A 57,671-nucleotide genomic window follows, 5' to 3' on the forward strand; every position below is an offset into this window, starting at 1 on the left:
GGCTTGACCGCAACCAGTATGACCGTTGGTACGGCCGCTTACTCAGCGCCCGAACAGTTAATGGGCAACCACATCGATGGACGGGCCGATCAGTACGCCCTAGCCGCCACCGCGTATCACCTTCTCACTGGCACAACGCTTTTCCCTAGCGAAAATCCTGTCGCTATCATCAGTTCACACCTCACGAGCCCGCCCCCTAGAATCAGCGTCATCCGACCCGAATTGGCGGCCCTCGACGAGGTCCTTGCACTGGCTTTGGCGAAAAATCCGGGTGACCGATTCGCTCGCTGCACGGACTTCGCCGACGCGTTAGGTGAGCGCATCGACGCCCAAACGGGCGTTCGAGCCACTAACGCCGAGCTAACCCTGCCAGCGCGAGTTGGTTCGCCGGCCGCACAGCGATCACCCGCCCGACGCGGGCAACGCCGTACCCGAAAGCGGAGTAGACGGCTCCGTGCCGCGCTAAGCGTTTGCGCGGTGCTGCTTATCGCCGGGGCGGCAGCGATTGTGGTTCCCAAGATCAACTCCGCCGACGGCGGTCAGGTCGCAGAAGATGCTCGCCGAGACGCCCGCCTAGCGGCGCAGCGCTACTTAGAGGCGCTGGCGCAAGGCCAAGCCTCGGCGGCGCTAGGCTTGGCCGCATCCCAGCCAAGCTCTACCCAGTTCCTCACTGATGCGGTTTTGCAACATCAGATCGCCGGTGCGCCGATTACCGGCCTCATGGTGGACAGCGCAGACACCGACGGCGCGGCACCTCCCGACGCCCAACGGGTAATCATTGCAGCACAATTCGGCGATACTTTGTCACAAGCGAGCGTTTGGTTACGCAAGAAAGCGGACCAATGGCGCCTGGATAACTCAACTGCCTCCGTGCCGCTAGGACCCGCGGGTGTGCAGAACGAGTCGTTGAAAGCCGTTGCGGTCTGGGGTGTACCAACCAACGGAGTAAACCCGATCACCGTTTTTCCTGGAATACTTCAGTTTTCGTCGTCCAACCGGCTCGTGGATATCACCTCACCGCCCGTACCGGTGCTGCTTGATTCCCTGACCCCTGACGCGCCCGCTCCCACGGTACGGCTCACCGCGACCCTTAATGACGCAGGCCGGCAAAGCCTCAATGCCGCGATGGAGGCCCGAGTACGGCGTTGCTATGCCGGTGGACCTCCGGACCCGAATTGTCCGCATCAACGCGACTGGAGCCCCATGCCCGCTAGGCCGATATCGCCGACACCCGGCCGCTTTACCAACATGGCCTACAACTTCGATCCCTTGACTATGCAGGTTCACGTGACCGGAACAGGTTTCTGGACCTCCCAAACCCCTGACGACACCAAAAACTCCTTCAATTCCATCTGGGATGTCAGCAAGGACCCCCCTGTCTTTGTGCGCGGAGGCGCGGAGTGATGCCGGCCCGGCGCGGTCGCTGAGTAGGTGAACTACGCGTCCTGCGGATCGGTCCGGTCGCCGCCGACCACGACGCGGGCTCGCGTCACGGCGGCTTCCTTGTCCGATTCGCCTCCGGCACCACGGGCCAGCATGCCAGCCGGCGACATCGGCATCGCGCTACCGCCCATCCCGGTTGAGGCGGTGGGACCGCGCACATCGGCGGCGTTCAGCACGCCCGCACGCAAGCTGGTCGGCCTGCCTCCGGTCTCCGGCTCGAAACTGCTCGTGGGCCGCGTGTAGCTGGTGAGTGCGGCACCCGGGAGCCCGCCGACTCCACTGCCGATGCCGCCCACGCCCGCGGCGCCAGCCCCGCCCGCGCCGCCGGCACCGGCCAGCACGGGTTCCGCAAGCGCACCGGCCGAAGCGGCATTCGGCGCCCCAGCCGCCGAGAACAGCCCCGTCATCGATGACATGAGCCCCTGCGGCATGCTGCCGAAGCTTTGAACCGCCTCCATCGGCGCTTTGAACGCATCCTGCAGCGGCTGCATCAACCCGGACACCATCGACATGGGCTGCTGCATGAGCGAACTCATCGAGCTGCCCGCTTCGGCCGGCGCCGAGCCCGCCTGCCCCGCGGTCTGACCGGTCTGATTCGCTGCCTGTACAGCGTCGTTCATACCGGTCTGCGCCGCCGCTTGGGCGACCGACTCGGCCGCCGCCGCCGGGGCGGCCGGCGACGCCCCCATTGGCGCGAGGGGCGGCGGGACGGCCAATGCGGCGGTCAACACGCTCAGCGCAGCGGAATACGCCCAGCCCACGCTCGAATTGTGCGGCCAGTGATGCCCGTGATACTCCGCGTTTCGTTCGAGGATTCCCGGAGTGTTCTGGCCGAAAAAGTTCGTGGCGGTCAACACCTCTGTTTCCCTGCGGTTGGTTATCGGTATCACCGACGGGATCACCGAGGACCGGGCGATCGTAAAGGCCTCCACGGCGGACTGCGTGATGCCGATCTTGTGCGCCGTCCAGCCCACGAGTGTGTGCAATCCGGCGTTGAGCCCGGTGTTCGTCACCAACGAGGCAAGGGCGCCGACACCCTGCCAGCTCGCGGCCGTGGCCATCGCGTTGACAGTGGAAAGGCCTGCGGCGAGTTCTTTGTTTGTGGTCTCGGTGAGCCAGACCGCGTTGTTGGCGACCACCGACGCCGGGTTGCCCGCCTCGAAGATCAGCGCCACCAGCTCGGGAGGGCCGTTGAACCTAGGGTCGGCCATATTGGCTGTTTAGAGCTGTAGCGCGTCGATCGCGTCAACCGCGGGGCCGACGGCGCCAGCCAGGCCTTGCGCGCCTGAGAAACCGGCCCGCTGCGCGACATGCTCGCCCGCGGTGGTCAGGTAGGCCGCGCCGGCGGCGTTGAGCGCCGCCGCGAACTCCGCGGAATCGGCATCCGGGGCCATCGGCGTCACCCCGGTGAGCGCGGCAGCGCCGGCAGCGGTCGTGGCAGCCATCTCCTCGCTGATGCCGGCCTCCGCCGCCGACGACAAGTTGACGGCACCCGGAACCATTTCATACAGTCCGCTCATTTTTTTGCCTCCGTGCTCTCATTGCCCGGTTCACCCGTAGGGGTCATACCCCCTACGTTCGAGCTTCCCACCAGGTAAGTTGTGTCCGCTGAAAATCGGCGGAATTGCCTGATTCTAAGGTGGCCGCAGGTGGGTGTCGACTCACCCTCGCTACGGCATTTACTGGAGCGACCGACCGCCCCGTTCGGATCACGCTATTCCGGGACTCCTACCAGCACTCCCTCCATCGCCCCGTCCGTCGTGACCAGCAGGCCACGTCCGGGGGGAAGTTGCTGGGCGCTGACCCGGCCGAACACTTTGACCGCCGCCGGATCGTTGTCCATGAACAAGGTGGGTGCTCGCGAACTGGTCAGCTTCTGCAGGAACGGATTGGTCACCGAGATCCCGGCCCAGTTGCCTGGCAGGCGCGAGGCGATCACGTGCAGCCCGATCTCCCGGCTGCGCTCGATCAATCCCCACAAGGGCGCCGTCGCCGCGTTCTTTCCGATGATTCCGTGCGGACGCAGCTCCTGCTCGTCGTCGATCAGGACGAAGTGGTGCGGACCCTCCCACGTGCTGCGGCTGAGCAACTCCTCCTGGCTCAGACCCGACGGAGGCAGGCGATCGCGCATGATCGCGGCCAACCCCTCTATCACCTCGTCGACGTCCTCAGCCGTGTAGGCATAGGCGCGCACGTGCGGGCCGCGGATCTTGCCGATGAGCGACGTCTTGGGATCGATGATGGTGATCTGTGCCTGCTCGGGATCGAACCGGCTCATGATCGCCTGGCCGAACGCCGCCAACGTGGTGGTCTTCCCGCACAGCTGCCGGCCCAAGACGAGCATGTTCGGCACCGTTCGCGCCGGCAAAACCACTGGCTGCAAAGCGCTTTCGCCGATCGCGAAGGGGATGTTGAGCGGATCGGCCGCCTCGGCGGTACCCGCGAACGCGCCGATAATCTGGCCGAGCTCAACCCGCTCCGGAAGTCGCGCCAACCTCTCCAGCCTGCCCGCACCCGTCACTTCGGCAATGACCGCGCCCATCGCGCGCGTCGCAATTCGCTCGCCGGTGGCCGACGTGAGTTCCGGCATCCCGACGAGCAACTCGTGTCCCTGCCGGGTGACGCCGAAGCCGGGCCGGTCCAGGGTGTTGCGGGCCGCCTTCCTGCGCTCGAAGCCCTCGCCCATCTGCGTCTCGTCGGGGTTGCTCAACCGCAGCTGGATCCGCGCGTTCGACACGTTGACCAGCCCCTGCTTTTGCCCCACCAGCCACGCCGTGGCGCTGGTCATGACGTGGACGCCGTAGGACAGGCCCTGGCGAGCGATCGCGATGAGACGGTCGCCGATTGAGGGATCCTTCTCGTAGAGGTCGCTGAAGTTGTCGACGACTAGGAACACATCGCCGAACTTGTCGTCCGGATCGGTGCCGGCTCCCGCCGCGTCCGTGCCGAATCGTCGCTCCCGAAATTCGGAGATGTCGATTTGGTACTGCTTGAACGACGCCTCGCGGGCCAGGATCAATCCCTCGATCGAAGCGATGGTCCGCGACACGCCCTCGGTGTCCGTCTGACTGACGACAGACGCCACGTGCGGCAGGTCTTCGACCGGGTAAAGCGACGCCCCGATGCCGAAGAACGTGACCCGTTCGGGCCGATACATCAGCGCCGCCGAGGCCATCAACGTCATCAGCGTGGTGGACTTGCCGCGCTGAGCCGTCGCGACCACCATGACGTTGTCCATCTCGGCGTCGATGACGTGGACCCGTTGATCGTGCTCTTCGGGAATGTCCACAATGCCGACCGGGAACACCAGTCCGGGGTTCTCGCCGTAGTCGACATGCCATGGCTTACCGCGCCAGCGCGCCACGAGCGCATCGATTGGCTCACTGACTTCCAAAGGCGGAAGCCAGATTTGGTGCGGCGGACGTGCCGGGTGGGAGGTCAGCGACTCCCGGATGATGTCGACGAGCTTCTTCTTGCGGAATCCGTCGGCGTGGAAAAGGAACTCGTCGGGCTCCTCGGGCTCGTCGGCGACGGCTAGTGCTGCGCTGTCCGCCTCGCTGAGCGGCTGGTACGCCCAGGTAAGGGCACGCGGTTGGGAAAAGCTAACGTCCACAGTCTTGTTCACGTTGACCACCCGCTTGGGCACCACGAATGGTGCCGACACGTAGAAGCACCGGAACTGCTCCAGGTCGCGTGGTCCTACCTTGAGCAGGGCGTACCCGTTTTCTTTCGACGGAAGATGCAGCGCCGCGTCGCTACCGATCACGTCACGGGAATCTTCCGCGGTCTCGGCGCGCAGCGCTACACGGAAGGCGATGTTGCTCTTGGCTTTACTCAGCGACGACAGATCCAATCGCTGACCGCCGAGCGTGAAGAAGACGTTACAGCCGCGGCCCTCCTGGCCGATGTGGATGACCAGATCGATCCACTCGGGATGATGAATGAACAACTCGAGGTACTCATCGATGATCACCAACAGGATCGGGACCGGCTCGAGGTCCCGGCCGGCGAGCCGCATCTCCTCGTACTCGTTGGCGTCACGCGCACCGGCTTCCTTGAAAAGCCGGTAACGCCTTGCGATTTCGCCGTTGATCGCCTTGCGCATCCGCTCGGCCAGGTGACGGTCATCCTTGCCGAGGTTGGACAACGAGCCCGCCACGTGCGGAAAGCCCTGCAGGTCCTGGGCCGCCGACTCGAACTTCATGTCGACGAAGATCACGATGAACGTTTCCGGCGAATGCGTCAGCGCAATCCCGCTGCACAGGGACAGGAAGTACTCCGACTTCCCCGAGCCTGACGTTCCGATCACGACGGAGTGAAACCCGAAGCCACCAAAGTCCTTGGCGCGCAGGATGACATATTGCAGCTCGCCGCCCTGCTTGACACCGACGGGCACCATCGCCCACTTGTGGTCGCCGCGGCCACGGCTCTCGGCCCACAGCCTGTCGACGTCCAACTCGCGCGGATCGCTGATGCCCAGCGCCCGCAGCAATTCGCCGCCCTGGCTGTCGGTCTCCGACAATTCCCCGGCGGTCATTGGAGACCAGCGGGCGAGCGCGCGTGCGTACCGATTGGCGGTGCTCTCCGCGAGCATGTCCGCGACCGCATAGAAGGTGCCGCGGTGCGTGAGCCTGCCCTCGTGCAGCCCGAAACGTTCGCTGTCGTCAGTGAACCCGACGCCGACGCCCGGCCGCGTCGCCAGCCGCAACACGGTGATGCCGGCCATGCCCTTCTGCCCGGTCACACCTTCCCACTGCTCGGGCGTGCCGACGTTGTCGTCGACGATCACCCAGTGTGGGCCTAGCGCGAGCCCAGGCGCCGACTCCATCGGCGACGGCATTGACGTGGGGCTGGTTCCGACCGGTGGCGCCCACGGGCCGCGGCCCTTGCGGTGCAGCTCGGAGTCGAGCGCCTCTTCCAGTTCGGTCGGTGACGCGAACACCAACCGGCGCAGCCCGCACGCGTCGAACATCTCATCGTGCTGGTTGTGGGGGAGCCACACAATCCACGACCACTGCTCGGGATGACGGGTGACGACCATCAGCTTGAGATCGTTCGGGCCGTGATAGACGGCCAGGGAGCACAGGATTGCGCGGGCAAAACTATGCAGTTCGCCCGGATCGTCGCCGATGAAGCTGAATCCGGGTTTCGCCCGCAGGCTCAGCACCTTGCCGATCCCGCGAATTTTGCTCTGCTCGAGGATGAAATCCCTTAGCGCGCCGCCGGTTACCGGTTCGAGCTCTTCCCCGACGGGCACGTCCGGCCACTGCAGTGACACCGCCGATTCGCTGGCTTGCTGCACACCGATGCCCAGGCGGACGTCGAGGAAATCCGAGTCCGCTACGCGGCGTTCCCACATCCGTGGACCACCGATGACGGTGTCCAGTTTCTGCGGATCACCGTGCACGAAAAGTTGGCTGCGTCGCTGTTCCTGAGCGGCGCGCTGGACTTCCTCGCGGTCTTCGTCGAGTTGGCGTAGATAGCTGCGGCGCGCCTTTTCCTGTTCACCCCAACTGATTCGGCGACCGCGGCCGAAGCGCCCGCTGAACATCAGTGTCCCGAAGCCGACCAGACCGATCATCGGGAAGAACCCTGACTGCAACGATCGAATCCCCGAGGCGTACATCACCACGAGCGTGCCGATGATCCCAACCAGCAGGGCGGGCAGCGCGATCATCAGCAGGATGTTGCGCGGCTCCCGCTCGGGCAGCGCCAGCGGCGCGGCGACCGCGACCCGGACGGGCGGAACACTCGGTGGCGGCTTGCGCCTGCCCCGGACGAAACCCCGTTTGGACATTGCTTAACCCCCGCTTGCCTGATCGTTGGAATCGGGAATGGGCGCCACGGCTCCGCCTCCGGACACTGCATCGCGCGACACCAAGGCGGCATCGCGACTGATCGCCGGCCCGGGCGCGAACGTACGCACTATCGGCCAGGGCGCTTGCACGGCCAAGCGTGGATCCATCCCCAGTGCCTTCAGTGTCCGCTGATCCGATTGGATCCCGTACCGAACACCTTGCGGTGAAAGCCAGTACAGGCTTTCCCGGGTGTCGGAGGTGCTGACGCCGCTTGTCGTCGTGACGAAGTTTGCCGCGCCCGGCAGCATCAATGTCTGTTGTGCCTCAGGTGAATTGGGATCACGGTCGTCGCGGACCAGATGCACAATTCGATCATCCATACCGATCGAGACCGGCAAACCCCGCCCGCTGAAGACGGTGATCCTGGCCTGCGGGTCGCCGGGCTGCTTCTCCCAGCCGACGCATGTCACCGGATTGGCCGAGGTGTCGATGAATTCCATCTTTCCCGACGGGTAGTAGTCGACGTCGAGCACGTCGACCACCGGTATCTGGATCAGCTTGTCCGGTCCGATCAGGATCGGTGTCGTCGAACCCTCCGAATTGGCGGTCCGCAACAAGTCCGCGACGAAACTGGTGATCTTTTGGACGCCGGTCGGCAACAGCACATAGAAGCCGTTGACGGTGCCGCTGGCGTCACGGGTTTCCAGGACGCTGCCCACCGGGGAACCAGGCAGCCACCGCGACGGTGTGCCCTGGCCCGGAATCGCCGGTAACACAAGGGGTTCCGTTGAGGGCATCGCATCGAAAAGCGCGTTCGAGATTTCGATCGGATACGTCACGCCGGGGTCAAGACCGAGGTTGAACGTCACCGATCGGTCGGTCGGGTCGATGCGGGACCGCTGGCCTCTCCAGATCACGTAGGTCGCGCCCTTGTGGGTCGCGAGGATGGCTTGCGTCGGGCCCATGGCCGCCGACCGCCCGAACGGCGCGAGCTGGCCGGCGATTGACGTCACCACCGGAGCGGTTCCGCTGCCTCGAGTGGCCGCGGTGTCGCACACCGACCAAGCAGATACGGCGCTCGCCGTGATGGGCAGGCTGTCCGGCGCGCCGGGAATGCCGATGATCGGGCCCGTCGGGTACTTCGCGATCTCGCTCGCCTTGACCCAGGTGGGCGCACTCGCGTTGCCGATCGCGAGCCGCGCGGACGTCAGATTGAGGGCGGGGTAGAGGCGTCCGTTGATCTTCGCGTAGACCGCGCCGGTGTCACGGTCGCCGATGATGGCGGACTGGCCAACCAAACCCGCGGGCTTCATGACATGAAGGAGCGCCATCCAGCCGAGGCCGATGAGGACGAGCACGATCGACAGCGCCACCGCCGCTTGCTGTTTGCGATCGTCGTGCTTCATCCGCACTGAGAACCTGGTGATCGCGGCACGCAATCGCCGGTTGTAAAACAGGTGCCCCGAATTCTGGTCCCGGTTGGACAGATTGAGTGGCACGGTCATTCTCCTTTCGGCCGTCGACGCGGATCTGCTGCGTCGACACCGACGTCACTGCAACTGGCCCCCATATCTTTCCCGGTTCTCGGTTTCCGCCTCTTCGCGGAGAGCCGCGATCGCGAGGTTCAACCTGTCGGCCAATTCTCCGTGGGCGTAGCCGGTCATCACGCCCGGATGCAGAGTCAACTCGAGCAATCGGCCGTCGGAGTTTGCAACGGCGCGGATATCGCCCAAGTCCACGCTGTACGTGACTGTCTCGGCCTGCGCGACAAGCGCTTCCCACTTGTCGGCAGCCTCGCTCAGGTCACGCAAAACCGATTCGACGAGATCCTTGTCGCTCAGATTCGCGCGACTGCCCGATCCCGACACGTTGACAGTATCGTCGACCCCTCCAACCAGCGTCAATTCATGATTTGGGGGCGGTTGTCCACTGACTCGCGGGTGGGGCGTCGAGCTTCTGAAACCAGGCGAAGTGATAGTTCGCCGACACCGCGTCCCGCGCGACGAGGCTTTCGGTCGCGGCCAACAACAAACAGTTGAGCAACAGCGCGGGTGCGATATCCGGATACTGGCCCAGGAGCTGGTAGCGGGCGGTGTCGAGGTGCACGCGCAGCAGGTCGACTTCTTCTTCTACGACGCCGGTACCCGCCGCGGCGGCCTTGGCCAACGTGTGCACCAACCGCGGCAACCCGTCGCGCCAATGCGTAGCCCGACCCAGTTCCCATCCCAGATCGTCGACCGGCGGCAGCTCGCGGGGCTGCACCGAGGATTCCGTCGCGGCGACGTCGTCATGGCGGCCAATGAAATCGCCCGGGGTGTAGGTCGCCGTCCGAGTCGCCTCGTCGAGCAGAGCGGAGACTTTGCCGCGGCGACGCCGGGGCTCCAACAACCGAACGCCTGCCGGAAGCGCGATGCCCGACGGAATCCAGCCGTGCGCGAGGTCGGTGACCAAAAGCGTCGCCCCGTCCGCGAGATCGCCGACTGCCCAGTTCAACTGTGGTTCTTGGTGAACGACGAACGCGAGGAGCCGCTGCAATCGTTCGTCGTCGGATTCGGCCACGGCGGGGGCCTCGACGGTCGCCGGGGCCTCCACGGCCTCTGGCGCCTCCGTCTCCGCGGGCTCCACGATCCGCAGCTCCGCGGTCTCTGCCGCCACGGGCTCCGGCTCCGCTTCGCGTGGCGCCTCCGGCTCCTCCGCCGCCTCCGCGACGTCCGGTTCCACTGCTTCTGGCTCCACAATCTGCAGCTCTGTGGTTTCAGCCTCACGGGCCTCCGGCGCAACCGCGTCCGGCTCGGGAGCCTCGAGCGCGATGGCCTCCATGACCTGGGTGGCGTCCTCGGGCTCCGGCGCCGCCTCGGCCTCGGCGGCCTCCGCGGCTTCAGTCTCCGTGGCCTCGTCGGCCGCCGCCGCCTGCGGAACCTCCGTCGCCTCCGGCACCTCCGCGGCTTGCGGCACCTCCAGGGTCTCCGTGACGTCCGGAACCTCCTGGGTCGTCGACTCCGGCGTAATAACGGTCGTCGCGGCGTCGTCATCGTCGGGCGCCCGATGCCGAGCCGCCGAAACCTGAGGTTCGGCGCGATCGTCGGCTGGCGGAGCAGCTGCTACCGGGGGAGCGGCGGGCGCCTCGTGGCGGTCGCCCTCGGCGGGCTGCGGCGGCGCCGGTTCGGCACCCGCGGGGGCGGCAACGGCGGGCTCCACATCCCTAACGGCCGGTATGACTTGCGTCTCGTGGACGTCTCGCCGGGCGACACGTTGTCTGACCTGCGGGCGCCGGTGGCCTGCGAGCATCTCGGCCCGCATCGCGCGCACATGACGCAGCGTCGATTCGACTCGGCGCTGGGCGTGAGCACGAGCTTCGTCGATGACTCGCGCCTCTTCCGCCTCCCGCGCGGAATCGGTCATATCGGCCCGCTTGATGACTTTGAGCTCGTCGTTCGCGGTACGGGTAATCCGCTGCAGGTCAGCCCTGAGATAGTCTGCGAGCGCGGCGGTTTCGCCGGTGATCGTCGACAGTTCGGCAGGCCAAAGCCCGCCTGTCACCCAAGGGGTGCAGTCGATCTGAGAGCTGAAGGCCGGAATCTCCAATGATTCCCGGGTAGCTCTCCGGAGGCGCTGGCGCGCTGCTATCCGACCGAAGATGGCCACGGGCCAAGCCTACCGGCATTCGGCAGATCGTTTATTCCGAAGGTGAATTGTGCAGATCCGAGGGCCTGAGTACCGTGAGGGCATGGCTGATTCTGCGCTGCAGCAGCAACTCGACGAAGTCCGCGCTCTGCTGGGCCGCGCGCGAGAGTTGTTCGGCGCCAACCCCATCGAGCCGCCGACCGACATCGCTCCCGACCCCGACATCGTCAAAACCTGGGTTATCTAACTGCCGGCCTAACCCGCGTCATCCCGGCGGCGCAGCTTGTGCGCCAACAATTTCTCAATCGCCGCATCGAGATCGTGCGGAGTAGGCACGGCCGTGGACGGCGTATGCCCGGCGGCCACGATCTCGTCGCGAACTTCCAGCAGCGCTTTCAGGCACGACACGTCGGCGGTCAAAAGGATGCCCTTTGCCAAGGTTTGGGCGTCGGTATCCATTGCCTCTTCGCTCAACGCGACGCTGTGCATATATCCGCCGCGGCAAGAGCGGACAAGGATGTGTCCGCTGGGGTGAACCGTGTCGAAAGCGGGATTGGCGTCGGTCATCGACCGCCGTCGACTATGCCGCCGAGCTTTCCGGCCGCATCTTCCTCGTGCTGGTCCCAGACCGCCGCCGAGGTATTCAGTTTGTGCGCCATGTCAGCGTGATCGTTGGCCTGCTGCTCGTAGCACTGGCGCCTGAGCTCGAGCAGCTCGCGTCCTGCATCGCGCAATTCGCTGAAGATGGGCCCCAGCGAGTCCAGGCTCTCCTGGATCGCGGGGTGGGATGACGGAACAGTGCGCAAGTACTCGGAGGTGTCCTGATGATGCGCGGCGGCATCGCGCAAATGTGCGGGCACCACATGGATTCGATCTGCCATCCGCTGTCTCCTCTTCATGCGCCGCCGGTAAGAGCGGCGAGATCACTATTGTCAGGTAGTCGCCGTCCCCGCCGGGCGGGTGGGTGCCGGTGTGTCGGTCGTAGCCGGCGCGGTCGCGGCCGCCACCGGCGGATGCTCCCAGCCTAGAAAGCTCGGCCCGCTTACGGAGGCGATGTGCTGAATCTGCCCGTCGAGGAGGGCTTTATCGTGGCCCAGCGCGAGCGCGTGGCGATCGGTGAACATGCCGATATCACCCGGTGCGAGCTGCAGCGGCTCGATCGGGTTGGTCACCGCCGTTCCCGGTGGGGGAATGGTCATTCCTTGCTGGTGGAATGCATCCGCAATCGACGCGCCGCCAACCGCGGCCTTGATCGCCGCGGCCAGCTGCGGGCTGGCCGCCGTCACCGTCTCGCCATTGGGCAGGGTGACCGTTGTAGGGCCCGCGGGCTGCGGATCGCGTTCATCCGTTGACGCGTCGCCCTTATCGTCGTCGGCTTCCTCGCTGGGGTCGCGATGGGTCGGATCGGACTCTTCCGACGCCAGCAACCCGTTGTCGTCCAGATCCCGCGACACCGGATCGCTCGACTCTTGCGAGCCGGCAAGCGGTAACCCACCCGGGCCACTCCAACCGGCCAGCGGGCTGGTCGTGCCCAGACCGGGCAGCGAACCCGCGCCGAAGTTGGGAATGCTCGGCGGGACCGGCGCCGAGGGCATCGCGGGCGCGGCGGAGCCCGGTGTCGAATACGGATCCGATGAATCCTCGGCCAGCGGGCCGGGATCGTCGGCCAACAGTGAATCCAACAGTGGATCCCATCCCGCAACATCCGCGGACTGTTCGGTAGCGCCGCGCACGGGTGCACTTGTGGGGGCGCCGGACACCGGCCGGCTGTCGCCGGGGTTGCTCGGCCCACCCTTGGAAGCGTCGTACAACGATGTCCATGCGGCCATCAGCGCTGACTTCGACGTGTCATCGAGGCTCGCATTCGCGACCACGGCCCGAATGTCTCTGAGCTTGCCGATGAGAAACCGCTGAAAATCCCGCGCTCCCGCCGGGGTGTCCAGATCGGATCGCGTCTGCACGGCCGCTTCGGTCTCGTGCTGCAATTTGGTCAGCGCGTCCCTGCCCTCGACGGTCATCAGGTGTGCATTCATGATGGCCGAAACCACTTGCAGGTCCAGCTGCGAGCTTGCCGAATTCTGGTGTGCTAGAGCGACTTCGGCGTCCGCTATGGCTTCGGCGGCGGCACCCTGCTGTCGATCCGACGCCGCCGGCGCTGCGCCCGCGAGCGTCCTCACGTCAAACAGGTCGGGGTGTTGTTGCCGGATCTTGAGCAGGATCGCATCGAGTTCTTCCGATCGCGTGGTGGGCGTGACCACGGCAGTCAACTCGGTTCGCGTCAATCCGGTCTGCCAGGCGTTGGGATCGCCGGTGCGGTCGCGCACACGTTTGACGGTGGCGAGCAGTTCGTCATAGGTCGACATCTGCTAGGCGAACAGCGCTGCGCCCCAGTGCGGGCGGTGTCGCGTCCCCTCCATGCCGGGTGACAGTACTCAGGCACGAACTCGCCGACAATTCACCACGGCGGGCCTGTGCATGAACGGATCGCGCGAATCGGGCTAGCCCCTAGAGGCGGCGTACTGTGCCCGTAATCCTTCCAAGACAGCAGTTTTCGCGCGATCGAGCTCGTGAGCGTCTGCCACGATCGCCACGATCTCGCGTTGCTTGGCGACCAGAAACCGCTGAAACTCACGGGCGCCCATCGGGGTATCGACGGCGAGGTGGTCCTGATCCGGGGCGGCGCGTTCGATTTCGTCGGCGATCGCGTCAAGCCGCCGCAGACCCTCCCGGATCGCGGCGTGGGCGCTGGCAAGGACTTCCGTGAGCACGCGGTCGGCCTCAGCGACCGTGCCGTGTTGGTCCACCAGTGCTGCCTGACGTGCCTGAATGGCGGCTACCGAGGGTCCGGATTGTTCCGACATGCGTTCAACCTATTCATCTGCCCAGGTGAATCTGGGTGGTCTTGGTTCTCATATCGGTCGGCGGATCTGAACGTTACTGCCCAATGGGCTGATCCGTACCGAGGCACCCGAGTAGGGCGCCTCGACAACCAGGTTGTTGCCGATGGCCAGCTGTACGTGTCCAGCGTGCGGGAAGACGAGGTCACCCGGCCGGACTTGCGATCGGGGCACGGGGATACCGTCGTTGATCTGCTGGTATGTAGTGCGGTCCAGGTGAATCCCCGCTTGCGCGTACGCCCATTGGACCAACCCCGAGCAGTCGAACTGGTTGGGACCCGTCGCGCCCCAGACATAGGGCCGGCCCAGTCGCGACAAGGCGGCGCGCACCGCGATTCCGGCGCGGCCGCTTGGCGACGGCAGCCGCAGGCCGGCCAACCCCGGACCGCGGTGGTGCAGCGTTCGGTATCGCAACGCCCGCAGTGCCAGCGAATGCCGTCGCGCCCGCAAGCGGGCCGACAGTATGTGCGCCCGTTGGGCACGCAGGCGGGCGGCACTGCGCCGCATCGCCTCACGCTGGGCCATCGGGGTGATAGGGGTGGTCGCGGCGTCCGCGCGAGCCTCGTCGAGAACACTCTTGGTGAGCTCGCGGGCCTGTGCCCGATCCTGGTGTGCACTCGCGATGACGCCTGACGCCGCGGCATCCGTGCGCCCCGCCGCCAGCAATGCTTCCCTGCTGCGATCGGCCAAAGCCTGGTAATCAGCTTGGGCCACACCACTATTCAGCTCGGCACTGCGCAACAGCAATCTCCCGTAATCGCCGGGTGTGGCGTCCAGCGTCGCGCGCCGAGTGGCACCGGTAAACATCTGGTGCGCACGACTCAATACCTCGATATCACTTCCGATCACAGTTCCCCCTCACCCGTGTCCTGGTCGGTCGCGCCCTGGTCCGTCGGCTCGACCGCGTCGGCGAAAGCGCGAACGCGGGGGAGTGCTCCGGCCGGGATGACCCCGCGGTTGCGGATGTCCCACATCTCGTCGCTGCCGACACCGAGCAATGCCGCGATGATCGGCTCCGGTAGCGACGACTGCGCGCATGCCCGATCGAACCGCGCACTCAAGCTGGCCGGCATGCGTTCCAGCAGAGCGCTGCGCGTCTCCTCGAGCGACTGGATGTGCCTCATGAGCCGATCCGTCGAATCGGCTCCGGCGTTCACGGCGACCCGCCATGAGCTGGCGGCCAGCATCTCTGCCTTCACGCATTGCGCGATCACAGAGAGAATATACGTCTCATATTCGTTTGATGTCGTCGCCGGCAGCCGATCGATGACAGATTTGAGGGCGTCGAGCTGCGCTTCGGCGTAACCTTCCAGCACTTCGGTGTCGCTGTGACGGTCGACGACGACCGCGCCGGCCGGCCGCGCGGACATGGTTTCGGGCGGCTGCGCCGCGATCAGCCGGGCCAGCTCGGCATCCGGATCGGCGGCCACCAGCAACCGCGAGTAGGTCCCGGGCGGCAAGCCGAGCCCATTTTCAACCTTCTGAACTGTGCTTTTGTGCGGCTTGCGAGCGCCGCGCTCGAGATAGCTCAGTCCCATAACGCTCACGCCGGTCGCGGCGGCGAGCTCCGCTAGCGACCAATCGCGCGACTCGCGCAACGCGCGGATGGCGGCACCGGCCGATTCACGGCTCACCACAGGCTCCGGCCATAGGCCGGATATTACACAGACCAGCTCCATCGACGTTGTATATATGTTTTTGTCACGTTTCTCTTGCGCGCGGCCCGCATACGTGTATACGCTTTCGTCTACGTTTCACCGGACAAGGAGACCGACATGGGACATCCCTGCGCAGCCAACCCGGAACTTTGGTTCGGCTACCCCGACGATGACGGTGGTGACGGCGCGGCAAAGGCGCGCGCTTACGAGCAGTCGGCCACCGAGGCGCGGCTCCAATGCCTGCGCCGCTGCCCGCTGGCCCAGCAGCGGCAATGCGCACAGCACGCCATCGCACACCGCGAGGAATACGGTGTGTGGGCCGGCGTGAAACTGCCGGGTGGGCAATACCGCAAGCGCGACCAGCTCGCCCGCGCCCACGAGGTTCTCCGGCGTATCGCCGCCGGAGAGATCAATTCCCGACAGCTGCCCGAAAACGCGGCGCTGCTGGCCCGCCGCGAACACGATGTCGTTGCGGTGCCCGCGGTGGTGGTGCACCTACCGCTCGCGCAAGTCGGCCCCCGTACGGCCGCCTGACAGCTGCAATGTTTGGGCGGTCAGCCGTTTGCTGACCCGGCCGACCGGGTAGAGCGCATCCATGACGTTCGACCTGACTCCGACGGCGGCGCAACACGATCTGGCCCGGCGCACCCACGAGTTCGCCGAAGAAGTGATCCGTCCGGTCGCACTCGACTACGACCAACGACAGGAGTTTCCGTGGCCGGTGCTGGAGGAGGCCGCCCGGCGCGGCTTCTACAGCCCCTTGTTCTACCGCGACTTGATCGGTGATTCGACCGGCGTCTCCTTGCCGATGTTCATGGAGGAGCTGTTTTGGGGCTGCGCGGGGATCGGCTTGGCGATCGTCATGCCGGCGCTGGCGTTGTCGGCGATCGGCCAAGCCGCTTCCCCCGAGCAGATGTTGCAATGGGCGCCCGAATGTTTCGGTACACCGGGCGATCTCAAACTCGCGGCGCTGGCGATCTCCGAACCCGAAGGCGGCAGCGACGTGCGCAACCTGCGCACCCATGCTCGCCGCGACGGAGACGACTGGGTTATCGACGGCCACAAAATGTGGATCGGCAATGGCGGCATCGCCAACGTGCACGTGGTCAATGCGGTAGTCGACGAGGAACTCGGTCACCGCGGTCAGGCGCTGTTCGTGATCCCGGGCGGTACCCCCGGACTGAAAATGGTGCGAAAGCTCGACAAGCTCGGCTGTCGGGCCTCCCACACCGCCGAGTTGATGTTGGAGGACGTCCGGATTCCCGGCGACAACCTCCTTGGCGGGCAAGACAAGCTCGAACACAAGCTCGCCAAGGCGCGCGAAGCGGTGGCGGGCGGAGAACGTTCCGGCTCGGCGACTTTGGGCACCTTCGAACAGACGCGCCCGATGGTCGCCGCCCAGGCAATCGGGATCGCGCGCGCCGCATTGGAGTACGCGACGTCCTACGCCACCGAACGAGAGGCGTTCGGCGGACCCATCATCGACAACCAGGGCATCGCATTCCCCCTGGCCGACCTTGCCACCCAGATCGACGCCGCCCGGCTGCTGACGTGGCGTGCCTCGTGGATGGCGGCCAACAATGTCCCCTTCGAGCGGGGCGAGGGTTCGATGTCGAAACTCGCCGCCAGCGAAGTGGCGGTCAAGGCCACTGAACGCGCCATCCAAGTCTTGGGCGGCTGGGGCTATATCACCGACCATCCGGTGGAGAAGTGGTATCGAGATGCCAAGCTGTACACCATCTTTGAAGGCACCAGCGAGATTCAACGGATGGTCATTTCGAACGCGTTGGGCGCGGCCGTGGGGACGCCGCCGCTGCATGTGGTGATAGAGCCGTCCGGGGGACCGCTGAACCGGGTCTTCGGTCGGGGCGCGCCATTGCGATCTCGCGCCGCCGGGGCCGCATTGTCGATGCAGGATCGGATTCCGGAACCGGTCATGCGGCTCGCCATGAAGGTGCTGCGACCGCCGGGCCGATAATCGGTGAACGATGAGCAACCTCGAGACCGCGCCGACCGAAGTAGCTTGCAGCGCTTCACGGGTCGCGGGCATCGAGGTGCTGCATCCACGAGAAGTTCCGCTGGGCGGGCCTAGGGCGATCCGGGTACAGCGAACCCTGCCGCAACGGCAACGCTCGCTGATCGGCGCGTGGTGTTTCATCGACCACTACGGACCCGTGCGGGCGAGCATGGACGTGCCGCCACACCCGCACACGGGACTACAGACCGTGAGTTGGTTGTTCAGCGGGGAAGTGGAGCACCGCGACAGTGCCGGCGTGCACGCCATGGTCCGCCCCGGCGAGCTCAACCTGATGACGGCGGGAGCGGGCATCTGCCATTCCGAAGTATCGGTGGACACCGGCGCCGCCTTGCATGGCGCACAGCTCTGGGTGGCACTTCCCGACTCAACTCGCGACACCGGACGCGATTTCGCCCACCATGCGCCCCCGCCGATATCGCTGCCCGGCGCGGTAGCACGCGTTTTTCTCGGGGAGCTCGCCGGCAGCCGTTCGCCCGTGCCCACCTTCACGCCGCTACTCGGCGCACAGCTCGACCTCGATTCGAACACCCGGCTGGACCTGGACGTCGACCCGGCCTTCGAGCACGGCGTGCTGTGCGACGTCGGTGCCGTGCAGCTCGGCGGCACCGCTCTGGGGGTGGCCGACCTCGGATATCAAGGCGCCGGGAGCTCGACGCTGCGGCTGCAGAACACGGGGGACGGACCCACGCGGGTGCTGCTGCTGGGCGGGACGCCCTTCACCGAGGAGCTGGTGATGTGGTGGAACTTCGTCGGGCGCAGTCACGACGACATCGTCAGCTATCGCCATCAGTGGCAGGACGGCGACGAGCGCTTCGGCGCTGTCGACGGCTACCGGGGCTCGGTCACCCACCTGCCGGCGCCGCCCCTGCCGACCGCGCGGCTGCGGCCGCGACCCACACCGGAGAGAAAGGATCCCTAATGACTACAGACAAGACCGGTGCACCGACCACCGTCACCGCGGGACACCAGACCTACACAATCGCCGTCGAAGGGCGGACCGTCGGCCATGCCGACTATGCGGACCGCGGCGATCAGCGCGTTTTCCACCACACGGTCGTCGATCCCGAATTCGGCGGGCGGGGGCTGGCGACCATCCTGGTCGAGAAGGCGCTCAACGCCGCCCGCGACGAAGGCAAACGCATTGTTCCGGTGTGCTCGATGGTTCAAACGGTGCTCAAGAAGCATCCCGAATTCGGCGACATCACCGACCCGGTCACCGCCGAGGTCAAGGGCTGGGCAATGACGCAGCCGCATGATCCGCGTTGACATGGCGCTGCTGATTCTCAAGGTTGCGCTGATCGCCTTTGTCGTCGGAGGCACCGTCGCTCTGATCACACGAGGCGTTAGGCGCTCGCGAGCGAATAGGTTGGATCCACGCTGGAAGGGGGACCGCACCCAACCCGGCTACGAGGCATCCGCGTTAGGGGCGATGCCGAACACGCCGCTTCCCGAATGGGTCAATTGGGATGACGAGGACGACGACCCAGTCACGCGCTCCCAAAAGTGAGGCAGTGCAACACATGTGCGGGCCGCGGGCCTAACAGGCCGCGGTGCGAACCGCTCGGTGGGCGAAGGGGGACTTGAACCCCCACGTCCCGAAGGACACTGGCACCTGAAGCCAGCGCGTCTGCCATTCCGCCACTCGCCCGGGGAAACAACCGAAGGACCATACCACTGTAGTGGCCGCGTGCCCCAGCCGCTCGCGCGGGACCGGGAGCCTTCGCGACCGGGCGCAGCCCGCGCTGAGCTGGCGTGATGCGATTCTCAGAGTTCTCACGGTGCCGCAGCATCGAGGTGTCCCGATACCATGCTTGAGTGATGCGACATGCGGGCGAGGCGTTTGCCTTGCGCCGCCGATATGCCGAGACAAGTGCGGGCGAGCGCTGAAACATGAGTAGCCACAAAGGGCTCGTTGCGCGGATCGAGCGCAAACTCGAGGCGACCGTCGGCGATGCGTTTGCCCGAGTGTTCGGGGGATCGATAGTTCCGCAGGAGGTCGAGGCCCTATTGCGCCGCGAAGCCGAAGACGGCGTGCGGCCACTTCAGGGCAATCGTTTTTTGGCCCCCAACGAATACATCATTACCCTCGGTATGCACGACTTCGAGAAGGTGCGCGCGGATCCCGATCTCACGTCGAGCGTTTTCGCTAGGTACTTGGCTGACTATATCTATGAACAGGGGTGGCAAACGTATGGTGAGGTTGTGGTTCGGTTCGAGCAGTCACCGAACCTGCACACCGGCCAGTTCCGCGCCCGCGGTGCTGTCAACCCCGATGTCGAGCCCCGCCCGGCGGACAACGACCCCGCCCGGCCACAATCAAATCAGGCGTTCAGCGCAGAACCAGGAGTACCACCAATGACTGACAACTCGAGCTACCGCGGCGGTCAGGGGCAGGGGCGGCCCGGCGACGACTACTACGACGAGCGCTACGCGCGTCCCCAAGACGATCAGCGCGGCGGCCAGGACCCGCAGGGCGGGGCCGACCCACGAGGTGGATATCCGCCGGAGCAGGGCGGCTACCCGCCCCAAGGTGGCTACCCGCCGCCTCGCCACCCCGAGCAGGGCGGTTACCAAGACCAGCGCGGCGGATACCCCGACCAGGGCGGTTACCAAGACCAGCGCGGCGGATACCCCGACCAGGGTGGCTACCAAGATCAGCGCGGCGGATACCCCGATCACGGCGGTTACCCCGATCAGCGCGGCGGATACCCGGACCAGGGCCGCGGCTACCCAGACCAGAGCCAGGGTGGCCCCCCGCCGTCGTACGAGCAGCGCCCCCCGGCGCCTGGCGGCGGCTACGGCGGCGGCCCAGGCTACGACCAGGGCTACCGCCAGGGTGGTGGCTACGGACCTCCCGGCGGCGGTCAGCCCGCAGGCGGCCAGCCGGGCTACGGCGGCTACAGCGAATACGGCCGCGGGCCGGTTCGTCAGGACGACGCCGGCTACGCACCGCAAGGCGCGCCCGAACAGCCTCGACCGCCTTACCCCGATCAGGGCGCCGGCTACGACCAGGGTTACCAGCAAGGTGGTGGCCAGGGATACGGGCAGCAGGAATACGCCCAGCCGGAGTACGGCCAGCAAGAGTACGGCCAGCAGGACTACGGGCAGGGCGACTACACCCAGTACGCCGAACACATTCCGGGCGGGGGCGGCGGGTACGCCCCTCCCGCCGGCGGATACGCCGAACCGCCGTCGCGCGACTACGAGTACGGACAGTCAGCCGACTACGGCCAGGCCGCCGATTACGGTCAACCCGCGGGCGGAGGCTACGGCGGTTACGCGGGGGGCGGCTACGGCGCTGCCGGGACTTCGGTCACCCTGCAGCTCGACGACGGCAGCGGTCGGACATATCAGCTGCGCGAAGGCGCCAACATCGTGGGCCGCGGACAGGACGCGCAGTTCCGGTTGCCCGACACCGGTGTGTCGCGCCGTCATCTTGAAATCCGCTGGGATGGACACGTGGCCCTGCTGACCGACCTCAATTCCACAAACGGCACGACCGTCAACAACGCGCCGGTACAGGAGTGGCAGTTGGCCGATGGCGACGTCATCCGTTTGGGCCACTCGGAGATCATCGTTCGGATCCACTGATCGCAGCGGGCTCAAAGCTGCCGTGCTTCGCCCCGCGCCGACCACCGTCCAAGTATCGTGACGTTGCTGATGTGCTCGGCGTCACCGATGCGAGGGATGCGACGCCAGGACGGAAAGGACGCCAGATGCAGGGACTAGTACTGCAACTGACGCGTGCCGGATTTTTAATGTTGTTATGGGTATTCATCTGGTCGGTGCTGCGAATCTTGCGGACCGACATCTACGCACCCACTGGCGCTGTCATGGTGCGTCGCGGCTTGGCGTTACGGGGCACGCTCCTTCCCTCGCGGCAGCGCCGGCATGCTGCCCGCTATTTGGTGGTGACGGAGGGTTCACTGGCGGGCGCGCGAATCACGCTCAGCGGGCAGCCCGTGCTCATCGGGCGCGCTGACGATTCGACGCTCGTGCTGACCGACGACTACGCCTCGACACGGCACGCCAGGCTGTCTCAGCGCGGCTCCGAATGGTACGTCGAGGATCTAGGATCGACCAACGGCACTTACCTTGACAGGGCGAAGGTGACGACTGCGGTACGAGTCCCAATAGCAACGCCGGTTCGGATCGGCAAAACGGCAATCGAGTTGCGCCCGTGACCCTGGTCCTGCGATATGCCGCCCGCAGCGATCGCGGCCTGGTACGCGCCAACAACGAAGACTCGGTCTATGCCGGCGCACGACTGTTGGCGCTGGCCGATGGAATGGGTGGCCACGCCGCCGGCGAAGTGGCGTCTCAATTGGTGATCGCCGCGCTGGCCCATCTGGACGACGACGAACCGGGTGGTGACCTGCTCGCCAAGCTCGACGCCGCGGTGCGCGCGGGCAACTCGGCTATCGCCGCACAGGTCGAGATGGAACCCGAGCTCGAGGGGATGGGCACCACACTCACCGCAATCTTGTTCGCGGGCAACCGTATTGGGTTGGTGCACATCGGGGACTCGCGCGGCTATCTGCTGCGCGACGGCGAGCTGACTCAGATCACCAAGGACGACACCTTTGTCCAAACGCTGGTGGACGAAGGACGGATCACACGAGAAGAGGCGCACAGCCACCCGCAACGATCGCTGATCATGCGTGCGCTGACCGGCCACGAGGTCGAGCCCACATTGACCATGCGGGAAGCGCGGGCCGGTGATCGCTACCTGCTCTGCTCGGACGGGCTGTCCGACCCGGTAAGCGACGAAACCATCCTCGAGGCCCTGCAGATCCCCGACGTCGCCGAAAGCGCTTACCGCCTCATCGAATTGGCGTTGCGCGGCGGCGGACCCGACAACGTGACGGTCGTAGTCGCCGACGTCGTCGACTACGACTACGGCCAGACCCAGCCGATTCTCGCGGGGGCGGTGTCGGGTGAAGAAGACCAACTGACCACCCTGCCCAACACATCGGCCGGCCGGGCTTCCGCGATCAGCCCTCGCAAAGAGGCCGCGAAACGGGTTGCGCCACAGGAAGAAACGCCGAGCCGCCCGCGGTGGCCGCGACGCAGGATGTTTATCTTCGTGACGCTGATCGTCCTGCTGGTGCTTGCCGGCCTGGCGATCGTGCGAACCGTAATCCGAAGCAACTATTACGTCGCCGAATACAACGGCATCGTCTCGATTGTGCGGGGAATTCAAGGGTCGATGCTGGGCGTGTCACTGCACGATCCTTATTTGGTGGGCTGTCTCAACGCGCGCAATGAACTGTCCCTTATCAGTTATAGCCAGTCCGGAGGGCACCTCGACTGTCGCGTGATGCGATTGCAGGACCTGCGTCCCGCGGAGCGCGCCCAGGTTCAGGCCGGGCTTCCCGGCGGGACCCTCGACGACGCCATCGGTCAGTTGCGCGAGTTGTCCGCCAACTCCCTGCTACCGGCCTGCCCCCCGCCGCGCGCCACCTCTCCGCCCGGCGCCCCGGCCACCAGCGGGACGCCAGAACCAAGCGCCACAACACCCACCACCTCCAGCGGCACCTCACCTAGCAGTCCGACCCCCACCAGCGCCCCCGCGACCACTTCGCCGGCAGCGCCCGCGACCACCTCGCCCCCGACCATTTCCCAGACGGTCACCACACTCCCGCCACCCCCACCTCAGCCGGGCATCGACTGCCGGGCGGCCGCATGACCACTCAGGTCCAACCGCCGGTTGCGGTCACGCCGCCGCTACCCACTCGACGCAACGCCGAACTGCTACTGTTGTGCTTCGCCGCCGTGATCACCGTCGCCGCGCTCCTGATCGTCGAGGCGAACCAACAACGAGGCCTGCGCTGGGACCTGACCACCTACGGGCTGGTTTTTCTGGTCGTGTTCGGAAGCGCGCATCTCGCCGTTAGGCGCTTCGCGCCCTACACCGACCCGCTATTGCTGCCAATTGTGGCGTTGCTCAACGGACTTGGCTTGGTGATGATCCACCGGCTGGACATCGTCAACAACGAGTCGAGCGGTCGCCATCACCCCAGCGCAACCCAGCAGATGCTGTGGACGCTGGTCGGGGTGGCCGCGTTCGCGCTCGTCGTCACCTTTTTGAAGGACCACCGACAACTCGCGCGCTACGGCTACGTCTGCGGGTTCGCGGGCCTGGTCTTCTTGATAATCCCCGCGCTGCTGCCAGCGTCGCTGTCCGAGGAGAACGGCGCCAAGATCTGGATTCGCTTCCCGGGCTTCTCGATTCAGCCCGCCGAATTCTCCAAGATTCTGCTGCTGATCTTCTTCTCCGCGGTGCTGGTCGCCAAGCGCGGCCTGTTCACCAGCGTCGGCCGGCATTTCATGGGCTTGAACGTGCCCCGCGCACGCGACCTCGCCCCGCTGCTCGCGGCATGGGTGATCTCGATAGGTGTGATGGTCTTCGAGAAAGATCTCGGTACGTCGCTGCTGCTCTACGCGTCGTTCCTGGTGGTGGTGTACCTCGCCACCCAGCGGTTCGGTTGGGTTGTCATCGGCCTGGTGCTGTTCGCGGCGGGAAGCGTTGTGGCGTATTTCATTTTCGAGCACGTCCGGGTTCGCGTACAGACGTGGTGGGACCCCTTCGCCGACCCCGACGGGCACGGCTATCAGATCGTGCAGTCGCTATTCAGCTTTGCTACCGGCGGCATCTTCGGCACCGGGCTGGGCAACGGTCAACCCGACACCGTGCCAGCGGCGTCCACCGATTTCATCATCGCCGCGTTCGGTGAAGAACTCGGACTCGTCGGGCTCGCCAGCATCTTGATGCTCTACACGATCGTCCTCGTCCGTGGCCTGCGCACCGCGATCGCGACACGGGAAAGCTTCGGCAAGCTGTTGGCCGCCGGCCTGGCGTCGACGCTGGCCATTCAGCTGTTCATCGTCGTCGGCGGGGTAACCCAGCTCATTCCGCTGACCGGGCTGACCACTCCGTGGATGTCCTACGGCGGCTCCTCGCTGCTGGCGAACTATGTGCTGCTGGGGATTCTGGCGCGCGTCTCGCACAGCGCCCGGCGTCCATTGCGCACACGCGCACTCAACAAGTCGCCCATCGCGGCGGCCGGCACCGAAGTGATCGAGCGGGTATGAACACCTCTCTGCGTCGGATCTCGGTGACCGTGATGGCGTTGATCGTGCTGCTGCTGCTCAACGCCACCATGACGCAAGTCTTCGCCGCCGACGGGCTGCGCGCCGACCCGCGCAATCAGCGAGTCCTGCTCGACGAGTACTCGCGTCAGCGCGGCCAGATCATCGCGGGCGGCCAGCTGCTGGCCTATTCGGTGGCCACCGACAGCCACTTCCGATTCCTGCGGGTATATCCCAATCCCGCTGTGTACGCCCCGATCACCGGCTTCTACTCACTGCGCTATTCCAGCTCGGGCCTGGAGCGAGCCGAGGACCCGCTGCTCAACGGGTCCGACGAGCGGCTGTTCGGGCGCCGGCTGGCCGACTTCTTCACCGGGCGCGATCCGCGCGGCGGCAACGTCGACACCACTATCAACCCGCACGTCCAGCAGGCCGGGTGGGACGCGATGCAGCAGGGCTGCGGTGGGCCGCCGTGCAAGGGAGCCGTCGTCGCCCTCGAGCCGTCCACCGGCAAGATTTTGGCCATGGTGTCGTCGCCGTCCTATGACCCCAACCTGCTGGCGTCGCATGACCCTGAGGTGCAGGCGCAGGCGTGGCAGCGACTGCGCGACGACGTCGACAGTCCGCTGACCAACCGGGCCATCTCCGAGACCTACCCGCCCGGTTCCACGTTCAAGGTGATCACCACCGCTGCGGCCTTGCAGGCCGGAGCTACCGACTCCGAGCAGTTGACCGCGGCGCCGACAATTTCGTTGCCCGACAGCACCGCCACCCTGGAGAACTATGGGGGCAAGCCATGCGGCAACGGCGGCGCGTCGACTGTGCCGCTCAGCGAGGCCTTCGCCCTGTCGTGCAACACCGCATTCGTCCAGTTGGGAATGCTCACCGGCGCCGACGCGCTGCGCAGCATGGCCCGGTCGTTCGGCCTGGACAGCACCCCGAGTGTCATTCCGCTACAGGTCGCGGAGTCGACGGTCGGCATCATCCCGGATGCCGCCGCGCTGGGAATGTCGAGCATCGGTCAGAAGGACGTCGCGCTGACGCCGCTGGAAAATGCGGAGGTCGCCGCGACCATCGCGAACAACGGGGTGACGATGCAGCCCTACTTGATCGATAGCCTCAAGGGTCCAGACCTGGCCAACATCAGTACCACCGCGCCCTATCAACAGCGCCGCGCCGTGTCGCCGCAGGTCGCCGCTAAGCTAACAGAGCTGATGGTCGGCGCCGAGAAGGTCGCACAACAGAAAGGGGCCATTCCCGGCGTGCAGATCGCATCCAAAACTGGTACCGCAGAGCATGGCACCGACCCGCGGCACACTCCGCCGCACGCGTGGTATATCGCTTTCGCGCCCGCGCAATCACCGAAGGTGGCCGTGGCGGTACTAGTGGAGAACGGCGCCGACCGCCTGTCCGCGACGGGCGGTGCACTCGCAGCACCGATCGGGCGGGCAGTCATCGAGGCCGCGCTGCAGGGAGGACCATGAGCCCGCGAGTTGGTGTGACGCTGTCTGGCAGGTACCGCCTGCAGCGCCTGATCGCCACCGGTGGCATGGGCCAGGTGTGGGAGGCGGTCGACAGCCGGCTGGGCCGGCGCGTTGCGGTCAAGGTGCTCAAGGGCGAATTCTCCCAGGATCCCGAGTTCATCGAGCGGTTCCGCGCGGAGGCGCGCACCACCGCGATGCTCAACCATCCCGGAATCGCCAGCGTCCACGACTACGGCGAGAGCCAGATGGACGGGGAGGGCCGCACCGCTTACCTGGTCATGGAGCTGGTCAACGGCGAACCGCTGAATTCGGTGCTCAAACGCACCGGGCGGCTGTCGCTCCGGCACGCGCTGGACATGCTCGAGCAGACGGGCCGCGCCCTCCAGGTCGCGCACGCCGCCGGCCTGGTACACCGCGACGTCAAACCGGGCAACATCTTGATCACCCCCACCGGTCAGGTGAAAATCACCGACTTCGGCATCGCCAAGGCCGTCGACGCCGCGCCGGTGACCCAGACCGGCATGGTGATGGGCACCGCGCAATACATCGCGCCCGAGCAGGCCCTGGGCCACGACGCCACCCCCGCCAGCGACGTCTACTCGCTGGGAGTCGTTGGGTACGAAGTAGTTTCGGGCAAGCGGCCGTTCACCGGTGACGGCGCCCTGACCGTGGCGATGAAGCACATCAAGGAGCCCCCGCCGCCGCTTCCGTCCGAGCTTCCGCCCAACGTGCGAGAACTCATCGAGATCACGTTGGTCAAGAACCCCGGTATGCGCTACCGCAGCGGGGGACCCTTCGCCGACGCCGTGGCTGCCGTGCGGGCCGGACGACGCCCGCCTCGGCCGAGCCAGTCACCGCCGCCCGGTCGGGCCGCGCCGGTCGCGATCTCCTCCGGTGCGACAACCAGGGCGGCCACCGCCACCGGCCGGACGCCGCCGCCCCGCCGATCCCGGCCGTCGACGGGCGGGCACCGGACGCCCGCGCCGCGGCGAACGTTCTCATCGGGTCAGCGCGCGCTGCTGTGGGCGGCCGGGGTGCTTGGCGCGCTGGCGATCATCATCGCGGTGCTCATCGTCATCAACTCCCGCACGGAGAACGAGCAGCAGCAGACACCCGCCCCGACCGTCACCGACACCGGGACCCCGCCGGCGACGAAGACCCCGAGCGGTGCGGGTCCCGGCCTGCGGCTTAATTGGACGGATCGACCGACGATAGGTAATTCTGGACTGCGGAGCGGGCGGCCCGAACCCGGCTGGGACATCCCCTTCACACCCAGCGCGTCGCCGGCCCAGTACGAGATACCGCAATGACAACCCCGCAGCACCTGTCCGACCGCTATGAACTCGGTGACATCCTCGGTTTCGGGGGTATGTCCGAGGTTCACTTGGCCCGCGACGTTCGCCTGCACCGCGACGTCGCGGTCAAGGTGCTGCGCGCCGACCTGGCCCGTGACCCCAGCTTCTATCTGCGGTTCCGCCGGGAGGCGCAGAACGCCGCGGCGCTGAATCACCCGTCGATCGTCGCGGTGTACGACACCGGCGAGGCGGAGACCGCCGCGGGCCCGCTGCCCTACATCGTCATGGAGTACGTCGACGGCGTAACCCTGCGCGACATCGTGCACACCGACGGACCGCTCCCACCCCGCCGCGCGATCGAGATCATCGCCGACGCCTGCCAGGCGCTGAACTTCAGCCATCAGAACGGCATCATTCACCGCGACGTCAAGCCGGCAAACATCATGATCAGCACGACCAACGCGGTGAAGGTGATGGACTTCGGCATCGCGCGCGCGATTGCCGACAGCAACAGCGTCACCCAGACCGCCGCCGTGATCGGGACCGCCCAATACCTGTCACCCGAGCAGGCCCGCGGCGATACGGTCGACGCTCGATCCGACGTGTACTCGTTGGGCTGTGTGCTGTACGAAATCCTTACTGGCGAGCCACCTTTCACCGGTGACTCGCCCGTCTCGGTCGCCTACCAGCATGTGCGCGAGGACCCGATTCCACCGTCGGCGCGGCACGAAGGCATCTCCGCCGACCTCGACGCCGTCGTCCTCAAGGCATTGGCCAAGAATCCGGACAATCGCTATCAGACCGCCGCGGAGATGCGCGCAGATCTGGTTCGCGTGCACAACGGCGAGCCACCCGAGGCGCCCAAGGTCCTCACCGACGCCGACCGGAGCTCGTTGCTGACGTCGACGGGTCCGAACCTCGGCGGCCCGCGCACCGACCCACTACCTCGCCAAGCGCTGGACCGCGCCGACGACGATCGGATGGGCGGTTCGATCGGTCGCTGGGTCGTCGCGGTCGCCGTGCTGGCGGTGCTGACGATCGTCGTCGTCATCGCCTTCAACACCTTCGGCGGCGGCACCCGCGACGTTCAGGTGCCCGACATGCGGGGCCAGGTCTCCGCGGACGCGATCGCCGCGCTGCAGAATCGCGGCTTCAAGACGCGCACCCTGCAGAAGCCCGACTCGACGATCCCGCCCGACCACGTCATCAGCACCGACCCCGGCGCCAATGCCTCGGTGGGCGCGGGCGACGAGATCACCATCAACGTCTCCACCGGTCCAGAGCAACGCGAACTGCCGGACGTCTCCTCGCTGAGCTACTCCGATGCGGTCAAGAAGCTGACCGCCGCCGGTTTCAGCAAGTTCAAGCAAGCCAACTCGCCGTCGACGCCCGACCTCATCGGCAAGGTCATCGGGACCAACCCCCCGGCCAACCAGACCTCGGCGATCACCAACGTGGTGACGATCATCGTCGGCTCGGGCCCGGAAACCAAGCAGCTGCCCGACGTCGCCGGCCAGACGGTGGACGCGGCGCAAAAGAACCTCAACGTCTATGGCTTCACCAAGTTCAGCCAGGCCTCGGTCGACAGCACCCGCCCGGCGGGCGAAGTGGTCGGCACCAATCCGCCTAAGGGCCAGACGGTCCCGGTCGACTCCGTCATCGAACTACAGGTGTCCAAGGGCAACCAGTTCGTCATGCCCGACCTGTCCGGCATGTTTTGGACCGATGCGGAACCACGGCTGCGGGCGCTGGGCTGGACGGGGTTCCTGGACAAGGGGCCCGACGTCGACGCCGGCGGTTCCCAGGCCCACCGGGTGGTCTACCAGAATCCGCCCGCCGGGGCCGGCTGCAACCGCGACGGGGTCGTCACGCTGAAGTTCGGCCAGTAGCGGCGGGATCTGCCGGCAACTGCGGCCGCACCGCGGCGCGCACCTCGTTCTCCAACCGGCGGACCAGCGTGTCGTTGCGCGCCCACCCGCAGTAGGCGAGCCAGTTGGCCAGCATGCGGTGGCCGCCCTCGGTCAGGATCGACTCGGGATGGAACTGGACGCCGTGGATGGGCAACTCGGTGTGCCGCACGGCCATGATGACGCCGCTGCGAGTCCGCGCCGTGACCTCGAGCACCGGCGGCAGCGAGTCAGGCAGAATCGTCAGCGAATGGTACCGAGTCGCGGTGAACGGATCCGGAAGCCCTTGCAGGACACCGGCATTGGTGTGGTACACGCTGCTGGTCTTGCCGTGCAACAATTCCGGCGCACGGTCGACGGTGGCGCCGAATGCGACGCCGATTGCCTGGTGTCCCAGGCAGACTCCGAGCAATGGGGTGCGCGCCGCGCCGCACGCGCGGACCAGGGCGACGGACGCACCCGCCCGTTCCGGGGTGCCCGGGCCCGGGCTCAGCAGAACGCCGTCGAACTCGGTGGTGACCGCGGATTCGTCGGACAGTCGCGCATCGTCGTTCCGCCACACCTGCGCCTCGACGCCGAGCTGTCCTAGGTACTGCACCAGGTTGAACACGAAGCTGTCGTAATTGTCGACAACCAGGATCCGCATCGTGCCAGGGTACCGTTCGCTCAATACCCGACCGGGCCCGCCGGTTGCGCGAAATGCATCCGGACCGGTTCGGTGTGGCCGACGATCTGCACGTCCGGCTTGACCTCTTCGCGATAGCCCAGCCCGAATCGGACCACGTACTGCTTGTAGAGGGTCACCAGGGGAGCGGCGGCCAGCGCGGCCTGCATCGCCGCGGCGTTGCCGACCGCGGTGATCGTGTAGGGCGGGCTGTAGGTACGGCCGTTCAGCAGGAGCGTATTTCCGACGCAGCGGGGCACCGAGGTTCCGATGATGCGCTGGTCTTGCATCTGGATCGCCTCGGCGCCAGCACTCCACAACGCGTTCAGCACGGCCTGGATGTCTTGCTGGTGCACCACCAGGTCGTCCGGGGAGGCATCGCGGGGAAACCGGCCATTGGCGTCACGCTGGGCATCCTGCAGCGTCACGGCCAGACCCGGGCCGTGCACCGGATCCATCCCAGCCTCACCGGCCAGCTCGGCGGACCGCCGCAGCATCGCGGCCAACGCGGCATTCGACGACTTGCCGTGCATCGAGTCGATCTTGCCCGCCAGCTCATCGCGTTCCGCTTTGAGGTGGTTCACCGACGACTGCGCCTCGCGGACCAAGTCGACCAGACGCGGGGCGTCGCTGCGGCGGATCTCGGAGCCGCCGGACACGCCGTGGGTGGCGGCCAGCAGCAATCCCGCCAGCAGGCAGACCAATGGCACGCCGAAGCGCCATGGCGAGCGGCGCGTATCGTTCATCGGCTCTCCATTTCCTGGCGAACGCGCCAGGTGGGTTAGTCTCGTAGCCAAGTTATGCGTGCAGCATCAGTCGTTATCGTTGCACCCGTCCCGCTCACCGTGTCGTTGAGGTAGTTCCGAGATATCCCCGAGGTAACCATGCCCAAGTCCAAGGTCCGCAAGAAGAACGACTTCACCGTCAGCGCGGTCAGCCGTACCCCGGTGAAGGTGAAGGTCGGACCGTCGAGTGTGTGGTTCGTCGCGCTGTTCGTCGGCCTCATGCTGATCGGGCTGGTGTGGCTGATGGTGTTTCAATTGGCCGCTGTCGGCAGCCAAGCCCCGGCGGCGCTGCACTGGATGGCGCAATTGGGGCCGTGGAACTACGCGATCGCGTTCGCTTTCATGATCACCGGCTTGTTGCTCACAATGCGTTGGCACTGACCAAGATCAAATCCGGAATGAATTCATCTTGGGGTCGCTGCGTTACTGAGCCAGCAACGTTGTGACCACCCAATCACACGCGTGTGATTTATCCCCACTGTTGATAGCGCTTGTGGATAACTGCATAGGCAGTGGTGGGAGGGGGTGGAGGCCTAGTGCAGCAAACTAAATGGGAGCCTCCTGCGGCCGGAATCGCTGGTTGCGGCGTTGCCGGCGTTTTGATGGCTATCGCGAGTGTGACCCTGGTCACAGATCCGCCGGGGCGGGTTATGACGGGGATTGCCGCCGCCGGTCTGATCTTGTTTGCGGGCGCGACGTGGCGCGCGCGACCGAAGCTGGCAATCACGCCCGACGGCCTGGTGATCCGGGGCTGGTTCCGAACGCAGCAATTCCAGCGCTCCGACATCAAGATCATCCGGATCACCGAGTTTCGTCGGATGGCCCGCAAAATGCGGTTGCTCGAGGTCGAAACGGTCGACGGCGGGTTGGTCGTCTTCTCCCGTTGGGACCTCGGGACCGAACCCCTGGACGTGCTCGACACACTTACGGACGCCGGCTACGCCGGGCCGCGGGAAGGCTAGCCGGCGGCCTCAGGAGATGGTGATCGACTCGATCACGACCGGCTCGGTGGGACGGTCGTTGCCGTCGGTGTCCGTCGTCGCGATCGTGTCGACGACCTTCTGCGATTCGGGGTCGGTCACTTCGCCGAAGATCGTGTGCCGCCGGTTCAGGTGCGGTGTCTGGTCGACGGTGATGAAGAACTGCGAGCCGTTGGTGCCCGGGCCCGCGTTGGCCATCGCCAAAAGGTAGGGCTTGTCGAACTGCAACTCGGGGTGGAACTCGTCGGCGAACTTGTAGCCCGGGCCGCCGCGACCGGTACCGGTCGGGTCGCCGCCCTGGATCATGAATCCCTTGATCACCCGGTGGAAGACTGCGCCATCGTAGAACGGTCCGGAGGGGCTACCCGAGGCGTTCTGCGTCGAGTACTCCTTCGTGCCCTGCGCCAGGCCAACGAAATTGGCGACAGTCTTGGGCGCATGGTTTCCGAACAGGGCGATCTTGATGTCTCCACGGTTGGTGTGCAGCGTGGCGGTAGCAGTCTGAAAGGGGCTGTTAGTCACGAGGTCACAGTCTGCCATCACCCGCGGGCATGCCCGCACCCGGTGTCGATCGACCGAAGCAGGTAGGGCCGAACACGTCGTGAAGGCGATGGTGCCGCGGGCGTCTTTTTGGTGGCAGTCTGTAGGTTCCACCCACGGCACAGAAAGGCAGCGGATGAGCGCACAGGCGGACCACCGGTTGACCCCCCGTGAGCGATTGGCCCGCGGCCTCGCCTATTCGGCGCTGGGACCGGTGGACGTCACGCGAGGGGTTGTCGGGCTGGGGGCGCACTCCGCGCAAGCGACCGCGTCGGGATTGCGTCGCCGTTACCGGGAGGGCCGGCTGGCTCGCGAAATCGGCGCGGCGCAAGAAACTCTCGCCCAAGAGCTTGCCGCCGCGCAGCAAGTGGTCGCGAACCTGCCGCAGGCCCTGCAGGACGCGCGCCGGTCCCAACGGCGTCACGGCAAGCGCCCATGGCTGATCGCGGGGGTTGTCGTCGGGCTGTTGGCCGGTGGCGCTGCCGCCTTCAGCATCGCCCGGCGCTCCGCAAGGCGGCGCACTGAGCCATCGCCGCGTCCGCCCAGTGTCGACGTGCAACCGCGCCCCTGAGCGGCTTTGTGGCGCCTGAAGCTCGAATCATGCTGCGAGTAACCGCTTTTGACGTCTATTGGGCCTGGACACGCTTCGCCGCGGTTAACCGGAGTTGCGTGCAACTGCGGTCGGATGCGGGCACCCGGCGGGCAAGGGAGCTCAGCAGGACGACGTTCGAGCCTTGAGGTTCGCCGTTGAAGGCGCGTGAAGGAATAGACTTCAATCGACGAAATCGGATACGTCGGCACGGGGGACGTTTTTATGCCGTTGACAAAAGTGCCCGACAGCCAGAAAGTTTGCCGAATATTCAATACCCTGAACATTCCTTGTGATAGACCACCGACAGTGCCCGCCGTATTGATTAGCCTATGTTGAAGGAACAAGAGCATGGCTACCGCACAGGGCTTCGTCGCAACCGCTATCGACCGCGAGCATTGACAGGATAAGCGTGGATTTCTGGGCTCCTCCCGAGGTCACATCGGCGCTGATTCATTCAGGGCCGGGGCCCGAATCGTGGCTCGCCGCCGCCAACGCCTGGCGCGAGCTGGCGATCGAGCTGGGGCAGACCGCCTCCGACTACGCCGCGACCGTGGCGAGCATTCCCTGGCAGGGACCAGCAGCGACGGCGATGACCCTGTCCACCATCCCCTACGTCAGCTGGATGCAAACCACCGCGGCCGAGGCCGCTCAACTGTCGATGGCGGCTACCAGCATGGCCGGCTCCTTCGTCGCCACCCAGACAGCCATCGTGCATCCCAGCGTGGTCACCGCCAACCGCACGCTGCTGGCTCAGCTGATCGCGACCAACTACTTCGGCATCAATTTCCCCGCCATCGCCGCCACCGAGCTGCAGTACTTGCAGATGTGGGCTGATAACACGACCGCCATGCTCGGCTACCAGGCCACCAGCCTGCAGACCATGGCGCTACAGCCGTTCACTCCTCCACCCACCACCACCAACCCGGCCGGCGAGGCAACGCAGCGTGCGGCGGTCGCCACCGCCACCACACAAGCCGCCGCACAGGCCGCCCCGCAAGCCGCCGCCGCCGCTGACATCAACCTTCCGACGGATCCGATTTTCACCAATCCGACCCTCGCGTGGTTGATCAGCCAGCTAGCCCCCGCCAACTTGATCCAGGGCGGGCTCCCGTTCAACGCGATCGGTCTCTTCACGGGTGGTCACGATTTCATGCCCGGCCAATACCCGGACGTCCTGGCCCCGACCCCCCGTAACCTGGCCATTGCCTACAACCTCACCGGTCCCGAGGCCGTGGGAGGGGCCCCCAATTTCTTTGCCCCACCCGCCTCCACAGCCGGCGCGGTGGAGGCTAATGTCACCGCCACTCTCGGCAGGGGAATGTACGTCGGCAACCTTGTCGTCCCGCCGTCGGCGGTCACTTCCCCGATCCAGCTGGCCGCCGCACAGGCGCCGTTGGCGGCGGCAACCACAGCCGAGGGCGCCCCATTGGTTCCGATGTTCGTCCCGCCGATGCCGCCGGGAGCACGAAAGGCCCAGCGGGACAAGCCCAATGAGAAAGGCTACGGACCGCCAATCTTCGGCACCATCATGCGGCGGCCTCCGTCAGGCGGATGATGCCGTGGAGCCTAGGGGAATCGAACCCCTGACACCTGCCTTGCAAAGGCAGTGCTCTACCAACTGAGCTAAGGCCCCTCTGGCTGATCGGCTGCGGGCGCATCAACCGGGGCCATGTGCCAGACCTCGACCCCACGTCGCGACCACACCACCGCGGCCACCGCAGCGATCAATGCCAGCGGCACTGCGAGTCGTACGTAACGTCTGGACGAGCACATGGTTGTGGGCCTAGGAGGACTCGAACCTCCGACCTCTTCGTTATCAGCGAAGCGCTCTAACCGCCTGAGCTATAGGCCCGTACGCGCGTACGGCCGAGCGACGAGATTACCGCAATCGCCGCCCCACCCCCAAAATCCCGGGAATCGGCGCTAGTCGCGGTCGGCCAGGGTTACTTCGATGCCGCCGATCAGGTCGGTGGTCAGGTTGTAGACGAACGCGGCGATGGTGGCCATCGCGGTCAGCAGCACGATATTCACCAGGCCAATCAAGACGGCGCCACCGAAGATGGTGCCGCTGGAGACCAGCTCGCCGCTGCTGCCGCTGGTGTTGTTCAGTAGGTCACCGACGTTGCTGTTGAGCTTCGACCACACACCCATGCCGCCGAGCACCAGGTACAGGAACGCCACCGCGATCATCCAGACGAAGAACAGCGCCACCGAAAGCAACAGCGACACCTTCAGCGTGCTCCACGGGTCGATCCGGCGGATCTGCATGCTGGCCCGAACTGGGCCACGGTTTCGCCGCGATACGCGCATCCGGTTTTCGCGGCTTTCTCTGGCTTCATCGGTTGCCGAGCGGCCCGATCCCGTCGTGGTCGACGTCTCCGCGGTGCGATCGGGCGCGGGTTTGCGTTGCGAGGCCCGCGGGATGGGCCCGGACAGATCGGGCAATTCGCTGGCGTACGCCTCGGCGGGCGGCCCGTCGCCGCGGGGTGGGGCATCGAAGTCCTGCGGCGGGCTCTTCGGATGCGCCGACGCCCCCGGAGCCGCGGTGCCGGAGATGAAACGGTTCAGCCGCGCATCCACCCCGGAGGGCGGGCCCGACGGCCGCGGCTCGGCGTGGGGTTCCGCCTGGCGATGCGGTGGCTGAGGGGGCCGCCCGGGGCCGCGCCCCCGCGGCGGCACGTCCGCGGCATCCGGAATGCGGCCAGCCTGGGCGGGCGTCGCGCGGTGTACACCGGCTCGCTCGACCGAACCGTCCCCGTTCAGGCTGTCACCCTTGTTGGGGGCCCCCGGCTCGTTGGGTGAAGTCACCCCGACTCCTTACGTATGTACCAAGGCCGCCCGGCGCTGGCTGTCGACTGTGCGGTCGGGCCGAGTCTATTAGCCGTCCGACTCCTCGACGCCGTCGATCGCCCCGATTTCTTCCTCGGCGCTTTCTTCGGCGTTTCGTGCGATGGCTAACAGAGTGTCACCCTCACCCAGGTTCATCAACCGAACGCCCTTGGTCTGCCGTCCCGCCTTGCGGACCTGACGTGCGGCCGTGCGGATGACGCCCCCACCCGAGGTGATCGCGTAGAGCTCGCTCTCCTCGTCGACGATCAACGCCCCTACCAGCCTGCCACGCCGACGGTCGTACTGAACGGTCAGCACGCCCTTGCCGCCGCGGCCCTGCACCGGGTACTCCTCGATCGCGGTGCGTTTGGCGTAACCCCCGGCCGTGGCGACCAGCAGGTAGGTGCCTTCCTGGATCACGTTCAGCGACAGCAGTCGGTCGTCCTCGTTGAATCGCATGCCCTGCACGCCGGACGTGGCGCGGCCCATCGGCCGGAGCGCCTCGTCGGTTGCCGAGAACCTGATGGACTGGCCGTTGGCCGACACCAGGAGCAGGTCGTCCTCGGAGGAGCAGAGCACGGCGCCGACCAGCTCGTCGCCGTCGCGCAGGTTGACGGCGACGATCCCACCCGAGCGGTTGGAGTCGAAGTCGGTCAGTCTGGACTTTTTGACCAGGCCGTTCTTGGTGGCCAGCACCAGGTACGGCGCATCCTCGTAGCCCTTGATCTGGATGACCTGCGCGATGCGCTCCTCCGGCTGGAAGGCCAGCAGGTTGGCGACGTGCTGGCCACGCGCCGTCCGCGACGCCTCCGGCAGCTCGTACGCCTTGGCGCGATACACCCGTCCTTGCGTGGTGAAGAACAGGATCCAGTCGTGCGTCGAGGACAGGAAAAAGTGCCGGACGATGTCGTCCTGCTTGAGCCCCGCGCCCTGCACGCCCTTCCCGCCGCGCTTCTGGCTGCGATACAGATCGGTCTTGGTGCGCTTGGCGTACCCGGTTTCGGTGATGGTGACGACGACCTCCTCGCGCGCGATCAGATCCTCGTCGCTGACCTCTCCGTCGGCCGCGATGATCCGGGTGCGACGGTCGTCGCCGTGCTTTTCGACGATCTCGCCGAGTTCGTCGCGCACGATCCCGCGCTGCCGCTCCGGCTTGGCCAGGATGTCCTCGAGGTCGGCGATCTCGGCCTCGATCTTGGCCAGGTCGTCGATGATGCGCTGGCGCTCCAGGGCGGCCAGGCGCCGCAGCTGCATGTCCAGGATGGCCTGGGCCTGGATGTCGTCGATGTCGAGCAGCTCGATCAGCCCGGCCCGGGCGATGTCGACGGTTTCCGACGCCCGGATCAAGGCGATGACCTCGTCCAGCGCGTCGAGCGCCTTGACCAGGCCGCGCAAGATGTGTGCGCGTTCGTTGGCCTTGCGCAACCGATACGTGGTGCGCCGCACGATGACATCGAGTTGGTGCGCGACGTAGTGGCGGATCAACTGGTCGAGCCGAAGCGTGCGCGGCACCCCGTCGACGATCGCCAGCATGTTGGCGCCGAAGCTGGTCTGCAGCTGGGTGTGCTTGTAGAGGTTGTTCAGCACTACCTTCGCCACGGCGTCGCGCTTGAGCTCGATGACGATGCGCAAGCCCACCCGGTCGCTGGATTGGTCCTCGATGTTGGAGATGCCGGCGAGCTTGCCGTCGCGGACCTGCTCGGCGATCGAGGTGATGAAGTTGTCGTGGTTGACCTGATACGGCAACTCGGTGATGACCAAAGACGTTCGGCCCCTGGCCTCTTCGACTTCCACGACGCCGCGCATCCGGATCGAGCCACGCCCGGTCTTGTACGCGTCGGAGATGCCCTGGGAGCCCACGATCAGCCCGGACGTCGGGAAGTCGGGCCCCTTGACCCGCTCCATGACGGCGGCCAGCGTCGCCTCCTCGTCGGCCTCGTGGTTTTCCAGGCACCAGAACACCGCGTCGGCGAGCTCGCGCAGGTTGTGCGGCGGGATGTTGGTGGCCATGCCGACCGCGATGCCGCCCGAACCGTTGGCCAGCAGGTTGGGGAACCGGCTTGGCAGTACCGTTGGCTCCTGCACCCGACCGTCGTAGTTGGGAATGAAATCGACTGTCTCCTCGTCGATTTCGCGCAGCATCTCCATCGCCAGTGGGGTCAGCCGCGCTTCGGTGTACCTCATCGCCGCCGGCGGGTCGTTGCCCGGCGAGCCGAAGTTGCCCTGCCCGTCGACCAGCGGATAGCGCAGCGACCACGGCTGCGCCATGCGCACCAGCGTGTCGTAGATCGAGGCGTCGCCGTGCGGGTGATAGTTACCCATCGTCTCGGCGACCGACCGCGCCGACTTCGCATGGCTGCGATCCGGGCGGAACCCCGAGTCGTACATCGCATACAGCACGCGGCGGTGCACCGGCTTGAGACCGTCGCGCACCTCGGGCAGCGCGCGGCCCACGATCACGCTCATCGCGTAATCGATGTAGCTGCGCTGCATCTCCTGCTGAATGTCAACCGGCTCGACCCGGTCGGCTGGCCCCTCGCCGGGTGGCAGCGTCGTATCAGTCATCGGTCCCTCGTGTTAGTTGGCGTGCCTGATTCGTCAGACATCCAGGAAGCGAACGTCCTTGGCGTTGCGGGTGATAAAGCTGCGGCGTGCATCGACGTCCTCGCCCATCAGGATGGAGAACAACTCGTCGGCGGCCGCCGCGTCATCCAGGGTGACCTGGCGCAGCACCCGCACGGTCGGGTCCATCGTGGTCTCCCACAATTCCTTGGCGTCCATTTCACCCAGACCCTTGTAGCGCTGGATGCCGTCGTCCTTGTTGATCTTCTTGCCGGCCTTCTGCCCCGCCTCGAGCAGGCCATCGCGCTCGCGATCGGAGTAGGCGAACTCGGGATCGCTGCGCTGCCACTTCAGCTTGTACAACGGCGGCTGCGCCAGAAACACGTGCCCGTTTTCGATGAGCGGGCGCATGAACCTGAACAACAGGGTCAACAGCAGCGTGGAGATGTGCTGGCCGTCGACGTCGGCGTCGGCCATCAGCACGATCTTGTGGTAGCGCAGCTTGGTGATGTCGAACTCGTCGTGAATCCCGGTACCCAGCGCGGTGATGATCGCCTGGACTTCGGTGTTCTTCAGCACCCGGTCGATGCGGGCCTTCTCGACGTTGATGATCTTGCCGCGCAACGGAAGGATCGCCTGGAACATCGAGTCGCGGCCGCTCTTCGCCGAGCCGCCGGCCGAATCGCCTTCCACGACATACAGTTCGGACTTGCGCGGGTCGGTGGATCGGCAGTCGGCGAGCTTGCCCGGTAGGCCGCCGAGATCCGTGGCGCTCTTGCGGCGCACCAACTCCCGTGCCTTGCGCGCCGCGATGCGAGCTTGCGCCGAAGACACCGCCTTGTTGACGACCGTCTTGGCGTCACTGGGGTTGGCTTCGAACCAGTGCGAGAGCTTGTCGTTGCATGCTTTCTGCACAAATGACTTGACTTCGGTGTTGCCCAGTTTGGTCTTCGTCTGGCCCTCGAACTGCGGTTCGCTGACCTTGACCGAGATCACCGCGGCCAAACCCTCGCGGATATCGTCGCCGGTCAGATTGGGGTCTTTGTCTTTGAGCAGTTTCTTGTCTTTGGCGTATTTGTTCACCACCGACGTCAGCGCGGCGCGGAACCCTTCCTCGTGGGTACCGCCCTCGTGGGTGTTGATGGTGTTGGCGAACGTATGAACCGACTCCGAATAACCGGCGTTCCACTGCATCGCGATTTCCACCTCGTGGCCGGGCCCCTTGTCTGAGAAGTCGACGATGCTGGAGTGGATCGGGTTCTTGGTGCGGTTGATGTGCTTGACGTAGTCGACCAAACCACCCGGGTAATGAAAGGTGCGGTGCTTGACTTTATGCGGCGCAACGGATTCCGCGGCCTTCTCCTGTGCGGACTTCGGCGCTTCTGCGGTGTCGCTGACGACTTCGTCGACCACCTCTTCGTTGCTCACCCGCTCATCGGTCAGGTGGATGGTCAGTCCCTTGTTGAGGAACGCCATTTCCTGCAGCCGGCGGGCAACGGTCTCGAAGTCGTAGTCCGTGGTCTCGAAGATGCCCGGGTCGGCCCAGAAACGGACCGTCGTACCGGTCTTCTTGGTTTTGTCGCCCTGCTTCAGCGTGCCGGGGATAGAGCGGTCGTAATGCTGGAACCACTCGTAGCCGTCGGTCGAGATCTCGACCTCGAGTCGAGTGGACAATGCATTGACCACCGACACGCCCACGCCGTGCAAACCACCGGACACCGCGTAGGCGCTGTCATCACCGCCGAACTTTCCGCCGGCATGAAGCTGGGTCATCACCACGTCGACCGTCGGCATGCCGGTGGCATGCATGCCCACCGGGATACCGCGGCCGTTGTCGGTGACTTGAACGCCGCCGTTCTCCAAAATCTTGACGTCGACTTCCGTGGCGTAACCCGCCATCGCCTCGTCGACAGCGTTGTCGACGACCTCCCAGATCAGATGGTGCAATCCGCGCTCCCCGGTGGAGCCGATGTACATGCCTGGGCGTTTGCGGACCGCTTCCAACCCTTCCAGGACGGTGATCGAGTCGGCGCCGTACTCTTTCGTTTTCTTCTTTTGGGCAGCCACGGGCGGAAGGCTCTCCTTGGGGTTGCGCGCGGGTAGTCTCCGGGACATTGCGCTGGTTCCACGTCAGTCTACCGATAAGGGGCGCCAGGACCGATTCTGTGAGGGTGTTTCTGCACAGCTATCTGCGCCGTGTGCGGAATTTTTCGCTGAAGGCCGCGTCAGGACGCTTGACGAGCCGGTTTCCGCCGTTGTGGCGGCGCTGAAGCGGGTCGCCCGCTCGGTCAACCGTAGGTGTCACGGGGGCCTCGGCCGGCGATATGCCGCGGGCCCTTCCGCCACGACGGTGCGGCCGGCCCGGTGATTTTCAGCGATGTCACTACGCCGTTGCCGACCGCGGCGGCGATCTTGGCCAGAATTTGCGCCTGGATCATCCGCAGCTGGGTCGCCCATGCGGTCGATTCGGCCGCCACGCTGAGCACCCCGTCGTTCAGGGTGGTCGGGGTCGCGTGGTCGGCGATCTGGTGTCCCACCACCGACGACCAATGGCCGAGCACCGTGCCCTCGGCGACGTGCGTCGACCAGCCCCGCTTTTTCGCCAGATCGCGGGCCAGCCTGCCCAAGGGTTGAGGATCACGCGTGTCGGGCCCGGGGCCCGACCAGCTTCGCCGCTGTCCCGCGACGCGGCGCGGCGGAGGAGGCGCGCCCCGTCCACGGCCGGCGTCCTTTCCCTGCGCGCGGGCGGCCGCGCGCGCTTCCTCGAGGGTGCGCCGCACCAGGTCGATGCCCGTAAGGTCGCCGGGCGGTGTGCCGCGGTCGGAAGGCGATCCGCCGCCGGGGCCGGTCATCCTTGCACCACCGATACGCGCCCGCCGTCTTCGTCGCGCAGATCGATGTGCACCCGCCTAGCGTCCCACTCGGCCGGTATGTCTTCGAGGACCGCCGCGGTTACCAACACCTGTTCTGCCGCTTCGGCCACCGAAGCCAAGGCGCGGCGACGCGTCGCATCGAGTTCGGCGAACACGTCGTCGAGCAACAACACCGGTTCGCTCCCGTCTGCCCGCAGCAACTCGTAGGCCGCCAAGCGCAGTGCGACGGCGAACGACCACGACTCACCGTGGCTGGCAAAGCCTTTGGCGGGCTGATCGCCGAGTCGCAACTCGAGGTCGTCGCGATGTGGGCCGACAAGACACATTCCGCGTTCCACCTCGGCGTCGCGGCGTGCCGACAACGCAGCCAACAACGCGGCTTCCAGGAACTCTCGGTCGGTACCTTCGGCGCCGACGCCATCCATGCTCGCGCGGTAGCCGATCGAGGCTTGCCGCGATCCCGGCGCCAGTAACTGGTAGGCCTTTTCCACCTCGGGTGCCAGTTGATTGACGAGATCGATGCGGGCGGCCATCAATTCCGCGCCGTGCTCGGCTAATCGGCCGTCCCACACATCGAGGGTGTCCACCGCGCCGCCTCGATGTCGCGCACCGGACAACGACTTCAACAGCGCCGTGCGCTGGCGCAACACTTTGTCGTAGTCCGCCCGCACAGCGGCGATCGCCGGACGGCGCACCGTCGCCAGATCGTCGAGGTAGCGCCGGCGGTCGGCCGGATCGCCGCGGACCAACGCCAGGTCTTCCGGGGCGAAAAGCACCGCCCGCAACACCCCGACCACCTCGCGCGTGCTGCGCACGGGGGAGCGGTTCAGCCTCGCCTTGTTCGCCCGCCCCGCCGCGATCTCCAGATCGACCGCACATTCCCTGCCGTCGTTGACGACGATGGTCGAAACTATCGCGCGCGTACTGCCCGCCCGGATCAACGGCGCGTCGGTACCCACGCGGTGCGAACCCAATGTACTCGAATACCACAGTGCCTCAATGAGATTCGTCTTCCCGAAGCCATTGGGTCCGACGAACACCGTCCGGCCCGGTTCCAATTCGAGGTCGGCCTGCGCCCAGGACCGGAAGTCACGCAGTCCCAAATGCCGGACGTACACCTACCCGGGCAGCCGCACTGGCATCAACAAGTACACGTAATCCGTCGGCAAAGCGGGGAAGGGACCGTTGCCGGTCGGATGGCTGTCGTCGTCGAATGCCGGCCGCAACAACGCCGGCTTACCCGGGGTGGTGAAACCGAACGACACCCGGTCGGCGTGGACCGACCCGAGCCCATCCGTCAGATAGGTCGGGTTGAAGGCGATCGTCAACGGCTCGCCGGCGAAGTCAACGGCCAGGTCTTCCTCGGCCCGGCCGACATCGTCGGCGCCCGCGGAGAGCCGCAGCATGCCATCGGCGAATTCCATGCGTACCTGCGCGCCTCGGTCAGCGACCAGCGCGACCAGCTTGATCGCTTCGGTTAGCTCGGCCACGTTGATGGTGGCGACCGCCGTGTGCTCGGCCGGTAACAGCTGCCGAAACTTCGGGAACTCCGCATCCAGCAGGCGGGTGGTGCTGCGCTTGCCGTTACCGCTGATGCCCAGCAGTCCGTCTTTTCCGACGCCCGACCCAGCACCCAACGACAGGCGGACATCCGAGCCGTCGATGCCGGCTTTGGCGGCCTCGGACAACGTTCTCGCCGGGACCAAGACCGCGGCCTCGACGTCGGGCGACAATGCCGTCCACGTCAGCTCGCGAACCGCCAGCCGGAACCTGTCGGTGGCGGCCAGTACGACGGTGTCGCCCGAGATCTCGACCCGAATCCCGGTCAGCATCGGCAGCGTGTCATCCCGGCCGGCCGCGATGGCAACCTGACCGATCGCCTCGGCGAACAGTTCCGACGGCAGGCTCCCGGTATCGTCCGGCAGCGCGGGCAGCGTCGGGTAATCCTCAACCGCCATCGTCGGCAGCGAAAACCTGGCATTTCCACACGTCAACGCGACGCGATTACCGTCCACGTAGAAGTCCACCGGTTTGTCCGGCAACGCCCGGGTAATGTCCGACAACAACCGGCCAGACACCAAAACGCTTCCAGGAGAAGCTATTTCGGCCGCGACCTGTGCCTCGGCGGACACCTCGTAGTCGAAGCCTGAGATTGTCAGGCCCTCATCCGAGCCCGTCAACAACACGCCCGAAAGCACCGGCACCGCAGGTCTGGTCGGCAGGTTCTTCGCCACCCACGACACCGCGTCGGCGAAAGACTCTCGCACCACACGAAACTTCAGATCGGTGAGGCCAGCTGTTGTCGTCGCCGCGTCCATAGCGTCCCTTCACCTGCCGAGTGTTCGAAACCAAGGTTGGCTAGCCGCCCGTCGCTAGCAGTCGAAGAACAACCGTAGATCTTCGGAGGCCATCTTGAAAGCTAATCGCAAAGCCCGACAAGCCCGGTCACCGCGGGCCTTGCGAGCCCAGCGTAACGAAGCCTCCCCAGCGCTGTACTTCAAAGAAGAAACAACGGAGATAACTCAGTAACAGTAATAAGGGGTGTGGATTCTGGGGACAGCGTGGGCTTCAAGCAGCTAGGGCGCGAGCCGGGGTGTGGATGACAGCGTTGAGAACTGTGTGGCGTCTGTTGGGCCGGTGGGGATGAACGACGGGTGTGGACTGAGGCGCGATCGGTGCACCGGTGTTTGACGGGGTTGTACACAGCGCTGCGCACAACTTCGACGTGTGGCTGGTGTTACAGGGGTGCGAGAAGTTTTTTGAAAAAAGATGACGGGAAGCGGCCGGAATCAGCGCTTGGACCGCTGACGGATGCGCGTGGTGAGTTCCTTGACGTGATCGAACACCTCGCGTCGCTCGGCCATCTCGGACAAGATCTTTCGCTGGGCGTACATGACGGTGGTGTGATCACGGCCGAACGCCTGGCCGATCTTGGGCAACGAGAGGTCGGTGAGTTCGCGGCACAGGTACATCGCGATTTGTCGTGATTGAGCCAGCGCGCGGGTCTTGCCCGGGCCGCGGAGCTCTTCGACTGTGGTGTCGAAGTATTCGGCGGTGGCGGCCATGATCGTCGCCGCGCTGATCTGCATGGTGCTGGCATCGGCGATCAGGTCACGAAGCACAATCTCGGCCAGCGCCTTGTCGATCGGGGTCTTGTTCAACGACGCGAACGCCGTTACCCGGATCAGGGCGCCCTCAAGCTCGCGGATGTTGCGTTCGATGCTGCTGGCGATGAGCTCGAGTACGTCGTCGGGCACCGCGAGACGCTCCATCTGCGCCTTTTTCCGCAAGATCGCGATGCGGGTCTCCAGTTCCGGCGGCTGCACGTCGGTGATCAGGCCCCACTCGAACCGCGTCCGTAGCCGGTCTTCGAGCGTCGCGAGTTGCTTGGGCGGGCGGTCCGACGAGATGACGATCTGCTTATTCGCGTTGTGCAGCGTGTTGAAGGTGTGGAAGAACTCCTCCTGGATACCTTCTTTGCCTTCGATGAACTGGATGTCATCGACCAGCAGCACGTCGACGTCGCGGTAGCTGCGCTTGAACGCGACCTTGCGGTCGTCGCGAAGCGAGTTGATGAAGTCGTTGGTGAACTCCTCGGTGGAGACGTACTTGACCCGCATCCCCGGGAATAACCGCTGCGCGTAGTTGCCGGCCGCGTGCAACAGATGTGTCTTGCCGAGGCCGGATTCGCCCCAGATGAACAGCGGGTTGTACGCGCGGGCGGGCGCCTCGGCGATGGCGAGCGCCGCCGCGTGGGCGAACCGGTTGGAAGCACCGATGACGAAGGTGTCGAAGGTGTAGCGGCGGTTGAGGCTGGTTCCGCCCGCGATGGCCGGGTCGATGATGTGGGGACGCTCGGTGAAGTAGTTGGGCCAACCCTGCTCGTCGTCGATGACGGGTTCCCCGTTTTCGTCAGCCTCGTCGATGTCACTTGACGTTTCGAGGTCGGTGTCGTCGACGAAGATGTCGGTTTGAGGCAGGACGGCGTCGTCGCCGTCTTCCGCGGGCGGGGCGATGCGCACCCCGAGTTGGACTTGCTGGCCGAGCCGGCGACTCAGCGCGTCGGTGATGGGTTCGCGCAGATGACGTTCGATCTCGTTCTGGACGAAACTGCTCGGCACCGACAGCAGAGCAAACCCCTCGACGATGGTGAGTGGTTGGACCAGATTCAGCCATGCCCTTTGCTGAGGGGTCAGGGGGGCGACAAGCGTCGTGCGATTGGTGGCGACGCCGTCTGCGGTGGGTTCGCCGTTGAGCTCAGAGACGACCGCGTTCCACACTGTCGTGAAAGTTGAACCGGGGTCATCGGTCAACGACGTATCTCCCTGGTCCGACGTCGAGGAACTGCCAGCTTGGCGACAAAGCAGCTGTCCACATAGTTATACACAGGTGTGGACAGGATGAGCGTAAACGAGCCACAGCCTTACGGCGACGGCCCGCGATCTCCATGCTGGTGGCAACCCACGCAGGTCGCCTAGGCAGCTAGTTGATCCGCCATCCTCGCTTCGTTGTCGAGCGCCGTCTCACGCTGAAACGGCATGCCCGAAGCTAACAGTTTTCCGTGCGGCTGCCAACCGTTCTGCTGCATTCCAATCGGGTTATTTAAAGTTCTTTGGGGCGTGCTTCGATCCGGTGCGGTTTCGGTCGGGATCGGGTCGCCGAGAACGAATGTTTTCGCGCCGGTCGGGTGTGGGTCCGTTGGGGCAGGCCAAGTTTGACCCAGCGAAGGCGCATCAGTACCCTCAAACAGTCGCCCGAAAGTCGGCGATACGGCTGCGACCTAGGTGAACCTGCCTGGGGACCGCGCCGGCCAGTAGCGAGACCAGCTTCGACCGACACACGGACCCCCGCGGTTGCGAATCGTGAGCGGCCGGATGGCTGGGAAAGCTTTGAGCGAGACACAACGAGGAGAACGCCGTGGCCAAGGGCAAGCGGACCTTCCAGCCGAACAACCGGCGCCGAGCCCGCGTGCATGGCTTCCGCTTGCGGATGCGGACCCGTGCGGGGCGTTCGATCGTGTCCAACCGGCGCCGTAAGGGCCGACGCGCGCTGTCTGCCTGATCGCAACGTCAGGTTTTGGCGGTGCTTCCCGCACGCAACCGTATGAGGCGGTCGACTGAGTTCGACGCGACCGTCAAATGCGGGGCGCGCCTGGTGCAGTCCGACGTCGTCGTCTATTTCCGCCGGCGCACCCACGCCAATAGCGGCCCGCGGGTGGGGCTGATCATCGGGAAGGCGGTGGGGTCGGCCGTCGACCGTCACCGGGTCGCGCGCCGGTTGCGGCATGCGGCGCGAAGCCTGCTGGGCGATCTCGATCAATCCGATCTGGTGGTGATCCGTGCGCTGCCGAGTAGTCGGCAGGCGTCATCGGCGCGGCTGACCCAGGAGCTGCGAAGCGCTCTGCGACGCGGTTGTGAGCTGGCAGGGACGCGCCGGTGAATCGGGCGGCGCGGGCGCGCGCGGTAGTCGGGGGTTCGGGCAGGGCCGCCGCGCGGTTGCTGATTTTTCTCATCCAGACGTACCGGCACATGGTTTCGCCGCTGCGACCGCCGACGTGCCGTTTCGTTCCGACATGTAGCCAGTACGCGGTCGATGCGCTCACCGAATACGGCTTGATTCGCGGCAGCTGGTTGGCGGCGGTCAGGCTCGCCAAGTGCGGCCCATGGCATCAGGGAGGATGGGACCCGATACCGGAGCGCCGCGGATGCCGGGCGAACTTCGAGGACGGCAGCGACGTCTGGGATGCGCCAGGGGCGCGAGGGGAGAGCGGATCTTTTGTTTGATTTTTTCAGCCTCGACATCATCTACTACCCGGTGTCGTGGATCATGTGGGTTTGGTACAAGTTGTTCGCGGCGCTGCTGGGCCCATCGAACTTCTTCGCCTGGGCCCTGGCGGTGATGTTCTTGGTGTTCACCCTGCGAGCCTTGCTGTACAAGCCGTTCGTGCGTCAGATCCGCACCACCCGGCAGATGCAGGAGCTGCAGCCACAGATCAAGGCGCTGCAAAAGAAGTACGGCAAGGACCGCCAGCGGATGGCGCTCGAGATGCAGAAGCTGCAGCGCGAGCACGGCTTCAATCCGATCCTGGGCTGCTTGCCGATGCTGGCGCAGATCCCCGTGTTCCTGGGGCTGTATCACGTGCTGCGGTCGTTCAACCGAACGCAGGGCGGATTCGGTCAGCCGCACCTTTCGGTGATCCAAAACCGGCTTACCGGCAACTACATGTTCAGCCCGCTCGAGGTGCAGCACTTCCTGGACGCCAACCTGTTTGGTGCGCCGATCGGCGCGTCCATGACACAGCGCACGGGCATGGAGGCTTTCACCGATTTCAGTCGCCCCGCGGTAGTCGCGGTCGGCGTCCCCGTGATGATCCTCGCCGGCATCGCAACCTACTTCAACAGCCGGGCATCGATCGCGCGGCAGAGCCCGGAGGCGGCTGCCAACCCGCAGACCGCGATGATGAACAAGCTTGCGCTGTATGTGTTTCCGCTCGGTGTGGTGGTCGGTGGGCCGTTCCTTCCGCTCGCGATCATCCTGTATTGGTTCTCGAACAACATCTGGACCTTCGGCCAGCAGCACTACGTGTTCGGCATGATCGAGAAAGAGGACGAAGCCAAGAAGCAGGAAGTCATCAAGCGCCGGGCGGCCAACGCGCCGGCGCCCGGAGCCAAGCCCAAGCGCAACCCGAAGCCGACCCCGCCGAGCGCTAATGGCTCGGCGACGGTCGCTGATGACGACGCGGAGCCGGCAGCGCCAAAGGCGGACTCCGATGGCTCCGAAGATCGGCAAGCCGAGACAACGGAACAGGCAGACAAGCCGAAGCCCGGCACACGAAACAACGCTCCGGGCAATCGCACCCCGCGGCCGGGAGCGCGACCGAAGAAACGCAAACGCTGACGAGGGTGCCACACGCTAGGGGACCGCTTCGGACAGGCGAGAGAAAACGGGGACCCGTGGATGAGGGAGAGAAAGGCATGACGGACGCACACATCACCGAGCCCGACGTTGACGTCGAACCGTCGGTTGAGGACGTCAACGAAAACGGGGCGCCAGCAGAAGGGGCCGCCGACGAAGGCGATGCCTTGGAGGAGCGGTTGGTCGCCGAGGGGGAAATCGCCGGCGACTACCTCGAGGAGTTGCTTGACCTATTGGACTTCGACGGCGACATCGATCTGGACGTCGAGGGCAACCGCGCGGTGGTGAGCATCGACGGGAGCGACGACCTGAACAAGTTGGTTGGCCGGACCGGCGAGGTGCTCGACGCGCTGCAGGAGCTCACCCGGCTGGCCGTGCACCAGAAGACCGGTGTGCGGAGCCGGCTCATGCTCGACATCGCGAGCTGGCGTCGCCGGCGCCGCGAGGAGCTGGCCGCGCTGGGCGACAAGGTCGCGCGACGCGTGCTGGACAGCGGCGAGCGAGAGGAGCTCGCCCCGATGACGCCTTTCGAGCGCAAGATCGTCCACGACGCCGTCGCGGCGGTCCCGGGGGTGCACAGCGAGAGCGAGGGCGCGGAGCCGTCGCGCCGCGTCGTGGTCCTGCTCGACTAGGAGTTACAGCGGTGTAGTTCGCCGCGGCGATTGCGCCGCGCGGCACGAAGACCAGAGGGATGTTTCACGTGAAACATGTCGGCCGTTGCGAGGGGACGCTAGATCCTGCCGCGCCGGCAACCCGTGCCGAGTCGTTACCGCCGCCGGACGCCGCCGCGATCTTCGGGCCACATATATCTATTGCGCAGCGGTACGCCGAACTGTTGGCGTCGACCGGGGTGGAACGAGGCCTCCTCGGACCGCGCGAGGTGGGCCGGGTGTGGGACCGGCATCTGCTCAACAGTGTCGCCGTCGGCGAGCTCCTGGATCCGGGGAATCGGGTGGTGGACATCGGCAGCGGCGCCGGGCTGCCGGGGATCCCGTTGGCGATCGCGCGGCCCGACCTCCGGGTCGTTCTCCTCGAACCGCTATTGCGCCGGAGCGAGTTTCTCAATGAGGTGGTGGCCGAACTAGGGTTGGCCGTCGAGGTGGTGCGCGGCCGGGCCGAGGAACCTTGGGTGCGGGAACGGTACGGGGGAAGGGACGCGGCTGTGTCGCGAGCGGTTGCAGCATTGGACAAGTTGACGAAGTGGAGTATGCCGTTGCTACGGCCCGGCGGTCGGATGGTGGCCATCAAGGGTGAGCGCGCCCCGGACGAACTCCAGGCGCACCGGCGTGTGATGGCGGCGTCCGGCGCCGTTGATGCCAGGGTGGTCACATGTGGCGCGAACTATTTGCGTCCGCCCGCAACCGTGGTCTTAGCGCGACGCGCAAGCCAGCCGCGGCAGGGGTCGGCACGAACGGGGAACAGGGGACATCGATGAGTTCTCCGCGAGACTGGCCCGCCGCCCCGCCGCCCGCGTCGGGTGTCGCGCCCGGACAGGCGAGCGCCACCGAGTACGACGACCCGGCGGACGCGGTGGCGCATGTTTCACGTGAAACATCGGAGGAATACGACACCCCGATCGGGGCCGCCGCCGAGCGCGCTATGCGGGTCCTCCACACCACGTATCCGCCGTTGCGCAGGCCGGATCACCGCCGCGTCTTCACCGTCGCGAACCAAAAGGGCGGCGTCGGTAAAACCACCACGGCGGTCAACCTCGCCGCCGCGCTCGCCGTCCAGGGGCTCAAGACGCTCGTGATCGATCTCGATCCGCAGGGCAATGCGAGCACGGCGCTCGGGATCACCGACCGGCAGGCCGGTACGCCGTCGTCGTATGAGGTCCTCCTCGGCGAGGTCTCGCTGCAGGACGCGCTGCGCCGCAGCCCACACAGCGAGCGGCTGTTCTGCGTCCCGTCCACGATCGACCTGGCCGGTGCCGAGATCGAATTGGTGAGCATGGTTGCGCGCGAGAACCGATTGCGTAACGCTTTGGCCGCGCTCGACCAGTTCGACTTCGACTACGTCTTTGTCGACTGCCCGCCGTCACTGGGGTTGTTGACCATCAACGCGCTCGTCGCCGCGCCCGAGGTGATGATCCCGATTCAGTGCGAGTACTACGCGCTCGAGGGCGTGTCACAGCTGATGCGGAATATCGAGATGGTGAAGGCCCATTTGAATCCCCGGCTCGACGTGACCACCGTGATCCTCACGATGTACGACGGGCGGACCAAGCTGGCCGACCAGGTGGCCGAAGAGGTGCGCCGGTACTTCGGACGCAAGGTGTTGCGCACGGTGATTCCGCGCAGCGTCAAGGTCTCGGAGGCGCCCGGCTACAGCATGACGATCATCGACTACGACCCGGGCTCGCGCGGGGCGATGAGCTATCTGGACGCGAGCCGCGAACTCGCGCTACGCGACTGACTACCGAAGGGACGATCATGACGCAGCCGTTACGCAGGAAGGGCGGCCTTGGCCGGGGCTTGGCTTCGCTCATTCCCACCGGTCCGGCCGAGGGCGACTCGGGCCCGGCGACCCTTGGCCCCCGGATGGGGGATGCGGCCGCCGACGTGTTGATCGGGGGACCGGCGCCGGACGCCGCCGGGGTGGGGGCGGTGTATCGCGAGATCGCACCGGCCGACATCGAGGCCAATCCCCGCCAGCCACGGCAGGTCTTCGACGAGGAGGCGCTGTCCGAACTCGTGCACTCCATCCGCGAGTTCGGCCTCTTGCAGCCCATCGTGGTGCGGGCGGTGTCCGGGGCGGCGAGCGGCGCGCGCTACCAGATCGTCATGGGGGAGCGGCGCTGGCGGGCCGCCCAGGAGGCGGGCCTGGCCACCATTCCGGCCATCGTCCGCGAGACCACGGATGACACCCTGCTGCGGGACGCCCTGCTGGAGAACATCCATCGGGTGCAGCTGAACCCTCTGGAAGAGGCGGCGGCTTACCAGCAGCTGCTCGACGAGTTCGATGTCACCCACGACGAACTGGCGACCCGCATCGGCCGATCGCGGCCGCTGATCACCAACATGATCCGCTTGCTCAAGCTGCCGATCGCGGTCCAGCGTCGAGTGGCGGCGGGGGTGCTGTCGGCCGGCCATGCCCGGGCGCTGCTGTCCCTCGAGGCCGGCCCCGAGGCGCAGGAAGAGCTGGCCAGCCGGATCGTCGCGGAGGGCCTGTCGGTGCGCGCCACCGAGGAAGCGGTCACGCTGGCCAATCGCGGGGAGGGGCACAAGCCTGCGCCTCCGCGGCGCAAACCAATCCAGATGCCGGGCCTCCAGGACGTTGCTGACCGGCTGTCGAATACCTTCGATACGCGCGTCACGGTCAGCCTTGGCAAACGCAAGGGGCGGATCGTCGTGGAGTTTGCCTCGGTCGAAGACCTGCAGCGGATCATCGACGTGATGACCCCGCCCAACCCATGATCAGCCACACGGTGTAATTACGTCACTGTGACACCGGCCGGGTTCCCGGCTCGAATCAACCCGCTGCGGCCAGGGCGCTGTGCCGGAGAACCACTGGGCGACAACGATTTTCGGAGTTGAACGGACCGGCGCACCCGGCTGGACCGCGGGCCGGGCCGGGCGGGTCACGAGGCTGCGCGAACACTGGCCCCGCGAAGGCAAACTCTCCTATCCTGGAGGGGTTGCCGGTGCATGTCAGCCTGGGGATATCCGGGTCTGCGGTACGCACGGAAGCCAGGAGGCTAGTGTCTGCTCGAATCTCACCGCTGCGGCTCGAAGCCTTCGAGCATCTTCCGAAGCATGCGCGCCGCTGCGTCTTCTGGGAGGTCGACCCCGCGACTCTCGGTAACCAGGACCACCTCGCCGATCCGGAATTCGAAAAAGAAGCCTGGTTGTCGATGGTGATGCTGGAGTGGGGCTCGTGCGGTCAGGTCGCGACGGCGGTGCCCGACGAACGCAGCCACGCCGAGCCGCCGTGCCTCGGCTATGTCCTCTACGCACCGCCGCGAGCGGTTCCGCGGGCACAGCGGTTTCCTACCGCGCCGGTATCCGCCGATGCGGTGTTGCTGACGTCGATGGGGATCGAGCCCGGACAGGCCGCAGACGACTTGCCGCACAGCCTGTTGGCCCGCGTCATCGACGAGCTGGTGCGGCGCGGGGTGCGGGCGCTGGAAGCTTTCGGCCGCACGCCGGCTGCGTCGGAGTTACAGGACCCCCGCATGGTCGATCCCGGTGTGCGCCCGGTGCTGGAAGCCCTCGGCGACTGCACCGTTGAACACTGCGTCATCGATGCGGAGTTCTTGAAGGACGTGGGTTTCGTTGTGGTGGCGCCACATACGTACTTCCCTCGGCTGCGGCTCGAGCTCGACAAGGGGCTGGGCTGGAAGGCTGAGGTGGAGGCGGCGCTGGAGCGCTTGCTGGCCAATGCCCAGCTCGAGCAGCCGGTCGGCGCCGGGTCGACGGCCACGAATACGTAGCCGCCGCCCCAGCAGGGTTAGGAACCGCCGAGCCTGGTTGTGCGTTCCACCGATAATTCGTGGGCCAGCAGCTCGGCGAAGGTGAAGGTGCCGGTGGGCCTATCGTTCTTGCCCAGCAGATACAGCCGCTTCACCGCGGCGAGGATACCTTCGGCGATCGCGTCGCGGGTGTGCGTCGACACCAGCATGTCCCGGTCGCGTGGATTGGTGATGTAACCGACGTCGACCTGAACCGTCGGCATCCGCGTGAGCCGGAGCAGATCCCATGTTCGGCCATGTGTGCGGCAATCCCGTAAACCGGTGCGGGCCACCACTTCTCGCTGAATGAAGTCGGCGAGATTGCGGCCGATGGTAGACACCGATCCATGCGAGTTGCCGAAATGAAATGACGCGACGCCGTTGGCGGAAGGGCTGCGCTGAGCCTCGCAGCGCAGGCTGATCATCAGGTCCGCGCCGACGTTGTTGGCCGTCGCGGCACGTTCGGTATCCGACGGGCTGCGATTGGTCGGCCGGGATAGAAAGGTCTCCATGCCGATGGCCGTCATCCGCCCCTCAAGCCGGCTTGCCAAGTCCCACAACACGTCTGCTTCGCTGATGGGTCCGTTCGGGCCGTGGCAGATCAAGCCGTGATCCGCGCCCCCGCGGCCGGGATCGATGATGATCCGCTTGCCCGAGAGTTTGGGCCCCGATCGGCGCACCAGTTCTTCCTCGCGAATCGCGTGGGGCGAGCCGCCGCTGACCCGCGAACTCAGAAAGTACAAGGAGCGCAACGTTTCCGGGCCGCAGATGCCGTCGGCGGCGAGCCCGTACTCGCGTTGGTACGACATCAACGCGTTGTGCGTCTGCAAACCGAAGTAGCCGTCGACCAGGCCGGTGTAGAAGCCGAGGTCCTGTAGCCGAGCCTGCAGGGTCGCGACATCGTCGCCGTACAGGGGGGCGCCGAATTGGTGATACAGCGTGCGCGCGCCGAGCCGGTAGGACGCCTCTTTCAACGCCCGATAAGTGGCCTCGCCGACAATGCCGTCCACCAGCAGTCCACGGTGCTGCTGGAAGGCGCGTACGGCCTGGTCGAGCTCGGAGTCGAACAGTTCGAGGGCCACATGCCTGCCGGTGGTCAGGTCTTCCTCGGAATTGTCCAGCAGGTTCAGCGCAGCCAGCGCCGCCCGGATTTCGGTCACAGCAGCGCTGCGGTCACCACAGCGCAGCGCGTCGCCGTTTTCGCGGCGCGGACTCGGCATACCAAGGGCCCTCCGGGACGGACTGACAGGCTGGAAATACGGGTTAGAGCTAACCGGTATTGTCGCAGATCCTTCTCGATTTTCGGAAAACCCCAGGCTAAGCGGCGGCCTCGTGCCGCGACGCGGATCGGGGTTCAGGCGAGGTTGGGAACGGCGTCGGAAAGCTCACGCAACAAGGCGGCTTTGCCCTTGGCGCCGACTATACGTTTCACCGGCTGACCGTCCTTGAACAGAATCATTGTGGGGATCGACACTACTTCGAAGTCGCGCGCCGTTTCGGGGTTCGCGTCGACGTCGAGCTTGGCGACGGTGAGGTGTTCGGCGCGTTCGGCGGCGATTTCTTCGAGCACGGGCGCGACCATCTTGCACGGCCCGCACCAGGTTGCCCAAAAGTCAACCAGCACAGGCTTATTGCTGGACAACACTTCGGTTGAGAAGGACGAGTCGGAGACTTCTATTGTGCCGCCGGCGTTTTCGGTCATCGTGACGCTCCCATCAATGTGTTCCTACGGTCAGCTGCTGTGTCTCGCCGGCCGCGTCTGACTCTTCGTGCTCGGCCAGCCACCGCTCGGCGTCGATCGCCGCGGCGCAACCGCTGCCGGCGGCGGTGACCGCCTGCCGATACGTGCGGTCCACCAGGTCGCCTGCCGCGAACACACCCTCCAGCGACGTGCTGGTGGTGCGCCCCTTGACGAGCACGTATCCGTCGGTGTCGACATCGACGACGTCGCGTACCAACGCCGAACGTGGCTCGTGGCCGATCGCGACGAAGACGCCGGTCACCGGCAGCGTGGTTTGTTCACCAGTCACGGTGTGGCGCAGCCGCAATCCGGTCACCGTCGTGTCGCCCTCGACCGCGGCGACGGTGTGGTTGGTGACGAACTTGATCTTGTCGTTGTTGCGGGCGCGATTCAGCATGATTTTCGATGCCCGGAACTCCTCGCGGCGATGCACCAGCGTCACGGTGGTGGCGAACCGGGTCAGGAACAGGGCTTCCTCCATCGCGGAGTCGCCCCCGCCGATGACGGCGATGTGCTGGTCCCGGAAGAAGAACCCGTCGCAGGTGGCACAGGAACTCACCCCGCGGCCCAGCAACTCCTGTTCGCCGGGGACCTGCAGGTAGCGCGCCGCGGCGCCCATCGCCAAAATGACGGCCCGGGCGCGGTGGGTTTCGCCCTCCGCCGTCACGACCGACTTGACCGGTCCGTCCAGCGACACCGACTCGACGTCCTCCATCCGCAGGTCCGCTCCGAAGCGCAGTGCCTGCTCGCGCATCTCGTCCATCAACTCCGGGCCGGTGATTCCGTCACGGAAGCCGGGATAGTTCTCCACGTCGGTGGTGGTCATCAACGCGCCACCGAACGAGGTCCCCTCAAAGACCAGCGGTGCGAGCTGCGCGCGGGCGGCATACAGGGCCGCGGTGTACCCGGCGGGACCGGAACCGATGACGATGACGTCGTGAATGGGGTCAGGAGCGGACGGGGCGGCGGTCATGCGGGCCTTTCGGAGTACAGGGCGTCGTTGTGTCGAACGCCAGCGTAGGCATTGCTGTTCCCGCTGGGGCGCGCAACACGTGGCATCACACTAAGGGCGCGGGACTTGCGTGTTGGCCAGCAGGCCGGTATCGGCCGCGCTGCAGTTCAGTGCGACCGCGAAGACCGCCAGGTTGTTGGGTGTATCGCCAGGCAGCACGAGCAGGACGCCGGGCCGGGCGTTGATGTCGATCGGCCGAGCTCCCAGCACCTGCGTGGAAGCCGGATAGCCCAGGCCGCTCAGGCAGGACGCGCGACGAGACGGGTCGGTGAGCGGGCCGTACTCGGGTCGGCGGTCGAGTAGGGAGAGGATCTCGTCCTGCGACAGCGGCACCACCATCGGCGGCGTCGACACGGTGATGTGCTCGGCGGTGACCGCCGTGCTCGGTATCGGCGTGGGCGCGTTGATCAGCGCCGCCGTGCCGATGCCGATCGCGGCCAGCACCGCGCACAAACCAGCCACACCCGCGGCGACCCGGCCTCGCGCGGGCCGCGGCCGGGCGGAGTGTGCCGCGGGGGCGCCGCGTGGGTCGGCCGACGACAGCGCCGCGGTGATCCTGGCGACGACCTCGGGGGGAGCCTCGGGGGCCGCCGCGCCGGCGTCGGCGACATCGCGGCGCACCTGATTCAGCGCACGAAGGACGTTCTCGGCCTCGGGGTTGGCGCGGACTTGTCCGCGTACCCGGGCGGCGGCATCGTCGTCCAGCAGGCCGGCCTGCAAGTCGGCGAGCCGCTCGACCGTCAGCGGTGGATCTGCTGCCGCCGCACCATGATCCGCGGGATCGTTCTCGGCTTCACCCATCCGTCCCAGTGTCCGTCATGCACAGACCGATGGCCACATGCGGCCCACTGAACCGTCACGCCTGACCGGCTGGAGCGTCGGGTGCGGCGTGGGCACCGGTGTTGAGGTAGCCGAGCAGCTCGGCCAGGCGAACCCGGCCGCGGGCGCATCGGCTCTTGACGGTCCCCTCGGGGATGCCGAGCAGCCGTGCGGTGTCGGCAACCGAACAGCCCAGCATGTCGACCGCCACGATCGCGGCCCGTTGTTCGATTGGGAGTCGACCCAGGGCGCGCTGCACCAACATCGCTGTTTCGACCTGCGCGCTGCGATCCGCCACCGGGTAGACATCCTCGAGCGGCACAGTCCGCTGCGTCTTGGTGCGCCGCAGCCGATCCAGGCAGGCGTTGACCACGATGCGATGCAGCCAGCTTCCGACCGCGGCGTCGTGCCGGAACGAACCCGCGCCGCGATGGGCCGAGAGCATGGCGTCCTGCAGCGCGTCTTCGGCGTCCTCGGGGGTGCGGGTGGTCAACCGGGCCAGGCGGTGCAGCTGCCGGCTATGACGATGGAACAGCTCGCTGAACGCATAGCGGTCGCCGGCGACGTGGGCGGCGAGCAGCTCGGCGTCGCTGCGTTCGCGCTCGACCTCTCCCCCCACACCCACGGCCGGACAGTAACCAATAGGTGATCGCGCGGCACTTCACCGCACCGCGGATCTGTGAGCGCCGTCAGGATGCGGCTTGAACGGTGATCTCGAAGAAACCGGCCTGGCTCTTGCCGTTGGTGGTTCCGAGCGTGGAAATCCACACCAGCAGATTCGAGGTCGGCGACCCGGCCTTGACCGGAATGATGTTGTGGCCGGGTTTGAGCGTGAACGCCGGGGCGAGCACGGTGGTGTCCTCCAGCTTCGACGGCGTCTGGGTGGACGACGCCCGGATCTCGACTTTGGTCCCGCTGCTCGGGGTGTCGATCGTGACTTGGCCGACGACGGTCGGGTTGGGCAGCTGCAGCATCAACCCTTCGCCCTGCTTGAAACTGGGGAACGGAACGGCGTCGGTGTAGACCTCGGTAGCCCAGGCGGTGGTGGGGTCACCGTCGATCGCCTGCCCGGCCGTACCCGCATTGTCGGCATCACCGTCAGGGGAGTAGACGGACGCCCTGGTGGGCTTGACGACAGTGCCCGCCGGAGCGGAGCTGGGGGCCGAAGAGCTGGTCGACGACGACGGCCCGTTGAGTCCGAGCTCGTCCTTGTTGAGGCCGCCGCCGACGTTGCCGAAGATCTTGCTCACCACCGACGCCAGCACCAACAGCGCCACCACGAGGACGACGACGCCGGCGCCCACCCCGATCAGCACGTTGCGACGCCGTCGCGCGAATGTGGCCTCGTCCAGCGGACCGGCGGGTTCGCGGGGGCTCGGCGCAATGGGTGAGTCGTCGACGGGTCCGAGCACCTCGGTGCGGTCCGCCACCGCGGTCGCCTGCTGCAACAGGTTCAAAAGTGTTGACGCACTGCGGATTCCGCCGTCTTCCTGAACCGCGCGAACTGCGACCGCCGAGATCTGGAAGGGGATGTCGCGGTCGATGACCGTGGGTTCGACGGGCAGGCCCGAGGAATCGCGGTCGGCCGGGGCCAGTCCGCTGCGGACCCCGTGTTCCGGCAGCGGCCAACGATTGACCAGCAGGGCGTAGAGCGCGGCGCCGATTCCGCGGAT

General features: G+C 66.1%; 53 protein-coding genes, 3 tRNA genes and 2 pseudogenes (1 of these 58 running past the window's edge). 27 read left to right on the forward strand and 31 right to left on the reverse strand.

What is annotated here, in order from left to right:
- Both A5744_RS24975 and A5744_RS24380 read left to right on the forward strand, forming a co-directional pair.
- Window positions 1-318: pseudogene (locus A5744_RS24975) on the forward strand (protein kinase); the annotation flags it as partial.
- Between the two features lie 159 nt (window positions 319-477).
- On the forward strand, window positions 478-1,404 hold the full coding sequence (locus A5744_RS24380) for a hypothetical protein (RefSeq protein WP_139331284.1): 927 nt from the start codon (window positions 478-480) through the stop codon (window positions 1,402-1,404).
- Window positions 1,405-1,436: 32 nt separating this feature from the next.
- Here A5744_RS24380 and A5744_RS08160 read toward each other — a convergent pair whose 3' ends face one another.
- From A5744_RS08160 to A5744_RS24625, 6 genes and pseudogenes are all read right to left on the reverse strand, one after another.
- Window positions 1,437-2,654, reverse strand: coding sequence for a PPE domain-containing protein (locus tag A5744_RS08160; protein ID WP_076059969.1), 1,218 nt, complete (start codon window positions 2,652-2,654; stop codon window positions 1,437-1,439).
- 9 nt (window positions 2,655-2,663) lie between these two features.
- Window positions 2,664-2,963, reverse strand: coding sequence for a PE family protein (locus A5744_RS08165; RefSeq protein WP_240563000.1), 300 nt, complete (start codon window positions 2,961-2,963; stop codon window positions 2,664-2,666).
- A 194-nt stretch (window positions 2,964-3,157) separates the two neighbouring features.
- Window positions 3,158-7,240: a type VII secretion protein EccCa gene (gene eccCa / locus A5744_RS08170; RefSeq protein ID WP_076059970.1), complete on the reverse strand. Its 4,083-nt coding sequence runs from the start codon at window positions 7,238-7,240 to the stop codon at window positions 3,158-3,160.
- 3 nt (window positions 7,241-7,243) lie between these two features.
- A complete protein-coding gene (gene eccB / locus A5744_RS08175) occupies window positions 7,244-8,740 on the reverse strand; it encodes a type VII secretion protein EccB (protein ID WP_076060068.1) in 1,497 nt (498 codons plus the stop codon).
- A gap of 51 nt (window positions 8,741-8,791) precedes the next feature.
- Window positions 8,792-9,109: a DUF2710 family protein gene (locus A5744_RS08180; RefSeq protein ID WP_076059972.1), complete on the reverse strand. Its 318-nt coding sequence runs from the start codon at window positions 9,107-9,109 to the stop codon at window positions 8,792-8,794.
- Between the two features lie 37 nt (window positions 9,110-9,146).
- Window positions 9,147-9,803, reverse strand: a pseudogene (locus tag A5744_RS24625) (DUF5631 domain-containing protein); the annotation flags it as partial.
- A 1,165-nt stretch (window positions 9,804-10,968) separates the two neighbouring features.
- Between A5744_RS24625 and A5744_RS24630 the strand changes: the two are divergent.
- Entirely contained in the window at window positions 10,969-11,112 is a 144-nt protein-coding gene (locus tag A5744_RS24630) for a hypothetical protein (RefSeq protein ID WP_170874449.1), read from the forward strand.
- 8 nt (window positions 11,113-11,120) lie between these two features.
- Here A5744_RS24630 and A5744_RS08190 read toward each other — a convergent pair whose 3' ends face one another.
- The 6 genes from A5744_RS08190 to A5744_RS08215 all read right to left on the reverse strand — a co-directional run bounded on the left by A5744_RS08190 (window position 11,121) and on the right by A5744_RS08215 (window position 15,396).
- Window positions 11,121-11,432, reverse strand: coding sequence for a DUF2694 family protein (locus tag A5744_RS08190; RefSeq protein WP_076059975.1), 312 nt, complete (start codon window positions 11,430-11,432; stop codon window positions 11,121-11,123).
- Window positions 11,429-11,746 carry an ESX-1 secretion-associated protein gene (locus A5744_RS08195; RefSeq protein WP_076059977.1) on the reverse strand — a complete coding sequence of 106 codons (318 nt, stop codon included), beginning with the start codon at window positions 11,744-11,746 and terminating at the stop codon, window positions 11,429-11,431. The genes A5744_RS08190 and A5744_RS08195 overlap by 4 nt, the downstream gene beginning before the upstream one ends.
- A 51-nt stretch (window positions 11,747-11,797) precedes the next feature.
- The gene (locus A5744_RS08200; protein WP_076059979.1) at window positions 11,798-13,228 is read right to left on the reverse strand and encodes a DUF4226 domain-containing protein; all 1,431 of its coding nucleotides are present in this window, start codon (window positions 13,226-13,228) and stop codon (window positions 11,798-11,800) included.
- A 135-nt stretch (window positions 13,229-13,363) separates the two neighbouring features.
- A complete protein-coding gene (locus A5744_RS08205) occupies window positions 13,364-13,726 on the reverse strand; it encodes a DUF4226 domain-containing protein (protein WP_076059981.1) in 363 nt (120 codons plus the stop codon).
- 48 nt (window positions 13,727-13,774) lie between these two features.
- Entirely contained in the window at window positions 13,775-14,611 is an 837-nt protein-coding gene (locus tag A5744_RS08210) for an NlpC/P60 family protein (protein WP_139329733.1), read from the reverse strand.
- Complete coding sequence (locus A5744_RS08215) at window positions 14,608-15,396, reverse strand: helix-turn-helix transcriptional regulator (protein WP_076060069.1); 789 nt, start codon at window positions 15,394-15,396, stop codon at window positions 14,608-14,610. Before A5744_RS08215 ends, A5744_RS08210 begins: the two co-directional genes overlap by 4 nt.
- A gap of 141 nt (window positions 15,397-15,537) precedes the next feature.
- On the opposite strand from A5744_RS08215, the gene A5744_RS08220 reads away from it, so the two are divergent.
- The 4 genes from A5744_RS08220 to A5744_RS08235 all read left to right on the forward strand — a co-directional run bounded on the left by A5744_RS08220 (window position 15,538) and on the right by A5744_RS08235 (window position 18,724).
- Window positions 15,538-15,954, forward strand: coding sequence for a WhiB family transcriptional regulator (locus A5744_RS08220; RefSeq protein ID WP_076060071.1), 417 nt, complete (start codon window positions 15,538-15,540; stop codon window positions 15,952-15,954).
- A 61-nt stretch (window positions 15,955-16,015) separates the two neighbouring features.
- Entirely contained in the window at window positions 16,016-17,398 is a 1,383-nt protein-coding gene (locus tag A5744_RS08225) for an acyl-CoA dehydrogenase family protein (protein ID WP_076059985.1), read from the forward strand.
- Window positions 17,399-17,408: 10 nt separating this feature from the next.
- Window positions 17,409-18,377, forward strand: a complete 969-nt coding sequence (locus tag A5744_RS08230) for a pirin family protein (protein ID WP_076059986.1) — start codon at window positions 17,409-17,411, stop codon at window positions 18,375-18,377.
- Window positions 18,377-18,724 carry a GNAT family N-acetyltransferase gene (locus tag A5744_RS08235; protein WP_076059988.1) on the forward strand — a complete coding sequence of 116 codons (348 nt, stop codon included), beginning with the start codon at window positions 18,377-18,379 and terminating at the stop codon, window positions 18,722-18,724. Before A5744_RS08230 ends, A5744_RS08235 begins: the two co-directional genes overlap by 1 nt.
- 299 nt (window positions 18,725-19,023) lie before the next feature.
- Here A5744_RS08235 and A5744_RS08245 read toward each other — a convergent pair.
- Window positions 19,024-19,106: transfer RNA gene (locus tag A5744_RS08245), tRNA-Leu, on the reverse strand.
- 242 nt (window positions 19,107-19,348) lie between these two features.
- Between A5744_RS08245 and A5744_RS08250 the strand changes: the two genes are divergently transcribed.
- From A5744_RS08250 to pknB, 7 genes are all read left to right on the forward strand, one after another.
- Complete coding sequence (locus A5744_RS08250; protein ID WP_076059992.1) at window positions 19,349-21,049, forward strand: DUF3662 and FHA domain-containing protein; 1,701 nt, start codon at window positions 19,349-19,351, stop codon at window positions 21,047-21,049.
- Between the two features lie 125 nt (window positions 21,050-21,174).
- The gene (locus A5744_RS08255; RefSeq protein ID WP_076059994.1) at window positions 21,175-21,642 is read left to right on the forward strand and encodes an FHA domain-containing protein; all 468 of its coding nucleotides are present in this window, start codon (window positions 21,175-21,177) and stop codon (window positions 21,640-21,642) included.
- Window positions 21,639-23,147, forward strand: a complete 1,509-nt coding sequence (locus A5744_RS08260) for a protein phosphatase 2C domain-containing protein (protein WP_076059995.1) — start codon at window positions 21,639-21,641, stop codon at window positions 23,145-23,147. The genes A5744_RS08255 and A5744_RS08260 overlap by 4 nt, the downstream gene beginning before the upstream one ends.
- Entirely contained in the window at window positions 23,144-24,553 is a 1,410-nt protein-coding gene (locus A5744_RS08265; RefSeq protein ID WP_076059997.1) for an FtsW/RodA/SpoVE family cell cycle protein, read from the forward strand. Before A5744_RS08260 ends, A5744_RS08265 begins: the two co-directional genes overlap by 4 nt.
- The gene (gene pbpA / locus A5744_RS08270; protein ID WP_076059999.1) at window positions 24,550-26,034 is read left to right on the forward strand and encodes a D,D-transpeptidase PbpA; all 1,485 of its coding nucleotides are present in this window, start codon (window positions 24,550-24,552) and stop codon (window positions 26,032-26,034) included. The genes A5744_RS08265 and pbpA overlap by 4 nt, the downstream gene beginning before the upstream one ends.
- The gene (locus tag A5744_RS08275; protein WP_076060001.1) at window positions 26,031-27,344 is read left to right on the forward strand and encodes a serine/threonine-protein kinase; all 1,314 of its coding nucleotides are present in this window, start codon (window positions 26,031-26,033) and stop codon (window positions 27,342-27,344) included. The genes pbpA and A5744_RS08275 overlap by 4 nt, the downstream gene beginning before the upstream one ends.
- Window positions 27,341-29,218 (forward strand): Stk1 family PASTA domain-containing Ser/Thr kinase, encoded by a 1,878-nt coding sequence (gene pknB, locus A5744_RS08280; RefSeq protein ID WP_076060002.1) that lies wholly within the window; start codon window positions 27,341-27,343, stop codon window positions 29,216-29,218. The genes A5744_RS08275 and pknB overlap by 4 nt, the downstream gene beginning before the upstream one ends.
- Here pknB and A5744_RS08285 read toward each other — a convergent pair.
- Window positions 29,196-29,882 carry an aminodeoxychorismate/anthranilate synthase component II gene (locus A5744_RS08285; RefSeq protein ID WP_076060004.1) on the reverse strand — a complete coding sequence of 229 codons (687 nt, stop codon included), beginning with the start codon at window positions 29,880-29,882 and terminating at the stop codon, window positions 29,196-29,198. The two genes, pknB and A5744_RS08285, sit on opposite strands and share 23 nt — an antisense overlap.
- Window positions 29,883-29,902: 20 nt before the next feature.
- Entirely contained in the window at window positions 29,903-30,646 is a 744-nt protein-coding gene (locus A5744_RS08290) for a DUF881 domain-containing protein (RefSeq protein WP_076060006.1), read from the reverse strand.
- A 138-nt stretch (window positions 30,647-30,784) separates the two neighbouring features.
- Between A5744_RS08290 and crgA the strand changes: the two genes are divergently transcribed.
- Together crgA and A5744_RS08300 are read left to right on the forward strand one after the other, a co-directional pair.
- Window positions 30,785-31,066: a cell division protein CrgA gene (gene crgA, locus A5744_RS08295; protein WP_076060007.1), complete on the forward strand. Its 282-nt coding sequence runs from the start codon at window positions 30,785-30,787 to the stop codon at window positions 31,064-31,066.
- 155 nt (window positions 31,067-31,221) lie between these two features.
- Complete coding sequence (locus A5744_RS08300) at window positions 31,222-31,647, forward strand: PH domain-containing protein (protein ID WP_076060009.1); 426 nt, start codon at window positions 31,222-31,224, stop codon at window positions 31,645-31,647.
- Between the two features lie 9 nt (window positions 31,648-31,656).
- On the opposite strand, the gene A5744_RS08305 is transcribed toward A5744_RS08300, so the two are convergent.
- Entirely contained in the window at window positions 31,657-32,205 is a 549-nt protein-coding gene (locus A5744_RS08305; RefSeq protein WP_076060011.1) for a peptidylprolyl isomerase, read from the reverse strand.
- 136 nt (window positions 32,206-32,341) lie between these two features.
- On the opposite strand from A5744_RS08305, the gene cwsA reads away from it, so the two are divergent.
- Both cwsA and A5744_RS08315 read left to right on the forward strand, forming a co-directional pair.
- Window positions 32,342-32,776, forward strand: coding sequence for a cell wall synthesis protein CwsA (gene cwsA, locus A5744_RS08310; protein WP_076060012.1), 435 nt, complete (start codon window positions 32,342-32,344; stop codon window positions 32,774-32,776).
- A 430-nt stretch (window positions 32,777-33,206) separates the two neighbouring features.
- The gene (locus tag A5744_RS08315; protein ID WP_076060014.1) at window positions 33,207-34,352 is read left to right on the forward strand and encodes a PPE family protein; all 1,146 of its coding nucleotides are present in this window, start codon (window positions 33,207-33,209) and stop codon (window positions 34,350-34,352) included.
- 5 nt (window positions 34,353-34,357) lie between these two features.
- Here the strand turns inward: A5744_RS08315 and A5744_RS08320 are convergent.
- From A5744_RS08320 to dnaA, 9 genes are all read right to left on the reverse strand, one after another.
- Window positions 34,358-34,430: transfer RNA gene (locus A5744_RS08320), tRNA-Ala, on the reverse strand.
- Between the two features lie 145 nt (window positions 34,431-34,575).
- Window positions 34,576-34,649 (reverse strand) — tRNA-Ile (locus tag A5744_RS08325).
- Between the two features lie 71 nt (window positions 34,650-34,720).
- The gene (locus A5744_RS08330; RefSeq protein WP_076060015.1) at window positions 34,721-35,605 is read right to left on the reverse strand and encodes a DUF3566 domain-containing protein; all 885 of its coding nucleotides are present in this window, start codon (window positions 35,603-35,605) and stop codon (window positions 34,721-34,723) included.
- Window positions 35,606-35,674: 69 nt separating this feature from the next.
- On the reverse strand, window positions 35,675-38,191 hold the full coding sequence (gene gyrA / locus A5744_RS08335; RefSeq protein WP_076060017.1) for a DNA gyrase subunit A: 2,517 nt from the start codon (window positions 38,189-38,191) through the stop codon (window positions 35,675-35,677).
- A 33-nt stretch (window positions 38,192-38,224) separates the two neighbouring features.
- A complete protein-coding gene (gene gyrB, locus A5744_RS08340; protein WP_076060018.1) occupies window positions 38,225-40,255 on the reverse strand; it encodes a DNA topoisomerase (ATP-hydrolyzing) subunit B in 2,031 nt (676 codons plus the stop codon).
- 221 nt (window positions 40,256-40,476) lie between these two features.
- Window positions 40,477-41,040, reverse strand: a complete 564-nt coding sequence (locus A5744_RS08345) for a DUF721 family protein (protein ID WP_076060020.1) — start codon at window positions 41,038-41,040, stop codon at window positions 40,477-40,479.
- The gene (gene recF / locus A5744_RS08350) at window positions 41,037-42,179 is read right to left on the reverse strand and encodes a DNA replication/repair protein RecF (protein ID WP_076060022.1); all 1,143 of its coding nucleotides are present in this window, start codon (window positions 42,177-42,179) and stop codon (window positions 41,037-41,039) included. The genes A5744_RS08345 and recF overlap by 4 nt, the downstream gene beginning before the upstream one ends.
- Entirely contained in the window at window positions 42,180-43,379 is a 1,200-nt protein-coding gene (dnaN, locus tag A5744_RS08355) for a DNA polymerase III subunit beta (protein ID WP_076060023.1), read from the reverse strand.
- Window positions 43,380-43,850: 471 nt separating this feature from the next.
- On the reverse strand, window positions 43,851-45,374 hold the full coding sequence (gene dnaA, locus A5744_RS08360; RefSeq protein WP_076060025.1) for a chromosomal replication initiator protein DnaA: 1,524 nt from the start codon (window positions 45,372-45,374) through the stop codon (window positions 43,851-43,853).
- A 604-nt stretch (window positions 45,375-45,978) separates the two neighbouring features.
- On the opposite strand from dnaA, the gene rpmH reads away from it, so the two are divergent.
- The 9 genes from rpmH to A5744_RS08405 all read left to right on the forward strand — a co-directional run bounded on the left by rpmH (window position 45,979) and on the right by A5744_RS08405 (window position 52,408).
- Window positions 45,979-46,122, forward strand: a complete 144-nt coding sequence (rpmH, locus tag A5744_RS08365) for a 50S ribosomal protein L34 (RefSeq protein ID WP_076060026.1) — start codon at window positions 45,979-45,981, stop codon at window positions 46,120-46,122.
- A gap of 21 nt (window positions 46,123-46,143) precedes the next feature.
- Window positions 46,144-46,500 (forward strand): ribonuclease P protein component, encoded by a 357-nt coding sequence (gene rnpA / locus A5744_RS08370; protein WP_076060028.1) that lies wholly within the window; start codon window positions 46,144-46,146, stop codon window positions 46,498-46,500.
- Window positions 46,497-46,844, forward strand: a complete 348-nt coding sequence (gene yidD / locus A5744_RS08375; RefSeq protein ID WP_076060030.1) for a membrane protein insertion efficiency factor YidD — start codon at window positions 46,497-46,499, stop codon at window positions 46,842-46,844. Before rnpA ends, yidD begins: the two co-directional genes overlap by 4 nt.
- Window positions 46,804-47,958: a membrane protein insertase YidC gene (gene yidC / locus A5744_RS08380; protein WP_076060031.1), complete on the forward strand. Its 1,155-nt coding sequence runs from the start codon at window positions 46,804-46,806 to the stop codon at window positions 47,956-47,958. The genes yidD and yidC overlap by 41 nt, the downstream gene beginning before the upstream one ends.
- Before the next feature lie 77 nt (window positions 47,959-48,035).
- Window positions 48,036-48,608, forward strand: a complete 573-nt coding sequence (locus A5744_RS08385) for a R3H domain-containing nucleic acid-binding protein (RefSeq protein WP_076060073.1) — start codon at window positions 48,036-48,038, stop codon at window positions 48,606-48,608.
- A gap of 59 nt (window positions 48,609-48,667) precedes the next feature.
- On the forward strand, window positions 48,668-49,411 hold the full coding sequence (rsmG, locus tag A5744_RS08390) for a 16S rRNA (guanine(527)-N(7))-methyltransferase RsmG (RefSeq protein WP_076060033.1): 744 nt from the start codon (window positions 48,668-48,670) through the stop codon (window positions 49,409-49,411).
- A complete protein-coding gene (locus A5744_RS08395) occupies window positions 49,408-50,391 on the forward strand; it encodes a ParA family protein (protein WP_076060035.1) in 984 nt (327 codons plus the stop codon). Before rsmG ends, A5744_RS08395 begins: the two co-directional genes overlap by 4 nt.
- Window positions 50,392-50,408: 17 nt before the next feature.
- Complete coding sequence (locus A5744_RS08400) at window positions 50,409-51,392, forward strand: ParB/RepB/Spo0J family partition protein (RefSeq protein ID WP_076060037.1); 984 nt, start codon at window positions 50,409-50,411, stop codon at window positions 51,390-51,392.
- A gap of 284 nt (window positions 51,393-51,676) precedes the next feature.
- Window positions 51,677-52,408 (forward strand): acetyltransferase, encoded by a 732-nt coding sequence (locus A5744_RS08405; RefSeq protein WP_076060039.1) that lies wholly within the window; start codon window positions 51,677-51,679, stop codon window positions 52,406-52,408.
- Window positions 52,409-52,425: 17 nt separating this feature from the next.
- On the opposite strand, the gene A5744_RS08410 is transcribed toward A5744_RS08405, so the two are convergent.
- From A5744_RS08410 to A5744_RS08435, 6 genes are all read right to left on the reverse strand, one after another.
- Window positions 52,426-53,646, reverse strand: a complete 1,221-nt coding sequence (locus tag A5744_RS08410; RefSeq protein WP_076060041.1) for an N-acetylmuramoyl-L-alanine amidase — start codon at window positions 53,644-53,646, stop codon at window positions 52,426-52,428.
- 134 nt (window positions 53,647-53,780) lie between these two features.
- Window positions 53,781-54,128 carry a thioredoxin gene (gene trxA / locus A5744_RS08415; protein ID WP_076060043.1) on the reverse strand — a complete coding sequence of 116 codons (348 nt, stop codon included), beginning with the start codon at window positions 54,126-54,128 and terminating at the stop codon, window positions 53,781-53,783.
- Window positions 54,129-54,141: 13 nt separating this feature from the next.
- Window positions 54,142-55,140 (reverse strand): thioredoxin-disulfide reductase, encoded by a 999-nt coding sequence (gene trxB / locus A5744_RS08420; protein ID WP_076060044.1) that lies wholly within the window; start codon window positions 55,138-55,140, stop codon window positions 54,142-54,144.
- A gap of 90 nt (window positions 55,141-55,230) precedes the next feature.
- The gene (locus A5744_RS08425) at window positions 55,231-55,980 is read right to left on the reverse strand and encodes a hypothetical protein (RefSeq protein ID WP_076060046.1); all 750 of its coding nucleotides are present in this window, start codon (window positions 55,978-55,980) and stop codon (window positions 55,231-55,233) included.
- 55 nt (window positions 55,981-56,035) lie between these two features.
- Window positions 56,036-56,623, reverse strand: coding sequence for an RNA polymerase sigma factor SigM (gene sigM / locus A5744_RS08430; RefSeq protein WP_076060047.1), 588 nt, complete (start codon window positions 56,621-56,623; stop codon window positions 56,036-56,038).
- Window positions 56,624-56,687: 64 nt separating this feature from the next.
- Window positions 56,688-57,671: the final stretch of a lipid II flippase MurJ gene (locus tag A5744_RS08435; RefSeq protein WP_076060049.1), read on the reverse strand. It continues 2,658 nt past the right edge of the window; only the last 984 of its 3,642 coding nucleotides appear in the window; the start codon falls outside the window, past its right edge; the stop codon is at window positions 56,688-56,690.

Origin of the sequence: Mycobacterium sp. IS-1264, from assembly GCF_001954195.1 — a bacterium.
Classification (GTDB): Bacteria; Actinomycetota; Actinomycetes; order Mycobacteriales; family Mycobacteriaceae; genus Mycobacterium.

Coding starts and splice junctions, on each gene's coding strand:
- A5744_RS08160 (WP_076059969.1), bottom strand. CDS start 2,654: ATGGCCGACCCTAGGTTCAACGGCCCTCCCGAGCTGGTGGCGCTGATC.
- A5744_RS08165 (WP_240563000.1), bottom strand. CDS start 2,963: ATGAGCGGACTGTATGAAATGGTTCCGGGTGCCGTCAACTTGTCGTCG.
- eccCa (WP_076059970.1), bottom strand. CDS start 7,240: ATGTCCAAACGGGGTTTCGTCCGGGGCAGGCGCAAGCCGCCACCGAGT.
- A5744_RS24630 (WP_170874449.1), top strand. CDS start 10,969: ATGGCTGATTCTGCGCTGCAGCAGCAACTCGACGAAGTCCGCGCTCTG.
- A5744_RS08190 (WP_076059975.1), bottom strand. CDS start 11,432: ATGACCGACGCCAATCCCGCTTTCGACACGGTTCACCCCAGCGGACAC.
- A5744_RS08195 (WP_076059977.1), bottom strand. CDS start 11,746: ATGGCAGATCGAATCCATGTGGTGCCCGCACATTTGCGCGATGCCGCC.
- A5744_RS08200 (WP_076059979.1), bottom strand. CDS start 13,228: ATGTCGACCTATGACGAACTGCTCGCCACCGTCAAACGTGTGCGCGAC.
- A5744_RS08205 (WP_076059981.1), bottom strand. CDS start 13,726: ATGTCGGAACAATCCGGACCCTCGGTAGCCGCCATTCAGGCACGTCAG.
- A5744_RS08220 (WP_076060071.1), top strand. CDS start 15,538: ATGGGACATCCCTGCGCAGCCAACCCGGAACTTTGGTTCGGCTACCCC.
- A5744_RS08225 (WP_076059985.1), top strand. CDS start 16,016: ATGACGTTCGACCTGACTCCGACGGCGGCGCAACACGATCTGGCCCGG.
- A5744_RS08230 (WP_076059986.1), top strand. CDS start 17,409: ATGAGCAACCTCGAGACCGCGCCGACCGAAGTAGCTTGCAGCGCTTCA.
- A5744_RS08235 (WP_076059988.1), top strand. CDS start 18,377: ATGACTACAGACAAGACCGGTGCACCGACCACCGTCACCGCGGGACAC.
- A5744_RS08250 (WP_076059992.1), top strand. CDS start 19,349: ATGAGTAGCCACAAAGGGCTCGTTGCGCGGATCGAGCGCAAACTCGAG.
- A5744_RS08255 (WP_076059994.1), top strand. CDS start 21,175: ATGCAGGGACTAGTACTGCAACTGACGCGTGCCGGATTTTTAATGTTG.
- A5744_RS08265 (WP_076059997.1), top strand. CDS start 23,144: ATGACCACTCAGGTCCAACCGCCGGTTGCGGTCACGCCGCCGCTACCC.
- pbpA (WP_076059999.1), top strand. CDS start 24,550: ATGAACACCTCTCTGCGTCGGATCTCGGTGACCGTGATGGCGTTGATC.
- A5744_RS08275 (WP_076060001.1), top strand. CDS start 26,031: ATGAGCCCGCGAGTTGGTGTGACGCTGTCTGGCAGGTACCGCCTGCAG.
- pknB (WP_076060002.1), top strand. CDS start 27,341: ATGACAACCCCGCAGCACCTGTCCGACCGCTATGAACTCGGTGACATC.
- A5744_RS08285 (WP_076060004.1), bottom strand. CDS start 29,882: ATGCGGATCCTGGTTGTCGACAATTACGACAGCTTCGTGTTCAACCTG.
- A5744_RS08290 (WP_076060006.1), bottom strand. CDS start 30,646: ATGAACGATACGCGCCGCTCGCCATGGCGCTTCGGCGTGCCATTGGTC.
- crgA (WP_076060007.1), top strand. CDS start 30,785: ATGCCCAAGTCCAAGGTCCGCAAGAAGAACGACTTCACCGTCAGCGCG.
- A5744_RS08305 (WP_076060011.1), bottom strand. CDS start 32,205: ATGGCAGACTGTGACCTCGTGACTAACAGCCCCTTTCAGACTGCTACC.
- cwsA (WP_076060012.1), top strand. CDS start 32,342: ATGAGCGCACAGGCGGACCACCGGTTGACCCCCCGTGAGCGATTGGCC.
- gyrA (WP_076060017.1), bottom strand. CDS start 38,191: ATGACTGATACGACGCTGCCACCCGGCGAGGGGCCAGCCGACCGGGTC.
- A5744_RS08345 (WP_076060020.1), bottom strand. CDS start 41,040: ATGACCGGCCCCGGCGGCGGATCGCCTTCCGACCGCGGCACACCGCCC.
- dnaN (WP_076060023.1), bottom strand. CDS start 43,379: ATGGACGCGGCGACGACAACAGCTGGCCTCACCGATCTGAAGTTTCGT.
- yidC (WP_076060031.1), top strand. CDS start 46,804: ATGCGCCAGGGGCGCGAGGGGAGAGCGGATCTTTTGTTTGATTTTTTC.
- A5744_RS08385 (WP_076060073.1), top strand. CDS start 48,036: ATGACGGACGCACACATCACCGAGCCCGACGTTGACGTCGAACCGTCG.
- rsmG (WP_076060033.1), top strand. CDS start 48,668: ATGTTTCACGTGAAACATGTCGGCCGTTGCGAGGGGACGCTAGATCCT.
- A5744_RS08395 (WP_076060035.1), top strand. CDS start 49,408: ATGAGTTCTCCGCGAGACTGGCCCGCCGCCCCGCCGCCCGCGTCGGGT.
- A5744_RS08400 (WP_076060037.1), top strand. CDS start 50,409: ATGACGCAGCCGTTACGCAGGAAGGGCGGCCTTGGCCGGGGCTTGGCT.
- A5744_RS08410 (WP_076060041.1), bottom strand. CDS start 53,646: ATGCCGAGTCCGCGCCGCGAAAACGGCGACGCGCTGCGCTGTGGTGAC.
- trxA (WP_076060043.1), bottom strand. CDS start 54,128: ATGACCGAAAACGCCGGCGGCACAATAGAAGTCTCCGACTCGTCCTTC.
- trxB (WP_076060044.1), bottom strand. CDS start 55,140: ATGACCGCCGCCCCGTCCGCTCCTGACCCCATTCACGACGTCATCGTC.
- A5744_RS08425 (WP_076060046.1), bottom strand. CDS start 55,980: ATGGGTGAAGCCGAGAACGATCCCGCGGATCATGGTGCGGCGGCAGCA.